The sequence below is a fragment of the Cytophaga aurantiaca DSM 3654 genome (genome assembly GCF_000379725.1).
GTDB lineage: Bacteria > Bacteroidota > Bacteroidia > Cytophagales > Cytophagaceae > Cytophaga > Cytophaga aurantiaca.
This window is the reverse complement of the sequence record NZ_KB903637.1, coordinates 1-57,251: the sequence shown is the minus strand read 5'-3', so window position 1 is coordinate 57,251 and position 57,251 is coordinate 1. Positions and strand designations below refer to the sequence as shown.

The 57,251-nt window shown below is 36.8% G+C and carries 49 protein-coding genes, 3 tRNA genes, 2 rRNA genes and 1 riboswitch; of the genes, 23 read left to right on the top strand and 31 right to left on the bottom strand.

Annotation, left to right across the window (positions count from 1 at the left end; translation table 11 throughout):
* From A3EE_RS0110250 to mutS, 4 genes are all read right to left on the bottom strand, one after another.
* A 16S ribosomal RNA gene (locus tag A3EE_RS0110250) occupies positions 1-217 on the bottom strand; the annotation flags it as partial.
* A 689-nt stretch (positions 218-906) separates the two neighbouring features.
* Positions 907-992, bottom strand: a tRNA-Leu gene (locus A3EE_RS0110245).
* Between the two features lie 53 nt (positions 993-1,045).
* Positions 1,046-1,118, bottom strand: a tRNA-Gly gene (locus A3EE_RS0110240).
* Between the two features lie 166 nt (positions 1,119-1,284).
* Positions 1,285-3,855, bottom strand: coding sequence for a DNA mismatch repair protein MutS (gene mutS, locus A3EE_RS0110235; RefSeq protein ID WP_033417831.1), 2,571 nt, complete (start codon positions 3,853-3,855; stop codon positions 1,285-1,287).
* A 274-nt stretch (positions 3,856-4,129) separates the two neighbouring features.
* On the opposite strand from mutS, the gene A3EE_RS0110225 reads away from it, so the two are divergent.
* Complete coding sequence (locus tag A3EE_RS0110225; protein WP_018343350.1) at positions 4,130-4,660, top strand: RNA methyltransferase; 531 nt, start codon at positions 4,130-4,132, stop codon at positions 4,658-4,660.
* A gap of 2 nt (positions 4,661-4,662) precedes the next feature.
* Here the strand turns inward: A3EE_RS0110225 and A3EE_RS0110220 are convergent, their stop codons facing one another.
* From A3EE_RS0110220 to A3EE_RS0110195, 6 genes are all read right to left on the bottom strand, one after another.
* Entirely contained in the window at positions 4,663-5,247 is a 585-nt protein-coding gene (locus A3EE_RS0110220) for a DUF4230 domain-containing protein (protein WP_018343349.1), read from the bottom strand.
* A gap of 137 nt (positions 5,248-5,384) precedes the next feature.
* The gene (locus A3EE_RS0110215) at positions 5,385-5,816 is read right to left on the bottom strand and encodes a tetratricopeptide repeat protein (protein ID WP_018343348.1); all 432 of its coding nucleotides are present in this window, start codon (positions 5,814-5,816) and stop codon (positions 5,385-5,387) included.
* A gap of 31 nt (positions 5,817-5,847) precedes the next feature.
* Entirely contained in the window at positions 5,848-7,536 is a 1,689-nt protein-coding gene (locus A3EE_RS0110210; protein ID WP_018343347.1) for a pseudouridine synthase, read from the bottom strand.
* Positions 7,514-8,221 (bottom strand): SMC-Scp complex subunit ScpB, encoded by a 708-nt coding sequence (scpB, locus tag A3EE_RS0110205; RefSeq protein ID WP_018343346.1) that lies wholly within the window; start codon positions 8,219-8,221, stop codon positions 7,514-7,516. Before scpB ends, A3EE_RS0110210 begins: the two co-directional genes overlap by 23 nt.
* 8 nt (positions 8,222-8,229) lie before the next feature.
* Positions 8,230-8,619: a TraR/DksA family transcriptional regulator gene (locus tag A3EE_RS0110200; protein WP_026209720.1), complete on the bottom strand. Its 390-nt coding sequence runs from the start codon at positions 8,617-8,619 to the stop codon at positions 8,230-8,232.
* Positions 8,620-9,156: 537 nt separating this feature from the next.
* Positions 9,157-11,667: a lamin tail domain-containing protein gene (locus A3EE_RS0110195; RefSeq protein WP_157446971.1), complete on the bottom strand. Its 2,511-nt coding sequence runs from the start codon at positions 11,665-11,667 to the stop codon at positions 9,157-9,159.
* Positions 11,668-11,795: 128 nt separating this feature from the next.
* Here A3EE_RS0110195 and A3EE_RS0110190 point away from each other — a divergent pair, with 128 nt between their 5' ends.
* A complete protein-coding gene (locus A3EE_RS0110190; protein ID WP_018343343.1) occupies positions 11,796-12,788 on the top strand; it encodes an aspartate-semialdehyde dehydrogenase in 993 nt (330 codons plus the stop codon).
* Positions 12,789-12,927: 139 nt separating this feature from the next.
* Positions 12,928-13,806: a YicC/YloC family endoribonuclease gene (locus tag A3EE_RS0110185; RefSeq protein ID WP_018343342.1), complete on the top strand. Its 879-nt coding sequence runs from the start codon at positions 12,928-12,930 to the stop codon at positions 13,804-13,806.
* Here A3EE_RS0110185 and A3EE_RS0110180 read toward each other — a convergent pair.
* On the bottom strand, positions 13,801-14,193 hold the full coding sequence (locus A3EE_RS0110180; protein WP_018343341.1) for a hypothetical protein: 393 nt from the start codon (positions 14,191-14,193) through the stop codon (positions 13,801-13,803). The two genes, A3EE_RS0110185 and A3EE_RS0110180, sit on opposite strands and share 6 nt — an antisense overlap.
* Before the next feature lie 369 nt (positions 14,194-14,562).
* Positions 14,563-14,672: riboswitch (SAM riboswitch) on the top strand.
* A 143-nt stretch (positions 14,673-14,815) separates the two neighbouring features.
* Here A3EE_RS0110180 and A3EE_RS0110175 point away from each other — a divergent pair.
* The 5 genes from A3EE_RS0110175 to A3EE_RS0110155 all read left to right on the top strand — a co-directional run bounded on the left by A3EE_RS0110175 (position 14,816) and on the right by A3EE_RS0110155 (position 21,382).
* On the top strand, positions 14,816-15,832 hold the full coding sequence (locus A3EE_RS0110175) for a homoserine O-acetyltransferase family protein (RefSeq protein WP_026209719.1): 1,017 nt from the start codon (positions 14,816-14,818) through the stop codon (positions 15,830-15,832).
* A 113-nt stretch (positions 15,833-15,945) separates the two neighbouring features.
* A complete protein-coding gene (locus A3EE_RS0110170) occupies positions 15,946-19,002 on the top strand; it encodes an AsmA-like C-terminal region-containing protein (protein ID WP_018343338.1) in 3,057 nt (1,018 codons plus the stop codon).
* A gap of 138 nt (positions 19,003-19,140) precedes the next feature.
* Positions 19,141-20,562, top strand: a complete 1,422-nt coding sequence (locus tag A3EE_RS0110165) for a DUF5106 domain-containing protein (RefSeq protein ID WP_018343337.1) — start codon at positions 19,141-19,143, stop codon at positions 20,560-20,562.
* A gap of 3 nt (positions 20,563-20,565) precedes the next feature.
* A complete protein-coding gene (locus tag A3EE_RS0110160; RefSeq protein ID WP_018343336.1) occupies positions 20,566-21,081 on the top strand; it encodes a DUF1802 family protein in 516 nt (171 codons plus the stop codon).
* Between the two features lie 82 nt (positions 21,082-21,163).
* The gene (locus tag A3EE_RS0110155) at positions 21,164-21,382 is read left to right on the top strand and encodes a VF530 family protein (RefSeq protein WP_018343335.1); all 219 of its coding nucleotides are present in this window, start codon (positions 21,164-21,166) and stop codon (positions 21,380-21,382) included.
* Between the two features lie 91 nt (positions 21,383-21,473).
* Here the strand turns inward: A3EE_RS0110155 and A3EE_RS0110150 are convergent, their stop codons facing one another.
* The 9 genes from A3EE_RS0110150 to A3EE_RS0110110 all read right to left on the bottom strand — a co-directional run bounded on the left by A3EE_RS0110150 (position 21,474) and on the right by A3EE_RS0110110 (position 33,558).
* Entirely contained in the window at positions 21,474-22,664 is a 1,191-nt protein-coding gene (locus A3EE_RS0110150) for a M20 metallopeptidase family protein (RefSeq protein WP_018343334.1), read from the bottom strand.
* A 1-nt stretch (position 22,665) separates the two neighbouring features.
* A complete protein-coding gene (locus A3EE_RS0110145) occupies positions 22,666-23,175 on the bottom strand; it encodes an SPOR domain-containing protein (RefSeq protein WP_018343333.1) in 510 nt (169 codons plus the stop codon).
* Positions 23,176-23,197: 22 nt separating this feature from the next.
* Positions 23,198-26,554 carry a preprotein translocase subunit SecA gene (secA, locus tag A3EE_RS0110140; protein WP_018343332.1) on the bottom strand — a complete coding sequence of 1,119 codons (3,357 nt, stop codon included), beginning with the start codon at positions 26,552-26,554 and terminating at the stop codon, positions 23,198-23,200.
* Positions 26,555-26,659: 105 nt separating this feature from the next.
* Positions 26,660-27,442, bottom strand: a complete 783-nt coding sequence (gene dapF / locus A3EE_RS0110135; protein WP_018343331.1) for a diaminopimelate epimerase — start codon at positions 27,440-27,442, stop codon at positions 26,660-26,662.
* A gap of 40 nt (positions 27,443-27,482) precedes the next feature.
* Complete coding sequence (locus A3EE_RS0110130) at positions 27,483-28,664, bottom strand: AIR synthase related protein (RefSeq protein WP_018343330.1); 1,182 nt, start codon at positions 28,662-28,664, stop codon at positions 27,483-27,485.
* A gap of 82 nt (positions 28,665-28,746) precedes the next feature.
* Positions 28,747-30,720 carry a CHU_0125 family OmpA-like outer membrane integrity protein gene (locus tag A3EE_RS0110125; protein WP_018343329.1) on the bottom strand — a complete coding sequence of 658 codons (1,974 nt, stop codon included), beginning with the start codon at positions 30,718-30,720 and terminating at the stop codon, positions 28,747-28,749.
* Positions 30,721-30,863: 143 nt separating this feature from the next.
* Positions 30,864-31,355, bottom strand: a complete 492-nt coding sequence (locus A3EE_RS0110120; protein WP_018343328.1) for a hypothetical protein — start codon at positions 31,353-31,355, stop codon at positions 30,864-30,866.
* Between the two features lie 3 nt (positions 31,356-31,358).
* Positions 31,359-32,147: a (Fe-S)-binding protein gene (locus A3EE_RS0110115; protein ID WP_018343327.1), complete on the bottom strand. Its 789-nt coding sequence runs from the start codon at positions 32,145-32,147 to the stop codon at positions 31,359-31,361.
* 88 nt (positions 32,148-32,235) lie between these two features.
* Positions 32,236-33,558 carry a 4Fe-4S dicluster domain-containing protein gene (locus A3EE_RS0110110; RefSeq protein WP_018343326.1) on the bottom strand — a complete coding sequence of 441 codons (1,323 nt, stop codon included), beginning with the start codon at positions 33,556-33,558 and terminating at the stop codon, positions 32,236-32,238.
* A 79-nt stretch (positions 33,559-33,637) separates the two neighbouring features.
* On the opposite strand from A3EE_RS0110110, the gene A3EE_RS0110105 reads away from it, so the two are divergent.
* Positions 33,638-33,710 (top strand) — tRNA-Phe (locus A3EE_RS0110105).
* Between the two features lie 62 nt (positions 33,711-33,772).
* Positions 33,773-34,525 (top strand): glycosyltransferase family 2 protein, encoded by a 753-nt coding sequence (locus A3EE_RS0110100; protein WP_018343325.1) that lies wholly within the window; start codon positions 33,773-33,775, stop codon positions 34,523-34,525.
* Between the two features lie 157 nt (positions 34,526-34,682).
* On the opposite strand, the gene rplS is transcribed toward A3EE_RS0110100, so the two are convergent.
* The 4 genes from rplS to A3EE_RS0110080 all read right to left on the bottom strand — a co-directional run bounded on the left by rplS (position 34,683) and on the right by A3EE_RS0110080 (position 36,942).
* On the bottom strand, positions 34,683-35,051 hold the full coding sequence (gene rplS / locus A3EE_RS0110095; RefSeq protein ID WP_018343324.1) for a 50S ribosomal protein L19: 369 nt from the start codon (positions 35,049-35,051) through the stop codon (positions 34,683-34,685).
* Positions 35,052-35,138: 87 nt separating this feature from the next.
* Entirely contained in the window at positions 35,139-35,846 is a 708-nt protein-coding gene (gene trmD / locus A3EE_RS0110090) for a tRNA (guanosine(37)-N1)-methyltransferase TrmD (protein ID WP_018343323.1), read from the bottom strand.
* Positions 35,836-36,390: a ribosome maturation factor RimM gene (rimM, locus tag A3EE_RS0110085; protein ID WP_018343322.1), complete on the bottom strand. Its 555-nt coding sequence runs from the start codon at positions 36,388-36,390 to the stop codon at positions 35,836-35,838. The genes trmD and rimM overlap by 11 nt, the downstream gene beginning before the upstream one ends.
* An 18-nt stretch (positions 36,391-36,408) precedes the next feature.
* Positions 36,409-36,942: a 30S ribosomal protein S16 gene (locus A3EE_RS0110080; protein WP_018343321.1), complete on the bottom strand. Its 534-nt coding sequence runs from the start codon at positions 36,940-36,942 to the stop codon at positions 36,409-36,411.
* Positions 36,943-37,157: 215 nt separating this feature from the next.
* Between A3EE_RS0110080 and rdgB the strand changes: the two genes are divergently transcribed.
* The 7 genes from rdgB to A3EE_RS0110045 all read left to right on the top strand — a co-directional run bounded on the left by rdgB (position 37,158) and on the right by A3EE_RS0110045 (position 44,165).
* Entirely contained in the window at positions 37,158-37,736 is a 579-nt protein-coding gene (gene rdgB / locus A3EE_RS0110075) for an RdgB/HAM1 family non-canonical purine NTP pyrophosphatase (protein ID WP_018343320.1), read from the top strand.
* Complete coding sequence (locus tag A3EE_RS0110070; RefSeq protein WP_018343319.1) at positions 37,733-38,344, top strand: nucleoside/nucleotide kinase family protein; 612 nt, start codon at positions 37,733-37,735, stop codon at positions 38,342-38,344. Before rdgB ends, A3EE_RS0110070 begins: the two co-directional genes overlap by 4 nt.
* A gap of 47 nt (positions 38,345-38,391) precedes the next feature.
* The gene (locus tag A3EE_RS0110065; RefSeq protein WP_018343318.1) at positions 38,392-38,748 is read left to right on the top strand and encodes a hypothetical protein; all 357 of its coding nucleotides are present in this window, start codon (positions 38,392-38,394) and stop codon (positions 38,746-38,748) included.
* Positions 38,749-38,848: 100 nt separating this feature from the next.
* Positions 38,849-41,827, top strand: a complete 2,979-nt coding sequence (gene secDF, locus A3EE_RS0110060) for a protein translocase subunit SecDF (RefSeq protein ID WP_018343317.1) — start codon at positions 38,849-38,851, stop codon at positions 41,825-41,827.
* 130 nt (positions 41,828-41,957) lie between these two features.
* On the top strand, positions 41,958-42,434 hold the full coding sequence (locus A3EE_RS0110055; RefSeq protein ID WP_026209717.1) for an RNA polymerase sigma factor: 477 nt from the start codon (positions 41,958-41,960) through the stop codon (positions 42,432-42,434).
* Positions 42,434-43,090, top strand: a complete 657-nt coding sequence (locus A3EE_RS0110050; protein WP_018343315.1) for a hypothetical protein — start codon at positions 42,434-42,436, stop codon at positions 43,088-43,090. Before A3EE_RS0110055 ends, A3EE_RS0110050 begins: the two co-directional genes overlap by 1 nt.
* The gene (locus tag A3EE_RS0110045; RefSeq protein WP_018343314.1) at positions 43,080-44,165 is read left to right on the top strand and encodes a hypothetical protein; all 1,086 of its coding nucleotides are present in this window, start codon (positions 43,080-43,082) and stop codon (positions 44,163-44,165) included. The genes A3EE_RS0110050 and A3EE_RS0110045 overlap by 11 nt, the downstream gene beginning before the upstream one ends.
* A 6-nt stretch (positions 44,166-44,171) precedes the next feature.
* On the opposite strand, the gene A3EE_RS0110040 is transcribed toward A3EE_RS0110045, so the two are convergent.
* Genes A3EE_RS0110040 through aspS form a run of 3 tightly spaced genes read right to left on the bottom strand, consistent with a single transcriptional unit; the run spans position 44,172 to position 48,570 of the window.
* Positions 44,172-46,352, bottom strand: a complete 2,181-nt coding sequence (locus A3EE_RS0110040) for a B12-binding domain-containing radical SAM protein (RefSeq protein WP_018343313.1) — start codon at positions 46,350-46,352, stop codon at positions 44,172-44,174.
* Positions 46,353-46,408: 56 nt separating this feature from the next.
* The gene (locus A3EE_RS0110035; RefSeq protein WP_018343312.1) at positions 46,409-46,798 is read right to left on the bottom strand and encodes a hypothetical protein; all 390 of its coding nucleotides are present in this window, start codon (positions 46,796-46,798) and stop codon (positions 46,409-46,411) included.
* A gap of 5 nt (positions 46,799-46,803) precedes the next feature.
* Positions 46,804-48,570, bottom strand: a complete 1,767-nt coding sequence (gene aspS / locus A3EE_RS0110030; protein ID WP_018343311.1) for an aspartate--tRNA ligase — start codon at positions 48,568-48,570, stop codon at positions 46,804-46,806.
* A gap of 260 nt (positions 48,571-48,830) precedes the next feature.
* Here aspS and A3EE_RS0110025 point away from each other — a divergent pair, with 260 nt between their 5' ends.
* The 3 genes from A3EE_RS0110025 to A3EE_RS0110015 are packed head-to-tail and all read left to right on the top strand — an operon-like array spanning position 48,831 to position 50,620.
* Positions 48,831-49,505 carry a hypothetical protein gene (locus A3EE_RS0110025; RefSeq protein ID WP_018343310.1) on the top strand — a complete coding sequence of 225 codons (675 nt, stop codon included), beginning with the start codon at positions 48,831-48,833 and terminating at the stop codon, positions 49,503-49,505.
* A gap of 5 nt (positions 49,506-49,510) precedes the next feature.
* The gene (locus A3EE_RS0110020; RefSeq protein ID WP_018343309.1) at positions 49,511-49,957 is read left to right on the top strand and encodes a nucleoside deaminase; all 447 of its coding nucleotides are present in this window, start codon (positions 49,511-49,513) and stop codon (positions 49,955-49,957) included.
* 57 nt (positions 49,958-50,014) lie between these two features.
* Entirely contained in the window at positions 50,015-50,620 is a 606-nt protein-coding gene (locus A3EE_RS0110015; RefSeq protein WP_018343308.1) for a superoxide dismutase, read from the top strand.
* A 325-nt stretch (positions 50,621-50,945) separates the two neighbouring features.
* On the opposite strand, the gene A3EE_RS0110010 is transcribed toward A3EE_RS0110015, so the two are convergent.
* Positions 50,946-51,854: a polyphosphate kinase 2 family protein gene (locus A3EE_RS0110010; protein WP_018343307.1), complete on the bottom strand. Its 909-nt coding sequence runs from the start codon at positions 51,852-51,854 to the stop codon at positions 50,946-50,948.
* A 236-nt stretch (positions 51,855-52,090) separates the two neighbouring features.
* On the opposite strand from A3EE_RS0110010, the gene A3EE_RS0110005 reads away from it, so the two are divergent.
* From A3EE_RS0110005 to A3EE_RS0109995, 3 genes are all read left to right on the top strand, one after another.
* The gene (locus tag A3EE_RS0110005; RefSeq protein ID WP_018343306.1) at positions 52,091-53,983 is read left to right on the top strand and encodes a sensor histidine kinase; all 1,893 of its coding nucleotides are present in this window, start codon (positions 52,091-52,093) and stop codon (positions 53,981-53,983) included.
* A 15-nt stretch (positions 53,984-53,998) separates the two neighbouring features.
* Entirely contained in the window at positions 53,999-54,643 is a 645-nt protein-coding gene (locus A3EE_RS0110000) for a response regulator (protein ID WP_018343305.1), read from the top strand.
* A gap of 121 nt (positions 54,644-54,764) precedes the next feature.
* Entirely contained in the window at positions 54,765-55,058 is a 294-nt protein-coding gene (locus tag A3EE_RS0109995; protein WP_018343304.1) for a hypothetical protein, read from the top strand.
* A 62-nt stretch (positions 55,059-55,120) separates the two neighbouring features.
* Here A3EE_RS0109995 and A3EE_RS0109990 read toward each other — a convergent pair whose 3' ends face one another.
* From A3EE_RS0109990 to rrf, 3 genes are all read right to left on the bottom strand, one after another.
* Positions 55,121-55,522, bottom strand: a complete 402-nt coding sequence (locus A3EE_RS0109990) for a response regulator (RefSeq protein WP_018343303.1) — start codon at positions 55,520-55,522, stop codon at positions 55,121-55,123.
* Positions 55,523-55,530: 8 nt separating this feature from the next.
* Complete coding sequence (locus A3EE_RS0109985; protein ID WP_018343302.1) at positions 55,531-56,661, bottom strand: sensor histidine kinase; 1,131 nt, start codon at positions 56,659-56,661, stop codon at positions 55,531-55,533.
* A gap of 316 nt (positions 56,662-56,977) precedes the next feature.
* Positions 56,978-57,089: ribosomal RNA gene (gene rrf, locus A3EE_RS0109980) — 5S ribosomal RNA — on the bottom strand.
* Positions 57,090-57,251 lie beyond the last annotated feature (162 nt).

Sequence of the window (57,251 nt, the reverse complement as noted above, 5' to 3'; positions counted from 1 at the left end):
CGATAAATCTTTAACGTAATTGTCATGAGACATCCACGTGTTATGGGGTATTAATCCGAGTTTCCCCGGGCTATCCCCCAGTTTAAGGTAGGTTGCATACGTGTTACGCACCCGTGCGCCGGTCGCCGGCAGTATTGCTACCCCGCTGCCCCTCGACTTGCATGTATTAGGCCTGCCGCTAGCGTTCATCCTGAGCCAGGATCAAACTCTCCATTGTAAAGTTTGTATCCTAATGCTAATCTGCCGGAAAGCAAATTAGACTTTAGTTTGTCTTTCGTATAAATACAAAAAACGATTTGTCTGTCCTAGGCTCCAATTATTATTTAATAGTCCACTATTTTATTTATCCAATACCTCAAAGAACTTTTTCTTCAGCTTNNNGCTTCCGAATTGTAATTAGTCAAACATCGCTGCNTTNCCTAACTCCTTTTTTTCAATCTCAATCAAACCTTCCGTCTGATCAACTTTTATTCCCGTTTACAATCTAACGGGCTGCAAAGGTAACTACTTTTTTATTCCAAACAACCTTTTTACAAAAATTATTTTTTATTTATTTCATTACTCAACTCGTCAATTACCTCAAAAGCTCCTTCCAAACTTATCGGGTTGCAAAGGTGATAATTTTTATCCCAGAATCCAAATATTGCTCAGAAAAAATACCTTTAAAACACGTCTTAAATCGATACAGTGATACTTTTTAGCTATTTAATAATTGATAATGTGATAAATAGAAAAATAAATATTTTTTAACATTTTTATCAAATAACTGAGGTCAACCGCTAGCAAAATATTCATCGAACTTCATATGACCTTATTTTCTAAAGAACAAGCATCTAAAATGACTTCCTTAATATTTGCTGAATGCTATAAAACAAAAAAGGCTCTCTGTAAACAGAGAGCCTTTTGTACTCAGAGTGGGACTTGAACCCACACGAACTTTAAGGTTCACAGGATTTTAAGTCCTGCGTGTCTACCGATTCCACCATCCGAGCAATCAGGTTTCAAAAAAAGAACCTCTTCAACTAAAGAGGTTCTTTATAAGAAGAGCGAAAGACGAGATTCGAACTCGCGACCCCGACCTTGGCAAGGTCGTGCTCTACCAACTGAGCTACTTTCGCGTTGTATTAATTAATTGTGGATGCAAAGGTAACACTTTGCTTTAATTATGCAATACCTGAATTCCATTTTTTTATATTATTTATCTTAAAAAGTTAAATAAAGTTCGTTTACAAGTTGTTACAATAAACTTTTAAGCAAAAGTTTTTAATGAGTTAAACCATATCTCTATTTAATCATTTGTTTTAACTCATTTAATTTTAACAGCGCTTCTACTGGAGACATTATATTAACATCTGTTTGAGTTAATATTTTCTTTATTGAATCCCATGCAGGATCTGCTGCTTCAAATAAACTCATCTGCATCGTAGATTTAGGAATCTCCTTCAGTCTGTCTTCATGATCTTCCCGTACATGCTCCTTCTCCAGATGCTTCATGATTTCATTTGCTCGCAATACCAAGCTATTTGGCATGCCCGCCATCTGAGCAACGTGAATACCAAAGCTGTGCTCACTTCCGCCAGGTTTAAGTGTTCGCATGAAAATAACTTTGTTGCCGGCTTCCTTAACGGACACATTGAAATTTTTAACACGTTTTAAATCTTCTGTTAATTGATTCAACTCATGATAATGCGTTGCAAATAATGTTTTCGGCCTGAAGTGCGGATGATTGTGCAAGTGTTCAACAATTGCCCATGCAATAGAAATACCATCATATGTGCTTGTACCACGACCAATCTCATCCATCAATACAAGACTTCTTCCGCTCAGATTATTTAAGATACTCGCCGTTTCATTCATTTCAACCATAAAGGTTGATTCCCCTTTTGAAAGGTTATCTGAAGCTCCGACTCTTGTAAATACTTTATCTACTGTCCCAATCGTTGCATTAGTCGCAGGAACAAAACTGCCTGCCTGTGCCATCAATACAATCAATGCAGTTTGCCGAAGCAATGCGGATTTACCGGCCATGTTGGGACCAGTAATGATCATCACCTGCTGATTTTCATCATCCAAATAAATATCATTCGGCACATAGCTTTCGCCTAAAGGCAATTGTTTTTCAATGACCGGATGGCGACCGGCTTTAATGTCAATCAATGCACTGTCTTCTACAACAGGCTTGCAATAATTATTAACCGTAGCTGTATGAGCAAAAGAGCAAAGGCAATCTATGTGCGCGATCACGCGTGCATTTTGCAGAATTGGGTTGATATAACTTTCTGCTTCAAGAACTAAATCCTGAAACATCTTTTGCTCGATGATATTGATTTTATCTTCAGCTCCTAAAATTTTCTCTTCGTATACTTTAAGCTCTTCTGTAATATAACGTTCTGCACCTGTAAGCGTTTGCTTACGAATCCAATCAGCAGGAACTTTGTCTTTATGAGTATTCGTTACTTCTAAATAATATCCGAACACTTTATTGTAAGAAATTTTCAATGAGCTGATTCCGGTACGTTCTACTTCTCTTTGCTGTATCTGCAACAAATAATCTTTGCCGGTATATGCTATTGCACGAAGCTCATCCAGCTCTGCATTACAGCCATCTTTGATTATTCTTCCAAGATTTGTTAAGACTGGAGCATCTTCTTTCAGCATATTCAATATCCTGCCTGCAAGATATTCGCATGGATTGATCTGTTCAGCCAATTTCAATAACACATGCTGCCCTTGCTTTTTTAATGCGTCCTGTATGGGCGTTAAACGTTCTAACGAGCGCTTTAACTGAACCATTTCACGAGGATTAACTCTTCTTGCAGCAACTTTAGAAATCAAACGTTCAAGATCTCCAATAGGTTTGAGCTCTTCATTTAATTCATTCGCAAAATCAGGATTATTTACAAGCAACTGAACGGTGTCGAGTCGTTCTTGAATCGGAGTTAATTCTTTCAACGGAAGAATTAACCATTTCTTCAGCAAGCGTGCTCCCATCGGAGTTTTCGTATGATCCAAAATTTCGATCAAAGGTACTCCTTCAATTTGTTGAGACTGAACCAGCTCAAGATTGCGAATGGTAAATCGATCGAGCCAGACGTAACGCTCTTCTTCTATTCGATTAACCCGTGTTATATGTCTGACTTCTTTGTGTTCTGTTTCATTTAGATAATGAAGAATAGCGCCTGCAGATGTTATACCTTCAGCCATTTCTTCAATACCGAAACCTTTTAATGAAGTTGTTTGAAAATGACGGGTTAGTAAATCATATGTGAAATCGTATGCAAATATCCAATCCTCAAGTGCGTACGTATTGTATCGATCGCCAAAGTATTCATTGAAGACTTCCTTTTTATTTTTACAGAACAACACTTCCGAAGGAGAAAAACTTTGAAGTAGTTTGTCGATATAGTTTTTGTCACCTTGAGCTGTTAAAAATTCACCTGTAGAAACATCAAGAAAAGAGATGCCTAATACATCCTTTTGAAAATGAACTGATGCCAGGTAATTATTCTTGCTTACATCCAGTACATGATCATTAAAAGAAACCCCGGGGGTAACCAATTCTGTAACTCCGCGCTTAACAATTCCTTTCACAGATTTCGGATCTTCCAATTGATCACATATTGCAACGCGTAAGCCTGAACGCACAAGTCTTGGCAAGTATGTATCCAATGAATGATGTGGAAAGCCCGCCAATGCAGTTTCAGAAGCAGTACCATTTCCTCTTTTCGTCAATGTTATGCCTAAAATTTTCGCTGCCTTAACAGCGTCTTCTGAAAATGTCTCATAGAAATCACCTACGCGAAACAATAACAATGCGCCAGGATATTTTCCTTTAATTGCATTATACTGCTTCATTAATGGTGTTTCAGTAAATTCTTTGGTTTTGCTCACAACAATTATTTATTATGTGAATGGAGTATTTGAAATTTGATCGGTCGAAATCGATTCAAATGTGTTTTGTGATAGAATGTTTTATTTTCAATTGCGTAGATTTGAATCTTGTTATTTCAAACTTGATCCAAGCCTTTATAATTGTTTGAATTGCCAAGGATAAATTTAAGGATTGAGCATTGGATTTGCCAATTGAGTTATTAACACAGCCCTGATTGCTGTACATTTAATATAGCCTATGAAAAAGCTTTCTATGGACGAATTAAACCGTTTGTCGGTTGATGAGTTCAAAAACATTAAAAAAACTTCGATTATAGTTGTATTGGACAATGTACGCAGTCTTCACAATGTTGGGTCTTTTTTCAGAACTGCCGATGCCTTTCAAATTGAAAAAATATATTTATGTGGTATTACCGGGACTCCTCCTAATAGAGAAATACACAAAACAGCTTTAGGCGCTACAGAATCTATTGAGTGGGAATATGCAGTATCAGCGGTAGACTTTTTACCTTCTTTAAAAAATTCTGGTTATGAAATTCTTTCTATTGAACAAACGAACAAAAGTATTGCTCTTCAAGATTTTCAATTAAACAAAGAAGGGAAATTTGTATTGATCTTTGGTAATGAAGTTTATGGCGTAAGTGAAGAAGTAATTCATATGAGTGACAATGCCATTGAAATACCTCAATTCGGCACGAAACATTCGTTCAATGTTTCTGTTACCGGTGGTATTGTGCTTTGGGAATTCTTCAGGCGAATTCACCTTTGATCTTATTTTAAAACAATTTCCTTATCCGTTATTCCAGCCAAAAACGGCTTCAAAATTATTTCGGCATTCAAACGCGTTTGTTTTTCAATACCCATCTTTTTTGCTGAATTTTGAATTTCTGCTTCTGCTAATTGATAGGCCTTATCAATTATTTTTTTATCGTCTTCAAAAAATCCTGTTTCAATATCATAGATTTTAGATGCTTGATGATCTACTTTAAAAGTGCAGATCTCTGCAGGTGGCAACGTTATGATTACTTGCTTGTCGGTGATCTGCACTGCTGTGGAATCTATTTTTCTTAGGTCAATACAACCAACTGCTTCGCCTGAAATAATCAAGATAACTTTTGAATTCTTATCATACCAAGGAGCAATCACTTTATGTTCAACAATATCTTTCATGTAAAATTTACATAGCTCCAGCTTTCCCAGCAATTCTATTTTTTCAATAATGATATTATTTGTGACTTCAATTTTATCTTCGGTATCATCAGAACTGAAAAATGAAGTATGCGTAAAATAAATATATCCAGCTAACACAGAGATCAGTGCCCAAGGAAGCAGTTTCAAAATGAATTTAATACCCATAATTTCCGACTTTATTAAATGAACAATAGAATATACACCTAATTTAAATAAGATAAAAGTTGCCCGCTAAAAAACAAAACCTGCTTGAATGAAGCAGGTTTTGGATGATATGATTTTATTAAATCTTTGCGTTTTTGTTACTCAGAAATTTCCATTTTACTTTTCAAGAACTCTAAATATTTAGGTTCTTCTTCTTCGAAAATTTCTTCTCCTTCGATCAGATATGCTTCATGAAATGCATCTTCTGCTTCCTCCATATCTCCCAATTCAAAATGGCATTGCCCAATACGTAATAACAAGTATGGATTTTCTTCGCTATCTACACACCCGATTGCATGCTCAAATTGAGCCAGGGCAAGATCATACTTTTCATCAAAGAAATGTACATCACCAATAGAAGAGATCAACCATGCAGACGGCTCGTATTCTTCAATCGGCTCAGGCAACAATGTTAGTGCCTCGTTATATTTAGCAATTGCTTCTTCGCTTTTTTCATCTTCAAAAAGCAAATCTGCTTCTTCGCATATTGCATCTATGCGATCCAAAATTACATCTGATAATTCTTTCATAATAGATATATAGCTTTATAGTTGAATTGAATTAATCTAAATATTTAATTTTATTCACTTCAGTAGCTGTTAAGTAGCGCCAAGAGCCTCGCGAAACATTCTTTTTCGTTAAACCAGCGTACATAACACGATCAAGCTTTTGAACATCATATCCAAGTGATTCAAAGATACGACGAACAATTCTGTTACGCCCTTCATGAATTTCAATGCCAATTACTTTCTTGCTTGGAGAGATGATTGCAATTTCATCTACTTTAACCGGACCATCAAATAAGTGAATTTTACCATCCGCAATTTTATCAAAATCTTCTGCAGTAAGTGGCTTGTCCAATTCAACTTCGTATATCTTTTTAACTTTGTTTGATGGGTGTGTTAATTTTTGAGCTAATTCACCATCATTCGTAAATAGTAATAATCCTGTTGTATTTCTATCCAATCTTCCAACCGGATAAATACGCTCATTCGTAGCATTTGCAACTAATTGCATTACTGTTTTACGTTCATTCTCATCATCCATAGTAGTGATGAAATCTTTCGGCTTATTCAATAATACATACGCAAATTTTTCAGGCTTCAATACTTTGTTGTTGTATTTCACCGAATCCTCTGGCTTAACTTTGTAGCCAAGTTCAGTAACAACGACTCCGTTTACTTTTATTGTACCTTCAGCAATCAATTGATCGGCTTCACGACGCGAACAAATGCCTGAATTCGCGATGTATTTATTCAATCGAATATCGTACGAATCCGGCGCGCTCACCTTAACAGTATTGGGTTTGGGTTTGCTAAGTTTGTCTAATTTGTTTTCGTAAGCTTTGCGACCCTTCTTTACCTGATCATTATCAAATTTTGGTTTCTCCTTTTTATCGCTTTCTTCATCGAAATCATCGTCATCGAAGTCATCGTTTTTAATTTCTCTTCTGCCACGAGGTTTCGCTGCTTCGTCATCTTTCTTGAAAGTTCTTTTCGGTGCAGATGATTTTTCAGAATCAAAAGATCTCCTTGCAGGACTTGCTGAAGGCTTATCAGACGAGTCGCCTCTTGTAGTTCGGGGTGAAGCTGAACGTTTGTTTGGAAACTTTGCAGCTTCGCCACGTGCACCTGTACTTCTGGAATCTGAATCTTTCTTCGCTGCGTATTTTTTAGGAACAGATGACCTTCCTTCTCCCGCTCTGCTTCTATATTCTGCAGTACCCTCGCCTCTTTTTGTATAAGAACGCTTTGCTGCACCACGCTCTTCTCTTCTAGGCTCTTCGTCAGAAGCACGAGCTCCGCGACGTATGTAAGGACTTTTAGTATCGTCTGAACGTTTATCGTATGGAATGAAATTTTCTTCCTTATCAGCTTTATCTGAAGTATAACCTTTTTTAGCAGGTTTACGACCTGAAGGCCCTCTTCCTACATCTCTTCTGGATGTTTCGAATTTTTTCGGCTTAGACTGAGTAGTTCTTTTCGAACCGTATAAATCTTTTTCTTCTTTCGGACCTCTTTTGGAATCTCCTGAATCTGCCTTACCTCTTGATGAAGAAGGTCTTTTTGAAGAAGCTTTTTTATCGAAGCCTGAACGCGAGGAGCGTCCATCTTCACTACGAGATGATGTTGATCTTGTATTGGATGATTTAGGGCCACGACCGCCTTCTGACGAATTGGATCTGCCTTTAGACGAAGCAGGCCTGCTATTAGCGGGCCTCTTGTTATTATTCGTTCTCTGTTTGCTCATTTTCTGTGCTTGTATCTTCCGGGGAATCCGGCAAATCCTCTTGAGGGGTTTCTTCTATATCCTCATCTGGAATTTCTTCTCCGCTGATTTCCGCAATTGCCTGACTGGCTAAGGCAATAAATTCCGGATCATTTACCTCTCCGATTTCGTTTACTTCTGAAGTGAAATCTTTAGGCGAAGGTAAGTCTTTTATATTGTTTATTCCGAAATATTCTAAAAACTTCTGGCTTGTGCCGTATAGAATCGGACGACCAACGCCGTCAGATTTGCCTTGAATCTCAACCAATTCTTTCTCAAGAAGCTTCTGCATTGCATAATCGCAGTTTACACCACGGATTTGCTCAATCTGCCCTTTGGTGATTGGCTGTTTATAAGCTACAATTGCCATTGTTTCCAATGCAGAAGTAGAAAGTCGTTTTTTAGACTTTTGCTTAAGAAAAATACCCAAGCTTGATTGATATGCAGGTTTGGTCATAAACTGATAACCGCCCCCTATTTGCAATATCTGAAATGGGTACATTTCATCTTCATATTTAGAAAGCAATCCATCAACTGCATTTAGGATATCATCTAACGGTATTTCTGCTTCAAACATCTCCGACATACACTGACGGATTTCATCAGGCTTAACCGGGTCTGTTGCGCAGAAAATGATGCTTTCGATATGATTTTGTAAGAAATTCATTTACATTATTATTTTCTTTGTTCTTTCGCTTCAATTGTGTGCTGCGTGTGCGGCACTAATTTTAGGCGTTCCTTAGGAATTAACTTGCCTGTAACAATACAGATTCCATATGTGCCATTTTTGATGCGGGCATGCGCATTTTCTAACTGAAGTATGAATTTTTGTTGGCGCGCAGCAAAAGAACTGAAACTTTCTTTTTCAAGAACGTCCGCTCCATCTTCAAGCATTTTTATGTTGCCGGTTGTATTGTCGGTACCTTCATCGTTTTTGCGATTTAATACATCTTTAGCAAATTGGAATTGTTTGCGCGCAAGTTCCAGTTTATCTGTAATTATAGCCTCAAACTCCTTTAATTCTTCTTTTGAATAGTGTGTACGATCATCCTTAGGTGCGTTCATTGTGCGTTGAAGATAAGCAGGCTCTTGTCTAAGTAAAGGCATGTTCTTAGGCACTTGAGGAGTCGCGTCTTTAGAGTTTTTTTCTTTGTCTTCCTTTTTCATTTCTTTCGTTTTAGAAATAGACTTTGCAACAATTTTAACGTTAGATGGGGCAGATTTGACAGGTTTTTTTGAGTCAACTTTAGTCGTTTTAGGAGAAATGATTTTCTTCTCAACTTTTTTTACTGCCGGCTTCTTGGCAACAACTTTTTTAGAAACTGTTTTCTTGGCGGCTACTTTCTTCACTGCTGCTTTTTTAACGGCTACCTTTTTAGCAACCGATTTTTTTACAACTGCTTTTTTTGCCACTTTTTTTGTTGCAACAGATTTGGCGGGTTTAACAACCTTTGCAACTTTTTTTGTAACAGACTTCTTTTTGTTCGTACTCATAATATAATGCTATTGTGATTTAATGAACGTGTTACCTAAAAACCTATACAAAAATACTATAAAAAAGGTTACATACACGCTTGGTTATCCACAAATGGCTATATATTTTCAATACTGTGAAGTACTTATGGCAATTTTTGAAACGTATACTTGCCCATTGGAAGTCCACCATTGTGCAACTGCAATATAAATTCCGGCTTCAAGCAAAGCCCCTCCCTGCTGCTGTCCATTCCATTGGATCGTATTCATATTTCCAAGCGACTGATTAACAAGAAGGTCTAGCACCTTTTCTCCTGACAATCGATAGATCCCAATAGAACCAAAACATCCTTGTGCGGCTTCGTTCAAATGCAGCATCACATAATCATTCACACCATTGAGATTTGTTGTTACGTGGCATGGATTACAATAAAATCCTTTTTGTTGAATTTTATCAGATACTTCATGCTGAGAATTAATGTATCCAGGGGTTGCGTTTACTGCTGATGTTGTCCAATTTGATACAGAAAAATATGAATCTGATGAAGATACTTTTTCTAAAGAATATCCTTCCGTATTTCTAAGCAAGGGATTGTGATACGAATCTCCGTAATAGACCTGATCTAATGTATCTGAATTTGGTGCTACCCAAGTCAATTTGCCCCCTGTATCGGGTAAGGATAAAAAATGTGTGATTTGAAATGCATTTGCACTGATTGTATTGGCATACTGCTCTTTTAAAATAGCCGTATCGGAGGTAAGTACTACAAAACCCAAGGGCTTAATTACAACGTCATCTGAAAAATACAGATGCTGTACAACACCATTACTTTCGTTATAAAAATGTGTTTGCCGGAATTGAATATATTTTGAAGTTGTATTATACAATTCAATAAAATCAACGCCTCCGGAATTTGGGTTGTATAGAATTTCATTTACAAATACTTCGTTTTTTTCAATCTGTTTTGGATAGATAATTTCTATTTCTGTATTTACATATTTCATCTGATTTCGACAGGTACGGATAGAATCTATTAACAAATTATATGCGTTTCCTTCCTCTAATACTTGTTGCAAATAAAGCGTATAAGAAGTGCCGTAACTGTATCTATTGTATACCGCATGATCAACTCCTAGCAATGCGTAGAAAGATGTGTCCCATCCAGATACTTTTGTATTCATTTTAATGCTTACTTCTCTAACAGAAAGAACTGTGGCGTTAATTGCTAATGTACTGCTTATAATTACTCCTGAAATGTATCCGGGAGAACCTCCAACATGCTCCTGAGAGAAATCGATTTCTTGAGATAACATACATTCTTCAGGATATGTTTTTCGCATTATGGAATAACCTCCATCACTCCTGAAGTCAGTTGACATCACTGATGTATTATACGAGACCAGATCAATCAACAAACTGTCGTTCGCCCAAATAAAAATAGAGTCTGCGCTATTATTCAAGCTAGGTAAAGCATTCACTTCAATACAATTTTGTCTTAAAAAATATTTACATGTATTGAGTGAACATACAATAACAACCGAATCGGAATTCAATCTATATGCAGGAAGTCTAATTTTAGACGAAGGGTCAGAAATACTTATTTTACTCAAATCTATTTGCTCGTTTGACATGTTCACAAGCTCAACCCATTCCACTTCAGGCAAGCCATATGATGGGCTTGGATCACTCATCCATTCTGAGATTCGTATCTGACCTACATAATATGTAAGTTGTTTAATTATTTCAAATGAAGTGTCCGACAAAGAATCTCCACTGCTGGAAAATATGTTGCTTATTGTTCCTCTGTATGTATCCGATAGAAGTGGCCCCTGAAAAGATATGAGTAAATAATTGCCTTCGCTGCTTAACCTGTAAGGCATATTAAAATCCTCATTAACAAATGGCTGCAAGCCTGCTGCTAGTGTTTGATTGAAATATATTTTTAGCGTTGAATCGTTTTCAAATGCATAGCTTTTTATCACAAACGGTTCGTAAATTACAATGTCATCAAAATAAATTTTATCTCTTCGTGTAGAAGAATACAAACAACGAATGCCTGAATAGTTAAATGTATTTGCTATCCAATGTTGCGCACTGGCTTCTTTCACATAATTATGTCCTGCGGTTGTGTCTGTTTTTAATTCCCACATCCCCATTGCATTTTTAGATACCTGGATACGACAAGTTACTTCGCTTCCACCAACAATACCTGTGCGACTCTCGAGCACTACTTGCTTGCTTGATCCTTGCTGATAGATCAATTCAATTTTATCCGTGCTTCCTGAAGCTCCGCCTATTTTGAGATAATAAGAAACATTACTTGCAGATGAAAAATCTGTTTCCGTTGAGAACAAATAAAATGTTGCATAATTAGTTGATGAAGCTCCAAACGCATATTTCACATAAAACTCCCAGATGCAATTCTGCGTGGTGATACTGGGCCAGAATAAAGAAGAAGAAGTTGAACCTGCAGGTGCATTTAATTGAAATTCGTTTGTGCTGGATACTTGAAAATTAGTACGGTCACCTTTCCAGGATACTGGTATTACACCATCCTCAAAATCATATATTTGAGCCAGAATTCGGCCATTACAAAACATTAAAAGTGCTGTTAATAAAAGAGTTGGTAGCTTATTCATAGAAAAATCAAAATAACATCCTGACTGGCAGGCAAAAAACATAGGTTGAATAAGTGAAATTAGGAGAAAAAAAATGGTAAATTGCGAGTCGTTTTAAAAAGTGGTATTTAATTAACTAAAGTAAACAAATGAAAGTAGCTGTAGTTGGCGCTACCGGCTTGGTAGGAACCCAAATGCTTAACGTTCTTAAAGAACGTAACTTCCCTATAACAGAGCTTATACCTGTAGCATCTGAAAAGTCAGTTGGTAAAGAAGTTGAATATAATGGGAAGAAGTTTAAAGTAGTAACTGCAGCAACTGCCATCGCTATGAAGCCTGAAATTGCTGTTTTCTCTGCAGGAGGTAGTACTTCATTAGAGCTTGCTCCATTATTTGCAGCAGCAGGAACAACTGTTATTGACAACTCTTCTGCATGGAGAATGGATCCGACTAAGAAATTAGTTGTACCGGAAGTGAATGCAAACGTATTGACAAAAGAAGATAAAATCATTGCAAACCCAAACTGTTCTACTATCCAAATGGTAGTTGTGTTGGAGCCATTGCACAAAAAATACAAAATCAAACGTGTAGTTGTTTCTACATACCAATCTGTAACAGGTACAGGTAAAAAAGCGGTTGATCAGTTGTTCGACGAACGTAAAGGTATCATGGATGGCGAAAAAGCATATCCATATCAGATTGATTTGAATTTATTGCCTCATATTGATGTGTTTCAGGAAAACGGATATACAAAAGAAGAGATGAAAATGATTTTAGAAACAAATAAAATCATGGGCGATGATTCAATTAAAGTTACAGCTACTACGGTTCGTGTACCGGTTATTGGCGGCCACTCTGAGTCTGTAAACATTGAATTTGAAAATGATTTTGATGTGAATGAAGTAAAAGAATTACTTTCAAAATCACCAGGTATCATTGTAAAAGACAACCCTTCTAAATTAGAGTATCCTACCCCAATGGATGCGCACAACAAAGATGAGGTGTTTGTTGGTCGTATCCGTAGAGATGAGTCTCAGCCAAAAACATTGAACTTATGGATCGTTGCAGATAACCTTCGTAAAGGTGCTGCTACAAATGCGGTTCAGATTGCTGAATATTTAGTTGCAAATAAATTGGTTTAATCACTATTGATTGATAGGCGCCTTGAAAAGGGCGCCTATTTTATTCATATTCTTACAACATTTTATATTCGCACAAGATATACTGCCTAGTTTCTTTTTTCATTTTCACTATATTGCGCGATAGACTTTAATAATTCTTATGATCAAATCCATGACAGGTTATGGTTCTCATACTGCAGAGAACGACAAGATTTCAGTTTCAGTAGAAATAAAATCATTGAATTCTAAATTTCTAGATTTGAATCTACGTCTTTCAAAAGAATACTCTGACCGGGAAATAGAGATTAGAAACTTATTAAACAATACTGTTGAACGTGGTAAAGTGGGATTGAATATTGATGTACAATCTAAAGGTGGTGTTAAAGCAAAAGTCTTTATCAATCGCGAACTTGTTGCATTATATTACAATGATCTAAAAGAAACTGCTCAATCCATTGGTGCATCTGATGCAGACTTATTTAAGCTTGCACTTCAAATGCCTAAGGCTATGGAATCTGAAGCTGAGAATGCCGACAATACAGAAGATTGGTTATTGATCCAGAAAGTTTTGAATGAAGCCATTGCCAAGTGTAATGAATTCAGAACAGACGAAGGCAATACGCTTGCATTGAAATTCAAAGAATATATTCAGACAATCGGAGATTGTTTGTCAAAGGTTGAAATTTTTGATCCGCAACGTATCGAAGCTATTCGTACACGTATCCGTCAGCATTTTGATGAGTATAGTAAATCAGAGCAATTAGATAACAGTCGCTTCGAACAGGAGTTGATTTTTTACATTGAAAAATTAGATATCAGCGAAGAGAAAGTAAGGCTTCGAAGTCACTTAAACTATTTCCTTGAAGCCATGGATGCTCCTGAGGCTAGCGGTAAAAAATTAGGTTTTATTGCACAAGAAATCGGTAGAGAAATAAACACCATTGGCTCAAAAGCAAATGATGCAAACATCCAGCGTTTTGTTGTTCAAATGAAAGAAGAATTGGAGAAAATAAAAGAGCAGGCCTTAAATATTTTATAAGGATTCTTCTTTATGCTTATGCTGGTGTGATTGTCCATAAATCACGCCGATAAAAATAGAAATGATGCCAACATTCGAGTGAAGAATGTTGTCTTGTTTTGTAAAATGCAATATACTTTCAGGAGGCAGATTCAGCCAGGTTGAAACCACAAAAAATATCATTACCCAACCTGACAAGATTAAATACCCTCTTACGAATAATAAATTATTGCTTAATAATACCATCAAAGCAATAATCGCATAGTTTACTCTATACAATTTGATTGCCATCCCTTCTGAAGCAAAAGGAATTTTATTGGGCATAAAATAACTTGCTATAGCAATAGAAGACATTAGAACTGCTGATAATAATAAGAACCAATAATTTGGATTTTTATATTGAATCATTAATTATTTTTATTCATAAATTGTACTAAATCAATTCGAGTTTCTGTTGCCGACTTATTCAATTTGCAATAAATGAATATTTTAGCAACTATTCAACAAATACATAGTAATAAATACCATGTTTCTTCTATAACGGGAATGTGTCTTGAAAAGTTGTTTTTATGCACATTTAACGCATTATCCGCTGGGTGCCATGCCTAAATCCAACATTTGCTGTGTAATCAAGCTATAATACTTCTATAATATACCGATTAGTAAGCCATTGCAAGAATATTTGGCTTGCGTGCATCGTTTTTTTCAAAATAAAAGTTTGTTTTTCTGATTCGCATACTTATTTTTGTCTACTCAAAATCAATTACGGGTGTAATTGATTTATAAAGAAGAGGGGAGAGAACGGGCTCTTTGAACCTCTAGCAACCTCTGGGAGAAAATCCAGAAAGGTGCTAATTCCTGACCTGAATAAACAGGGCATATAAATTAATTATTATACGATGATTAGAAGCACAACGCTTGGAGCAATCCAAGTAAATACCATTTACCGTAACTTTTTGTTGCCGTATTTCTTCCCTTTGAATTGCATTCAGATTGGGTCCATTGTTGAACGTTTAACCTTTCAACAATGATGGAATATCACATATACACACACAAGCATCCGGTTAAACTTGAGTCCGGTATTACATTGCCAGAAGTTCGTATTCAATACTCTACTTCTGGTGAACGCAACGCTGCAGATGATAATATCATTTGGGTATGCCATGCATTAACCGCCAACTCAGACGTTGAATCCTGGTGGCCAGGCCTTGTTGGAACAGATTATATCTATAATCCGGAAGAACATTTTATTATCTGTGCAAATATTTTGTCTTCGTGTTACGGCACAACCGGACCAACAGAAACAAACCCTCAAACCAATACCCCCTACTTCCTTTCCTTCCCGGTTGTTACCATTCGGGATATGGTAATGATACATGATATTTTAAGAACACATCTAGCAATCAATCATGTAAACACCTTAATCGGAGGTTCTTTAGGCGGCCAACAGGCCATGGAATGGGCGATACAGAAGCCTGATCTGTTTGCACATTTGATCCTTTTATCTACCAACGCATTTCATTCACCTTGGGGAATTGCGTTTAATGAGTCTCAGCGCATGGCCATTGATATGGATCCCACATGGAAAAATGCGTCCCTGGATGCAGGCAGAGAAGGCCTTAAAACAGCGCGTGCAATTGCTATGCTATCCTATAGAAGTTACGAAACTTATGTAGAGACACAAAGTGAAGAAGATAGTAGTAAAGTAGATGATTACCGCGCCATCACCTATCAGCATTATCAGGGCGACAAATTGGTTAAGCGTTTTAATTGTCATTCATACTGGTATTTATCCAAAGCAATGGATAGTCATCATGTAGGACGCAATAGAGGTAGTGTCGAGGCAACATTGGCAACAATTCAAGCGAAAACGATCGTTATTGGCATTTCTTCCGACATACTTTTTCCTGTATGTGAACAGGAATTTCTTGCTGCCCATATTAAAAATGCTTCTTACGTAGGTATTGACTCCCTTTATGGCCACGATGGCTTTTTAACTGAGACAGAAAAAATCGCAGAAGCTCTAAAAGATTTTTATTCCAGATAATCTTTTAAATAAAGGCTTAATTTTTAGAATAAAAAGACGATTTTTCATTAAATTTCGTTTGTGTATAACACGACCGAATTTTATTTCTTTCAACATCATCTTAATTATAGGGTATGAAAAAATTCTTAAAGATCTCTGGTATATCTATCGGAGTCTTATTGCTTGCAATGATTGTTTTGCCATTTTTATTTAAAGATAAAATCAAAGGCGTTATCGACGAGCAAATTCAGAAAAACATTAACGGAAAAGTATGGTACAATGCTGAATCATTCAGCCTATCTCTTTTCTCTCACTTCCCTAATCTTACTGTTTCGCTCGAAGACATTGGATTGATGTCAAATGTGAAAGAGTTTAAAGGCGATACACTTTTTGCTACAAAGGAATTTAGCTTGACAATTGATATTATGAGTGTCATCTCTGGTGACCAAATGAAAATCAAAGGAGTCTTTTTAGATCAGCCTAAGATTGTAACTATTTTTGATAAGAGTGGAAAGATGAGTTGGGATATTACTTATCCTGACACAACCACTGCAGCTGCCACTCCAGCAGATACATCAAGTGCATTAAACATCAGTATTGAAAAATGGGAAATTAAAGACGGTACCATTATCTATGATGATCAAACAATGCCTATGTATGCTGAATTAAAACATGTTGATCATACAGGCAGTGGAGACATCACAGCAGACATCTACGATTTAAAAACTTATACAAAGTCTACAAATGTATTGGTTGAATATGGCGGAACAACTTATTTAAGTGGCCAAACAGTTACTGCAGATGCTGCAATGAATATTGATTTAGGTAAATCCATCTATAAATTTTTAGAAAATGAATTCGCTATCAACGAGTTTAAATTAGGTTTCGACGGTGCTATAGAAATGCCTACAGATGATATCAAAATGGATATAACATACAAAGCAAAAGAAACGAATTTCAAAAATTTGCTATCTCTTGTTCCTGCTATTTACAACAAAGATTTTGAGAAAATAAAAACTGACGGTTCAATTGGCTTTGATGGTTATGTGAAAGGTGTATACAACGAAACAACCTTGCCGGGCTTTGGATTGAATATGTTTATTAAAAATGGCTTCTTCCAATATCCGGACCTTCCTGATGCTGTTAAAAATATTAACCTGGATTTAAAAGTTGATGATAAGGATGGAATCATGGATCATACAATTGTTGATCTTAAAACTTTCCACATGGAAATGGGCGCAAACCCGATTGATGCAAGGTTGTTAATGAACGGCATGAATCCGTACGATATTGACGCAAATATTCGTGCTAAAGTAAAACTGGAAGACGTCAGCAAATTCTACCCTATTGAAGGAACTACGCTTAAAGGCCTGTTCGGATTGGTTGTGAACGCAAAAGGTAAATACAGCGATAGCTTGAAATTAATGCCTATGGTTACTGCCAATATGGATTTGACGAATGGATATATTAAATCTTCAGAGTTTCCTAAGCCAATTGAAAATGTAAACGTTAAGGCTGTTGCTACAAGTGATGGCAACATGAAAACATCAACGTTCTTGCTTGATTATTTCAAATTGCTGTTAGATGGCGAGCCATTCGAAATGAAAGCATTTGTAAAAAACTTCGATGATCCGAATTACGAAGCTTCTATCAAAGGTATTATTGATCTGGCTAAAATGACAAAAATCTATCCTATTGAAGGTACTACGCTTACAGGCCGTATGAATGCAGATATGACAACAAAAGGAGTTTTATCTGAAGTACAAGCAGGGAATTATGTGAATACAAAAACAAGCGGGAGCTTAGATATTTCCGACTTAGTATATAAAAGCACTGATTTACCTCAGGGCTACACGATGAAAAAAGGATTTTTGACATTAACTCCTGAACGCTTCAATATTGCTACTATGCAGGGCTTACTTGGAAAAAGTGATTATGATATTACAGGCTATGTGTCGAATTATATGGGCTATATGTTCGGTGGAAAAGACACAACGATTCATGGAGTGATGACAATGGCTTCCAAGAAATTTGATGTGAACGAATGGATGACAGACGAACCTGCGCCAGCATCTACAGCTGCACCTGCAGAAGAAGTGCCACTGGAGATTGTTGAAGTGCCTAAAAATATTGACTTCACATTCAATGCTGATATGAACAAGGTTCTGTATAGCAATATGGATATGACGAATATGAAAGGAGCAATTATTGTTCGTGACGGTATTGTCAGAATGGACAAATTAAACTTTAATTCATTAGGAGGTTCATTCTTATTCAGCGGAAATTACAATACACAAGATATGTCTAAACCATCTTTTGGTATGGACATGGTAATGAAAGATGTTGCAGCGAAAGATGCATATAAAACATTCAACTCTGTTAAAAAGATGGCGCCGATAGCAAACTATGTTGAAGGCAATGTCAACTTAGCACTTATTATGGACGGCTTGCTAGATAATGAAATGATGCCTATATATGCAACATTAAACGGCAAGGGTTCTTTAGGTTCCAGTTCATTAAAAGTATTGAGCAATCCAGTATTGGGTTCTATTGCAAGTTTAACAAAAATGAAAAATATGGATCCTCTGGAAATCAAGGATCTTTCAATAAACTTTAAAATCGAAAATGGTTCGTTGATCGTTGCACCATTTGATATTAAAGCAGGCGACTCAAAACTTGCTATTAAAAAAGGCTTGAATAAGCTGGATGGCAGTGTTGATTACGACATGCAATTAACTACTCCTTCAGGTGCGCTTGGCAATGAAGCAAACAAAGCACTTGCCGGCTTGGTAGGAAACAGTGCAGTAACAATGCCTAAGGATATCATTATTGATTTGAATGTTAAAGGCCCTTACGATAAAACAAAAGTAAGCGTAACAAAAACAAACTTTGGTGAAGTAAGTAAGACAGCAGTAAAAGACGCTGCTATTTCTGAACTAAAAAACAGCGATCAGGCAAAACAAGCTCAGGCAGAAATTGATAAAGCAAAAGCTCAAACTGAAGCCGAGATCGAAAAGCAAAAACAGCAATTAGAGCAACAGAAAAAAGCAGCGGAGGATTCTATTAAGAGTGCTGCTGATGCTGAATTGAAAAAACAACAGAAAATTTTAGATCAAAAGAAAAAAGCAGCGGAAGATTCTGCTAAAAAAGCGGCTGCCAACGCTTTAAAAAAGGGCGTATTTGGTAAATAAAACACATTTATACAATATGCGAAAAGGCGGCCTAGCTGCCTTTTCGCATATTACACCAACCTGCAGCATCTTTTGGTATAAAAATTGAAATACCGAAATATATTTCTCAATAGTATTACCGATTTATTCACGTTTGTCATGAATTCAATTAAACTAAGCTTACTTAGCATCTTATTTATCCTAACAAGCATTAGCTATTCTAATGCTACAGGTAAGCCTTCAGGCTATGATATTAAGGTTCATATTAAAGGACTAAAACATGCTGACACGGTCTTCTTAGCTCGCTATTATGGCGATAAACGATTTTATCAGGATACAGCCATTGTTGATGCCAAAGGCGCTATTGAGTTTATTGATACTACCCATTTAAAAGAGGGTATGTATTTCTTATTAATGCCCGGACAAAAAATATTTGATTTTATTTTAAGTCCAAGTACACTTTCGTTTTCAATAAACGAAGCTGATCCTATAAAATCTGCTCAGTTCAAAAACTCTCCTGATAACACTGCATTTTATGGTTACCAAAATTTTTTCTTAACACAAAAAGAAAAAGCAGACACGTTGAATGCGCAATTAAAAACTGCAACGCCTGCTCAAAAAGCGGCGCTCACAAAACAGTTAACAGCAATCGATTCAACAATGTTGATTTATATTCAAAACTTTCTTGTTGCCAATCCTAAAAGTTTATTTACTGCGATCTTAAAAACATCAAAGGATATAGATGTACCGCCTGCTCCTAAAAGAGCCGATGGCTCAATTGATTCCAGCTGGCAATATCATTACTATAAAAAACATTATTTTGACAATGTAGATTTTACAGACGATCGTTTAATACGCACGCCCGTATTGATTACCAAGGTAGATAACTATTTTAAAACTTTAGTTGTCCCACGCCCCGATTCTCTTATTAAAGAAATTGATATGATCTTAACCAAGTCTGCGCCTGCTAAGGACCTGTATGAATACTTTGTACGTGAGTTTACATACAAGTACGAAACTTCTCAGGTGATGGGCATGGATGCCGTGTTTGTGCACCTAGGGAAAAACTATTACATGAAAAACAAATGCCCCTGGGCAACACAAGCAACCGTTGACAAAATAGCTGATCGTGTTGGGCTATTAGAGCCATTATTGCTTGGCAAAAAAGCACCAAACTTATACATGACTGATACCACAGGCACCTATCGTTATTTGCATGATGTGAAAGCTAAATACACGATACTGTTTTTCTGGGATTCTCAGTGTGGACATTGTCAGCAGGAAACGCCTAAGCTTTATGAATGGTGGTTAAAGAACCGTTCAAAAGGGATTCAGGTATACGCAGCGAACATAGAGCGTAAGGATGAAGAATGGATGAAATTCATTCGCTCGAAAAATATTCGTGAATGGTTAAATGTGCGTGATTCTAAAACGCATACAGATTTTAAAATCACCTATGATATCTATGCAACACCGGTGCTGTATGTGTTGGATGCAAATAAAATCATCATTGCGAAACGTATCGGTTATGAAAATCTGGATGATTTTTTAACGCAGTACGAAAAGAATTTAAAGAAGTAAATAATGGCTTTAGCATTTAAAGAATGGGCCTGCATTGTTGATGCGTTGGGAAAAGGAAAGCAAAGCATCATATTACGCAAAGGAGGTATACACGAAGAAGGCTCGGGCGATTTTGAATTGAAGGGAAAACAATTCATCTTATTCCCTACTCTTTTTCACCAATCGGCAGAAATGATAAAACCGGATTGGAAGCCTTATTTAAGTGATACAAAATTCCATACGACTCCTGATAAAGTTGAAATCAAATACTATGTACATGTTGCAGATGTTCAGGTTCTGACAGATTGGGAGCAGGTGAAAAAATTAAGTCCTTATCATGCCTGGCAAGAAGAGGTTATCAAAGAGCGTTTTGAACGTTGGGGCAACAGCATACATTTATTAATTGTACAAGTGTTTGAGTTTGGCGCATCTTTTAATCTTGACTTGTTACCTGAATACGGTGGTTGCAAATCTTGGCTGGAGATTGACAAGCCAGTTGAATTTATTGGCAGACCAATTGTAAATAAAAATATCATTTAATTCTTTATCTAGCTTGGGGATAATGCCACAAGTTAAATTATTGAAGGCTTTCCAGTCTAATCTTATCACTACCAATTAATCTATGACATCCGAACAAGTAAACAATCCTATGCATGGCAAAACGCTCGAAATGATTTTGAACGAGCTGGTTGATGAATATGGATGGCAAGAATTGGGAGAACGAATTACGATTAATTGCTTTAATATTAATCCCAGTATCAAATCAAGCTTATCATTTTTACGCAAGACTCCATGGGCAAGAAAGAAAGTGGAAGATTTGTATTTAGATATGATCAGTTAAAATCATATTGACATTTATACTACGATATAAATAATAAGGGCTTTGAAATAAATATTTCAAAGCCCTTATTATTTATTGTCTATTTATCAATTTACGCCTTCAACTCTTCCAACGCTAACCACGCCATCAAGCCTGTGCCAGTCTGCAATGCAGCTTCGTCAATATCAAACGTGGATGTATGCACTCCTGAAGTAATTCCTTTCGCTTCGTTACGAATACCTAAACGGTAAAAACATGCATCTATTTTTTGTGAGTAATAAGCAAAATCTTCAGCTGCCATCCACAAATCTAAATCCAATACATTCTCTTCGCCTAAAAAATCAACTGCAGCAGCACGCATGCGTTTCGCTAATGCAGGTTCATTTTTCAAAAACGGATACCCGTCTTTAATATCAACATCACAGGTAGCACCCATAGATTCTGCGATACCTGATGCCATCTTTTTAATGCGTTGCTTTGCTTCTGCTCTCCATTCTTCATTTAAGGTGCGGAACGTACCTTCGATATAAACTTCTTCGGGAATAACATTGGTTGCACCCATACCCATGATTTTGCCAAAAGACAAAACAGCGGGTATACGCGGATCGCAATTGCGGCTAATCACTTGTTGCAGGGCAACAATAATATGAGAAGCAATTAAAATCGAATCTACATTTTTATCGGGCATAGCAGCGTGGCCACCTTTGCCTTTTACTGTAATATAAATTTCATCTGCACTAGCCATGTACATGCCTTCCCTAAAGCCTACTTTGCCTGCAGGAATTAAAGCCATTACATGCTGACCAATGATATTCTGTGGAGCAGGATTTTCAAGAACCCCGGCATCGATCATTAACGATGCACCACCCGGAAACTTTTCTTCTCCCGGTTGAAAAATTAATTTAATTGTACCTTCAAACTGATCGGTAACCTGGCTCAATATTTTTGCTGTTCCTAATAAAGATGATGTATGCACATCATGCCCGCAAGCATGCATCACACCTATATTTGTAGATTTATACGGAACATCATTTTTTTCTTCGATTGGTAAGGCATCCATATCCGCACGTAATGCAATCACTTTTGAAGATGGATTCTTCCCTTCGATCAACGCAACAACTCCTGTTCCTGCAATGCTCGTTTCATGCTTCACACCAAAAGATGTAAGCAATTGTGAAACGTAAGCGCTTGTATTTGTTTCTTCAAAAGACAATTCAGGATTTGCATGAATATGTCTTCTATAACCAATAACGTCTGTAGAAATGGTTGCAGCTAATTGCTGTATGCGTTGTTTTAATTCCATTTTAACGAAGCAAATTTATTTGATCCGGAACAATCATAGCGTTGGGAAAACTTTGCTTCAAATCATTCAAAATATAATTAGCTTCTACCCGATCTATAAAATCACCGACTTTTACTCTGAAACTTGGTTGTCTAAATTGGGTATATACATTCAAATCTGAATTGTACGAATAAACCAATTGTCTGTTCTTTTGTGCCTCATCGCTGCTCGGGCCTGTATATACCAGTATACGGAAGCCTTCCATTGTTGAATATTTCTTATTGATTTCCGCTAATGAATCTATACGGGCATTCGCTTTTTTTGAAGCGTCATATTGAAACGTCTGCGGCGTTGGAGTAACAGGTGTTGTAGGCTTTCCTGTTAGTGTATCCGGATTAATATACACAGGACGAACAGCGCTTAAATCTTCATAGTAAGGCTCAGCATTGCCTTTGTGCTTTTGCGACATAGCAGCACAAGAACTAAGCATGATGATACTTAAAATAGACAACGCCTTCAGCACCTTTATCATTGGATATATTATTTATGATCTATTATTCTTCAATCAAGATACATTTGTTATTGATCAAATCGTCTTCAACAGCTTTGTATTTAACATCACGTTTTACGCTGCCGTCAACATATTGCACAGACACTTTATCGTTTCTGTTTGCTACTTTTTGAGAACGTATTGGTTCAGCTTTAGGAGCTGCGGGAGCTTCCGCTGTTTGTGCAGCAGCAGTGCCGCCACCAAAGGCCGATCCCGCTTCGTCTTTTATTTCTTTATACTTCGGCTGAGGGGCAGCTTGTTGTTTCAACTCTCTAACAGGTACATTATCTTGTTTAGGAATGTCTGCCTTAAATAGGAACGAAACGATATCTGCATTCACTGTATAAACAAACTTTTTAAACAATTCGAAACCTTCAAATTTGTAAACCAATAAAGGATCTTTTTGTTCGTATGCAGCATTCTGAACTGATTGTTTCAATTCATCCATCTCACGCAAATGGTCTTTCCAATGCATGTCAATAACTGCGAGTGTTATGTAACGCTCGATTGATTGCCCCAACGTTTGAGAATCTTTCTGTGCCAATTCTTTTAATGGCGCAATTACATTCACGCTGCGCTTTCCATCTGTAAATGGAATAACAATATTTTCAATCGATTCGCCTCGAGTTAAAAACAGCTCATTGAATGTGCCTTGTGTCTTTTCTTTTACGAACGCAATCTTTTGTTCGTAATGCTTCAACACTTCATCATACAATGCTTTCACCAATACATCTGCTGGTTGTTTTTCAAGTTGCTCTTGCGTGATATCCGGTATAACACCAAACACGGTAATAGCACGTAGTTTGAAGTTGTCATAATTTTTAGTTGGTTGTGCACTGAATACCATGTCTTCACATAAATCGAAGATCATATTCAGGATATCCAATTTCAAACGCTCACCGTACAACGCATTCTTGCGACGCTTATAGATAACTACACGCTGAGCGTTCATTACGTTATCGTACTCCAACAAACGCTTACGTTGACCAAAGTTATTTTCTTCAACTTTTTTCTGCGCACGTTCAATTGAATTAGAGATCATCGAATGCTGGATTACTTCACCTTCTTTATAACCCATACGGTCCATAAATTTTGCAATACGATCCGAACCGAATAAACGCATTAAGTTATCTTCCAAACTCACAAAGAACTGAGAAGAACCCGGATCGCCCTGACGACCTGCACGACCACGAAGCTGTCTGTCTACACGTCTTGACTCGTGGCGTTCTGTTCCAATGATTGCCAAACCACCTGACGCCTTAGATTCAGGAGTTAATTTAATATCCGTACCACGACCGGCCATGTTTGTTGCAATGGTTACTGTACCTGGCTTACCAGCTTCAGCAACAACGTCTGCTTCCTTCGCGTGTAATTTTGCGTTCAATACCTGATGCTTGATGTTACGCATCTTAAGCATTCTGCTTAATAATTCTGAAATATCTACGGATGTAGTGCCAACCAATACCGGTCTGCCTTTTTCTGTAAGCTCAACAATTTCGTCTGCAACAGCATTGTATTTTTCACGTGTTGTCTTGTAAACTTTATCTTGCTCGTCTAAACGCGCAATGGCACGGTTCGTAGGAACAACAACAACATCTAAACTGTATATCTGTTGGAATTCCGCTTCTTCTGTTTCTGCAGTACCAGTCATGCCCGAAAGCTTATGATACATTCTGAAATAGTTTTGCAGTGTAATGGTAGCGTATGTTTGCGTAGCTTCTTCAACACGAACATTTTCTTTTGCTTCAAGCGCCTGGTGCAGACCGTCTGAATAACGACGACCATCCATGATACGACCTGTCTGCTCATCAACGATTTTCACTTTGCCATCCATAATCACATAATCCGTATCTTTTTCAAATAAGGTATATGCTTTCAGCAACTGTTGTAATGTGTGGATACGCTCTTGTTTGATCGAATACTCACTAAGCAATTTTTCAGTCAGCTCCATACGTTCCTGATCCGTGATCGATTTATCTTTTTCGATCTTCGCCAATTCAGAACCAATATCAGGTAATACGAACAAACCTGGATCTTCCTGTTCGCCTGTAATAAAATCAACTCCTTTTTCAGTAAAGTCAACTTGATTGTGCTTTTCATCAATCACAAAGAACAACGGTGCATCCGCTTCCGGCATACGCTTGTTGTTTTCTGCCATGTATTCGTTTTCAGCTTTTTGCAAAATAGTTTTTACACCTGTTTCGCTCAACTGCTTGATTAATGGCTTGTAGCCCGGATATGCGCGATATGCTCTTAATAATTCTAAGCCTGCTTCTTTTTCTTTGCCGGCTGCAATGTATTTTTTTGCCTCAACTAAAAACCCGTTAATCAATTTCTTTTGTTCTTCAAGCACACGTTGAATACGTGGTTTCAATTCAGCGAACTCGTGTTGATCCCCTTTAGGTACCGGTCCTGAAATGATTAATGGCGTACGTGCATCATCGATCAATACTGAATCGACCTCATCAATCATTGCATAATGGTGTCCGCGTTGAACCAAGTCGTCCCTATCGGTAGCCATGTTATCACGTAGATAATCAAAACCGAATTCATTATTTGTACCGTAGGTAATATCAGCTGCGTATGCTTTTTTACGTGCATCCGAATTGGGTTGATATTTATCAATACAGTCAACTGAGATGCCATGGAATTCAAATAAAGGCGCCATCCATTCGCTATCACGTTTTGCTAAGTAATCATTCACCGTTACTATGTGAACACCTCTGCGCGCTAATGCATTTAGGTATGCAGGCAAAGTTGCAACAAGTGTCTTACCTTCACCTGTACCCATCTCCGAAATTTTTCCGTGATGCAATACCATACCACCAATCAATTGAACATCAAAGTGCATCATCTCCCAGGACACTTCCGTTCCTGCAGCTTGCCACTTACTGCTCCATTCTGCAGTATTTCCAATGATCTGAACATTTTTCTTATTAGCAGCAATTTCAATATCCATTGGAGTTGCTGTAACAGAAAGCTTGCCTCGCTCTTTCCATCTGCGTGCAGTCTCTTTCACTACAGCAAATGCCTTAGGTAAAACTTTTTCAAGCGTTTTTTCTAATTCTTTATTGCGATCTAATTCTAATTTATCAATCGTCTGAAAAATCACTTCTTTCTCATCAATGGCTAATTGTGGATTCTCAGCAATCTTATCGTGTTCTTCTTTTATCTGTTTATCAATGATACTTAAATCTGCGTCGATAAGATCTTTTATTTTTTGTGTCTGTCCTCTAAGTTCATCATCCGACAATGAAGACATTCTTCTGAATTCATCATTGATAATTTCTACAACAGGTTGTAATTGCTTGATATCACGACCTGATTTTGTTCCGAATAGTTTTGCTAAAATGCCTAACATGTTATTTATGAATACTTAATATTGAAATCTTTATCTAAAGCCAGTTGCAACGGTTAAAAGATGCTCCAGCGTGTTTTAAATGTACAAATTTATCCTGATTAAACGTTAAAAATTCACGTCTAATTGCCCCTCAAAAACACGTTTTGCAGGGCCAATCAAGTAGATGTCTGAATAGGTATTTTCTGCAGATTGTGTGAATGAAACCTGTAGATTTCCGCCTAATGTTTTAACAGCAACGGGGACAGAAGCTCCTAATTTTGATGCAGCAATTGCAGCCGCTGTAACACCTGTTCCGCAAGAATATGTTTCATCTTCAACGCCACGTTCGTATGTGCGTACAAACAGCGTACCGTTTTGCATTTCCATAAAGTTCACATTCGTGCCGCCTGGCTTAAATGCTTCGCTGTATCGTATTGCTTTACCTTGTTCGAATATAGGAAACTGTTCAATCTCTGAAACGCGTTGAACATAGTGCGGTGAACCTGTATTTAAAAAGAATGTTTTATCATCCAATACATTCACAGTGTTTACATCAATCATATGTAAATGCACAAGTCCGTGTTTTACCTGTGCATCATGCGCACCATCTACAGCTAAGAAGCGAGTAGTATTGCCAATGACACCTAAATCATGTGCAAACTGTACGATACATCTACCGCCATTTCCACACATGGTACTTTCGTTTCCATCTGCATTGTAATAAACCATTTCAAAATCATAGCCTTCTTTATTCTGCAATAAAATAAAGCCGTCAGCACCTACACCAAATCTTCTATGGCATATTTCTGCAACGATATCACGGCGATCTCTATCAAAGATATTTGTACGATTATCAATCAATACAAAATCATTTCCTGTTCCTTGATATTTGTAAAATGGTATATTCATTTTTATAATAAATGATTGAATGCTTTTACATTCAATCCTTTTAAACGTATGTATATTCTGTTCCCTGAGGACCAGTAATGGTAAGCCTTTTGCCAGCTACAGGAGCTTCTACTCTACCGATTATTTTTGCATCAATATTAAATTTCTTTGCAATAGCAATCATGCCTTCTGCATGTGTAGCATCTGTATAGATCTCCAGACGATGTCCCATGTTAAAGACTTTGTACATCTCTTCCCACGGCGTATTGCTTTGCGCTTGTATCAATTGGAATAAGGGCGGCACATCAAACAGATTATCCTTTATAATGTGCGTAGCTGCATCTGTAAAATGTAAGACTTTTGTTTGCCCACCACCACTGCAATGCACCACACCATCTATGCGGCCTTTGTACTGATCCAGTATTTCCTTCATCAAAGGGGCATACGTTCTGGTAGGTGATAATACCAACTTGCCTGCATCGAGAGGTAAATTCAAATACGAATCCGTTAGATTCATTTCGCCTGAATATACTAGGTCTTCGGGTACATGCGGATCAAAACTTTCCGGATACTTGGCTGCCAATACACGATTAAAAACATCGTGACGTGCAGAAGTTAATCCATTACTACCCATTCCGCCGTTATATTCAGTTTCATACGTAGCTTGTCCGTCTGAAGCAAAACCTACAATTACATTGCCAGCCTTAATATGCTCGTTAGAAATGACATCTTGTCGCTTCATTCGGCATGTAACGGTACTATCAACGATTATAGTACGTACTAGATCGCCAACATCTGCCGTTTCGCCACCTGTACTGTATATGCCTATGCCATTATCCCGTAACATTTGAAGCACTTCTTCGGTGCCATTAATGATGGCTGCAAGTACTTCGCCGGGTATCAGGTTTTTATTTCTCCCAATAGTAGACGAAAGTATGATGTTATCTACTGCTCCAACACAAATCAGATCATCAATGTTCATGATAACCGCATCCTGAGCAATTCCCTTCCAAACGGAGATATCTCCTGTTTCTTTCCAGTAGATATATGCCAGCGAAGATTTAGTACCTGCTCCATCTGCATGCATAATATTGCAGTATTCTGCATCACCGCCCAGGATATCTGGTACGATCTTGCAAAATGCTTTGGGGTAAATACCTTTGTCTATGGATTTTATGGCTTTATGTACATCTTCTTTCTGGGAAGAAACGCCACGTTGCATATATCTATCGCTGCTACTCATGAATACGTTTTATTTGAATATGTAAAAATAAAAAAGTCTCCCGATTAATCGGGAGACTTTTCAAACTATGTGTGAAAATAATTTACTGATGCTGAATCTCGACTTCGTCGCTAAAGTGATTTAAGACTTTAAATGTCGTACGACGGTTTGTCTGATGTTCTTCTTCTGTTTTAGCCGCTTTGATAGCCGGATCGTCTTCGCCATATCCTTTAGCAATGATTCTTGACTTATCAATACCGTGTGCAATGATGTAATCAACCGCAGCCTGAGCACGTTTTTGAGATAAAACTCGGTTATAGTCTGCAGAACCACGCTCATCGGTATGTGAGCCCAATTCAATATTGATTTCAGGGTTTGCATTCATCAACATAACGATTGTATCCAGTTCTTTGGCAGCGTCCGGACGGATGTTCCATTTATCGTAATCGTACAAGATATTACGAACAATAACGATACGTTCCTTTTTAACCAATAATACTTCTGCCTTTTTCTTGATTTCGTTATCACCGATTTCTAAGTTTCTCAATGGAACCGTCTTCATTGTAATCGGAGTCCACTCAGATTTAGGCATCGCAAAATACTTGTCAGAATGAGCTGCTAAGTAGTAACATGAATCCGGTTTCAATTCGAAATTGAAGTTACCTTGCTCATCCGCAACTGCGGTTTTTAATGTATCTCCTTTGCAGTTCAATAAGTAAACAAGAGCATTAGGAAGTATAGCCTTTGGATTCTTTTTAGACTTGCCAAAAGCCGTACCGTCAACAATATACTTTGCTTTTCTATCCCAGAATGTATTTTTTACTGCATAAATATCATCGTCACCTTTAGCACCGTCCGTTACGCGGTTAGACGTAAAGTATCCATTCAAACTATCTTTCCATACAAGACCAAAATCATCATAACTTGTATTGATAGGCTGACCAATATTTTTAATAGCTAATTTGCCACCTTCATTTTTTATGAAAAAGATATCCAATGAACCTAAAGAAGGGTGTCCGTCTGATGAGAAGTAAAATGTTCCGTCAGAAGCTACATTTGGATACATATCGTTTCCGCGTGTGTTAATAGGTGCTCCAACGTTTACCGGATTAGACCATTCACCGTTTGCGTCAAGCGTTGCTTTGTAAATATCAATATTTCCTAGTGCTCCGTCAGTATCTCTGTTAGAAGCAAAATATAAAGTTTTTTCATCTAATGATAGAGCAGGACATGCATTCCATGCATTTTCATCATTAATTTTAAGTGCTTCAGCTTCACCCCATGTACCGTCAGCCTCTAATACTGATTTAAACAATTGCACATCTTTAGCACCTTTCTTAGCACCTGTATTCCCTCTTGCAAAAATCATTGTTTTGCCATCTTTTGTAATAATACAAGATGCCTCATGCGCGCCATCCGTATTGATTTTGTCAGATAAAGGCTGCGCCTGTCCTGAGAACGGCTCTACATTATCAAAAATGTATTCATAGATATTTGTAAAACCTGTTCCGTTTGCACTGTGCATTTTTTCAGCATCTCTGGAAGTCGTAAAATACAATTTGTCTTTGAAGAAAAACGGTGCATATTCTGCTTCTGATGTATTCAATGCACCTACGTTATCAACTTTGTAATAGGTTTTATTTTCAACTACTGCCTGAAGCGCCGTAATGTTTTCAAGTTCTTTTTTAGCTCTGTTAATTAAATCAAAGTTTGATCCTGTTTTGATGTATTGCTTGTATTGAGCAGCGGCACCTTCATAGTTTCCAACAGATTTCAATGCATTGCCATAAAAGAAATGAGCTTCCTCATCTTTGATGCCAGCTTCAATTGCTTTTTTATAAAAAGGCTCTGCTTCCTGAATACGGTTTGAACGTCTGTAAGACTCTGCAATTTTGTAATTACTTTGTGCTGGATCGTAACCTTCGCTTAACGCTTGTTGGTAGTTTTCAATTGCATCCTGGTACTCAGCTTGTTTATACTGCTCCTCTGCTTTTGCAAAATACTTTGCACTTTTTGGGGTACATGCAGCAAAAACTGCAATGCCCAAGATAAAAATTGCCTTAATGAACCTTGTCATGAATGTTATTCTGATAAGTATGGTTTGAAATCAATTGATTTAATTAAAGCAATTTAACTTATTTTTTAAATTAAAATGCAACTTTCTAATAGAAAAATATAAATAGACCTGATTGCCTTGTACTATATTTTCTTATGGGACAATCAAACGAGCGTAAAATATCTATGTAACCAGGTTTCCTGAGCAGGTTTTAACCATTCGTTTTGATAGTTGGAAAATGAGGTAATTGTATTATCAAAAACCTGACTATCAACGTGTAATAAGCCATCCTGAATAGCAGAAGATAACTTACCGGCAGCATATGTATTGACCACGCCATTCGTCAAAACATAAACCACTAATCGGTTCATTAAATCAATATTTAATTGCGATTCAATATTTTTAATTACTTGTACAGATTTGTCAATTGAGCATCCACTTGGTGTATGATGGGTCTCATCAACACCAATCACAATAAAATGATTGTGTTTGATTTCATAAGAAGCTTTCAAGTCGGCGCCGTGAGCTTGCCATGAATCTGTAAAACGATCTAATTCTTTTGAAATAATAGCAATCTGTTCACTCGTAAAAGGTACTTGTGATGCATAAATCCAAACTTTTGAGTGGATTGATAGTTGGTCAAAGGGTACATGCATAATTTATAATCTTTGAGATTGAACAATTAATTCTGCTAGGTCATATACTTTTACGTTATGCTCCTGCTCTTTGTTTTTAACTCCATCAGATAACATGGTCATGCAAAACGGACACGCTGCTGCAATAATTTTCGCGCCTGTTTGCAATGCTTCTTCTGTGCGTTCAATATTTATATCCTTATTTCCTTTTTCCGGTTCTTTAAACATTTGCGCTCCACCGGCACCACAACACAGTCCGGTTGTTTTACAGCGTTTCATTTCAACCAAATCCGCATCTAATACTTCCAATACTTTACGTGGGGCCTCGTAGATATTATTTGCACGGCCTAAATAACATGAATCGTGATAGGTGATTTTCTTTCCTTTGAATTCACCTCCTTCAGTCATTTTTATTTTTCCTTCATCAATAAACTGCTGCAGCAATTGTGAATGGTGAATTACTTCATACTTGCCTCCCAACTCCGGATATTCATTTTTTAGGGTATTGAAGCAATGCGGACAAGCTGTAACGATCTTCTGAATACCATATCCATTCAGCACTTCAATGTTTGTCATTGCCTGCATCTGAAACATGAATTCATTTCCGGCACGCTTCGCAGGATCACCTGTGCAGGCTTCTTCTGTTCCCAATACAGCAAAATTTACATTTAGATGATTCAAGATCTTTACAAATGCTACTGTTACTGACTTCACCCGTTCATCAAACGAACCGGCGCAGCCAACCCAGAAAACGATTTCAGGACTTTTGCCTTGCGCCTTTAATTCGGCTACTGTTGGTACGTTATATTCCATATCTTTTATGCTTAATGCTTAATGCCAAAGGCTTAAAGCTTGTTGTTCCTTAGTGTTATCAGTTTATTAATTAAGAATCAAATTATTCTTAACCTTTCAATTTGTCAGCCCAGTTAAAACGGTCTGCAGGAGAGAATTTCCATGGAGCCATGTTATTTTCTATGTTCGATAACATCGAATTCCATGAAGCCGGAGCCTGAGATTCTTCCATCAATTTAAATCTTCTTAATTGTACAATAATACTTACCGGGTCAATCATGACAGGACATGCTTCAACACAGGCATTGCAGGTTGTACAGGCAAGCAGTTCTTCTTCAGAAATATAATCGCCCAATAAAGACTTCCCGTCATCATATGCATCACCGTGCTGCTTAATATTCTTTCCAACCTCTTCTAACCTGTCACGTGTGTCCATCATAATTTTACGTGGACTTAATTTTTTCCCTGTGATGTTTGCAGGGCATTGCTGCGTACATCTTCCGCACTCCGTACAACTGTATGAATCCAATAAATTTTTCCATGTCAGATCACGTACATCTTTTGCTCCAAATCTTGCCGGTGCCCCATCCGCTGCTGTTTCTTCAACAGGAAGATTTAACATCAACTTTACTTCCTTAGTAACCTCAGGCATGTTATTCAATTTGCCAGCAGGAGTCAACTTAGCATAATATGTATTGATAAATGCCATGAAAATGTGTAAATGCTTGGAGTTGTAGAATACATAATTTGCGAAGAACATTACTCCAATAATATGGAACCACCAACACGCACGTTCAGCAAATATTAAAAAGCTTTCTGAATATGAACTGTAGAATCCCTTAAGTGCAGAGCTTATATAAAAAGGACCTGTAGCTGTATAATGTCCGCTTCCCATGTCCTGCAATACTTGATCCATTGCATTCATTTTTAAGAAAGCTATCATTAATAAGATCTCCATTCCCAGTATAAGATTGGCATCCAATGATGGCCATTTTGCCATTTCAACGCCTGAGAAACGTTTTACATGAACGATATTTCTTCTGATTAAAAAAACTACACAGGCAATGATTACTGTTAATGCCAGAAACTCGAATACATTTATAACAACTGGATATAGGCTTCCCAAATAAGGTGCAAAAAGCCTGTGTGTGCCTAAAATTCCATCAAGAGCAATTTCAATCATTTCAACATTTACAATCAAGAATCCAGCATATACAAAGAAGTGTAAAATCGCCGGTAATGGCTTTTTGAACATTTTTTTCTGTCCAAGTGCCATTAATAACATTTTTTTTATGCGGGCAATTTTGTTGTCGCTACGATCTTCGTCTCGTCCCAGTAAAATATTCTTACGGATTCTACTGATACTCAAATATATTCCTGCGCCTGCAATAGAAAGCAAGATTATAAAAACGATTTGTGCTAGTACGTGCATAATTTATATTGAATTAATACTGAATCTTATTTGCAAATAAACGAATTTTTTAACTACATTTGCACTCCTAATAATCGGAGGTGATGTAGCTCAGTCGGTAGAGCAAAGGACTGAAAATCCTTGTGTCGGTGGTTCGATCCCACTCATCACCACTCGAGTAAAGCCTTCGGTAACAACCGAAGGCTTTTTTATTTGAACTAATTGTACTTGTGCCATGATCGATAATAAAAAGATTATTGTTGTGATGCCTGCATATAATGCGGCAAAAACTGTAGAGCAAACATTTAAAGAAATCCCATTCAACATTGTTGATGAAGTTATCCTTGTTGATGACCACTCAAAAGATGAAACGTTTGAAGTGGCTAAAAAGTTAGGGATTCATACAGTAATTCGTCACGATATTAATAAAGGTTACGGCGGCAACCAGAAAACATGTTACGATGCTGCATTAAAAAATGGTGCTGATATTGTAGTTATGCTTCATCCCGACTATCAGTACACTCCCTTGTTATTAGAAGCAATGATCTATCCTATTGCGCGTGGATTGTTCCCGGTAATGCTTGGTTCCAGAATACTAGGAAAAGGTGCACTCCGCGGAGGTATGCCAATGTACAAATATATTTCTAACCGTTTTCTGACATTTTTCCAGAATGTAATGATGGGCCAGAAACTGGCTGAATACCATACAGGCTATAGAGCATTTAGCAAAGAAATATTGGAGCGTTTGCCTTTGCACAAAAATTCTGACGATTTTGTGTTTGATAATGAAATGTTAGGTCAGATTGCATATGCAGGCTATGAAATGGGCGAGGTTACCTGTCCTACGAAGTATTTTGATGATGCCAGCAGCATTAACTTCAAACGCAGCGTACAATATGGCTTAGGCGTGCTAAGAGTATCTTTAAGTTTCCGCTTACAGCGCTGGGGCATTGCAAAATTTGAGATCTTTGAAGGAATAAAAAAATAGAATACCCAGTATATTATTAGAAAATCCCTGGCTATAAATTTAGTCGGGGATTTTTATTTTATATTCATTCTGTAGAATTTAAATTTTATCGTATAATAAAAAAGTCCCCCGATAGCTATCGGGGGACTTTTTTATTATACGATTTGTTAAAGCTGAATTATTTAGCGTCAACTGGTTTTTTCTTTTCTTTGATACGAGCATTTTTACCCGTTTTATCACGTAGGTAGAACAAACGAGCTCTACGAACAGCACCTGCACGCAACACTTCGATTTTATCGATAAATGGAGACATTGTAGGGAAAATACGCTCAACTGCAATACCTGCAGAAATTTTACGTACTGTGAAAGATGCTCCGTTTCCAGAATTTCTTTTCTGAATTACAAGACCCTGATATTGCTGAATACGCTCTTTAGCACCTTCTTTAATTTTCACGTGAACATTTACTGTATCACCTGCTTTGAAATCAGGAAGTGCTTTTTGTACAGCTAGGTAATCCTGTTCAACTATTTTAAGTAAATTACTCATATATGTAAGTAGTTAATATCTTTTCCAATAACGGGACTGCAAAGTTAAGAATTAAAATCAATTTATCTGCATCCAATGCGAATAAATTTATTGAGTATCCAAACCCGAGTCTTTTGTAAATTTTTCGTAAAGGTCTGGTCTTCTTTTCTTTGTTCTTTCCAAAGCATTCTCAAACCGCCATTTTTCTATTTCTTTTTCATTGCCCGAAAGCAAAATATCCGGAACTTTCATGCCATTATACTCTGCAGGGCGGGTATAAACTGCTGGCGCAAGCAAACTGTCCTGAAAAGAATCTGTTAAAGCAGATGTTTCGTCGGACAAAACTCCTGGAATTAAACGGATCAAAGCATCTGAAACCACTGCTGCCGCAAGTTCGCCTCCGGAAAGTACATAATCGCCGATACTTATTTCATGCGTAATAAACGCCTCGCGAGCCCGCTCATCCACCCCTTTGTAATGACCACAAAGAATGATGATGTTTTTAAATAATGAAAATCGGTTTGCCGTTTGCTGATTAAACGTACTGCCATCCGGACTCATGTATATTACAGCGTCGTAGGTGCGTTCCGCTTTCAATGCAGAAATACATCTGTCAATCGGTTCGATCATCAATACCATTCCTGCGCTTCCGCCATACGAATAATCATCAACCTGCTTATGCTTGAAGAGTGTGTAATCTCTTATATCATGAACCACAACTTCTGCAATGCCTTTCTCCTGCGCTCTTTTCAAAATTGAATGCGCAAAAAAACTCTCCAGTAATTTAGGTAAGCATGTTATAATATCAATCCTCATCCGACTCTGAAACGTCTTCGTTCAAATATATTTCAATCAAGCCATCGGGCAACGTCGTCAATACCTGCTTGGTCTTTACATCCACCGAATGAACAATTTCTTCAGTAACCGGAATAAGTATTTCGGCATCTTTATAATCCATCATCAACAAGTCCTGACCTGTTTTCTGAAAGAAATTTGAGATAACTCCAAGCTTGCCTTGTATGGAATCTATTACATCAAAGCCCATAAGTGCCTGATATGAAACACGACTTTCATCGGCTTCGGCCATTTGCGAAATGGGTATGTAAATATCTGCTCCAACAAGGGGCTTAGCCTGTTCAACGGTTGTTATATCTTCAAAAGAAAGTATACAACGTTTCTGTGTGGCAAAATTGAAAGATGTTAAAAAAAAAGGAATCTGCTTTTGTTTTATTTCAACAAAAACAGATTCCAATGTTTCGTAATCGGTAAGATCGTCAGAGAATACCTGAACAAGAACCTCCCCTTTTACACCATGAGCCTTGATAATATTACCCCAAAGGATGTTATTCTCTGAACTCATAGTTTAAAATTATTTTAATTACTCTGCTGCTGTTTCTTCAGCTGCTGCATCACCTGCTTCAGCAACGTCTGCTGCTGCTACCGGATTAGATGCTACAATTTTCTTAGCGCGAACTTGTTCAGCTTTTGCTTCTTTTACTTTAACTTCAGCTGCTAAACGAGCTTTTTTATCTGCATCTTTTTTACCAGATAATGCACTTGCTGCTTTAGTTTTATCTGCATCTTTTTGGTTTACCCAAGCTGCAAATTTTTGATCTGCTGCTTCTTGAGTGATAGCACCTTTGTTAACACCTATCTGTAAGTGTTTTTTCAACATAACACCACGCTCAGAAATGATTGTGCGCGCTGTATCTGTTGGTAAAGCACCTTTCATTACCCAGTCAAATGCTAATTCATCATTTAATACCACAGTAGCAGGATTGGTATTAGGGTTGTAAGTACCCAACTTCTGGATGAATTTACCATCACGTGGAGATTTTGAATCTGACACCACGATGTCATAAAGAGCTAATTTTTTTCTACCTCTTTTGCTTAAACGAATTCTAACTGCCATAGAACATTTTATGTTTTGTTGTGAAACAAGTCGATGGAACACGTCCATCTGATTTTAACGAACCACAAACTTACGGATTTAATCCACAATTGCAAAGTCTTTACTCAACTATAAAATCTGGAGGACTGCGGAATTCCTTGTTTGACATGATTATGTCTTATTTTTTGGGAATTGGAAGTAGGAATGCTGAATTTAGGGTTCTAATTCATTATACTATGATTTCAATCTGCTTTGCAACCAATAATAAGAACAAACTGGAAGAAGTTCGTTCCAAAATCGGTAACCAGTTCACCATTTTGTCTTTAGAAGATATTGGTTGTCTTGAAGAACTTCCTGAAACACAACCTACTATTGAAGGAAATTCAGAACAAAAAGCTCAATATGTTGCACAAAAATACAAGGTAAATTGTTTTGCAGACGACACTGGTTTGCTTGTAGATGCACTACAAGGTGCGCCAGGAGTGTATTCTGCGAGATACGCCGGCCCAAATTGTTTGCCTGAAGACAATATGATAAAGCTTTTAGACGAATTAAAGGGTATTAAAAATCGTAACGCACACTTCAAAACCTGTATAACACTTGTTTTGGATGGCACACAAATTCAATTTGAAGGGTCTGTTTCGGGTAGTATTCTGGAAGAAAAGCATGGAGAAAAAGGTTTTGGTTACGATCCGATCTTTCAACCAGACAGCTACACAATTTCTTTTGCGGAAATGAGTATGGCAGAGAAAAACATCATAAGTCACAGAGCCCTTGCAGTATCTAAGCTAGCAGCACATCTTCAATCTCTATGAAACCACCTTTAGTCATAGGTATTTGCGGAGGAAGTGCTTCCGGAAAAACGTTTTTGAAAGACTTACTGATTAAAAATAGTCCGGCAGGCAAAGTATGTGCATTTACCCTTGACAGCTATTATCTGCCCAGAGACTGGCAAAAAAAGGACTCGAATGGGTATTTGAATTTTGACCTGCCTGAAGCATTCAATACTCAAAAAATGCTTTACGATTTTATTGATCTAACTTCGGGTTTCTCTATTGAACAACCTATATATAAATATAATGTTTCTCCGCCTTCCCTTGAATTTAACATTATAGAGCCTGCACCAGTGATCATTGCAGAGGGCATCTTCCTCTTTTACCACAAGGAAATGCTTGAACGGCTAAATACAAAGGTTTTATTAGATGTCCCTTTTGAAATAAAACGCCAACGCAGGATCGAACGCGATATTAGAGAGCGGGGTTATGAGCTGCCTGAAATTATTTATCGTTTTGATAATCATGCACAAGACTCATATAACACCTATGTTTTGCCATTTAAACACCATGCTGATTACCTTATTGAGTCTCAAGAGGACTTCGACGCTATTTACTCCTTATTGTTAAATCAAATACTTGCTTACTGAAAAATTTGCGTTCTGCATTGATTTATTTAGCTTTGCACCCTATAGAAATGAAAAAATCGGTTTTGACATATAGATACCTTCTTCTTTTCGCATTGATTTTTACAATGCTTGGAGCAGTATGCTATTCGCCAATATTAAAAGCGGATTCTAAATCTATTGCAAAAAGCGAAACTAAAAAATCAGAAAAGGGGCATTCGTCTCAACATGTTCTGACAATCGATCACCATGTTTTTAGTTCATTATCTTTTTCATTCGATTCAGACAATGCGCTATTTTCAGATCTGTTTGAATATCTTCAATTTGGCTTACCATTCGAAGTATCGCATTCTATTGTATCCGCTAGTTTTCAAAATTCCTATTTAGCCAATATTTTTCCGTTTGCAATTTCCGCGCAAGCACCGTAATCAAACCTCTTTAGTACATTTTATGTATTTTATCAGAAGCGTTTTTGACGTTTCTACACAAACCTGTTTACCCTATACAAATCTATATTTATAACTAACAATGAGAAATAAGAATTTAATTATTGTACTCACCGCAATTGTAACTGCGCTGAGTTTCTTTTTCATCTCTTTCACCTTTGTTGCCAGAGGTCTTGAAGATGATGCTGTTGAATATGCAACTATTCCAGGCAGCGGTAAAGTAGACCTTGCACGCAAACAAGCATTCATTGACTCCATCTACAATGAGCCTGTATATAATTTCCTTGGAGCTGAATTTACTTACAAGCAAGTAAAAGAATTGGAAATGGCTTTAGGCCTGGATTTACAAGGTGGTATGCACGTTGTAGTTGAAGTTTCTCCTGTAGAAATTTTACATGCAATGGCTGGTTCAAATGCATCTGATGCAAACTTTAAGCAAGCAATTGCAAACGCAAAAATAAAGCAACGCAATAGCCAAAATACATTTCAAAAGTCATTCTTCGAAGAGTACCGTGCATTGGCTGGTAAAGACAATTTGAGCAAAATTTTTGCAAACGCGAATAACAAAGGAAAAATTGATATCCGTTCAACGGATTCTGATGTTGAAAAAGTAATCAACGAAGAAATTGATTTGTCTGTAGAGCGTTCATTCAACATCCTTCGTAATCGTATTGATAAGTTCGGTGCTATTCAGCCAAACATTCAACGTGTAAGAGGTACTGGTCGTATTTTAGTTGAATTGCCAGGTGTAGAAAACACCCAACGTGTACGTAACTTATTACAAGGTACTGCGAAGCTCGAATTCATGGAAGTGTACCAAACGTATGAAGTAATTGAAAAAACAAATCGTATCAACGAATATCTTGTAAGTGTTGATGAAGAGAATAAATCAAAGTTAAGTTTAACTCCTGATTCTGCCGCTACTGCTGCTGCTGCATCTTCTAACTCTTCTCTTCTTGTTGATAACGGAGATACTTCTGCAGTTGCTAAGACGGATTCAGCGGCTGCTCCTGCTCAAGATACAAGCAAAGTTTCTGCGTTCTATCGTTTAGCGAAAGGAAGCTTCTATTATGAAACAAAAGATACTGCTACTATCAATAAAATTTTAGCTCTTGACCGTGTTAAACAAATCATTGGTTCTGATTTACGTTTTGTTTGGGAAAGAAAAGCAAGAGCATTAGATAACGGAGGCGCTATCATTGAATTGGTTCCATTGAAAATTGGTCGTGATGGCAAGCCAGCTTTAACAGGTGATGTTATTACAAACGTTGGTTATGGCGTATCTCCTGGTGGCAAAGGATATGAAGTATCTATGCAAATGAGCACATCAGGCGCAAGAGAATGGAGAAAAATTACAAAGGCTGCTTCTCAGGAACAAAATAAGAGAAGAATTGCAATCGTATTGGATAACGCAGTTTACTCTGCTCCTCAAGTAAACGATGAAATTCCAAACGGAAGTTCTTCAATCACGGGTAACTTTACATTAGAAGAATCGAAAGATTTAGCGAACATATTAAAAGCAGGTAAATTGCCAGCTCCGGTTCGCATTGTTGAAGAAGTTGTAGTAGGTCCTACACTTGGACAAGAAGCAATCATGGACGGTTTGGTATCTATGTTTGCAGGTATAATCATTGTTGTGTTGGTATTGATCATGTATTACAATAAAGGTGGTCTGGTTGCTGATATTGCGTTATTGTTCAACATTGTTTTCACTCTTGGTATTCTTGCTTCGTTCAACTCAGTACTTACATTACCTGGTATTGCTGGTATCGTGTTAACAATTGGTATGTCTGTCGATGCGAACATCCTTATTATGGAGCGTATCAAAGAAGAGCTTGCAAACGGAAAATCTTTATTGACAGCGATTGAGTTGGGTTACGACAAAGCATTCAGCTCTATCTTTGACTCAAACATTACTACAATCTTAACAGCAGTTATTTTATTCCTGTTAGGTGAAGGACCTGTAAAAGGTTTCGCAATGACATTGTTCTGGGGTGTACTTTGTTCATTCTTTACTGCTGTATACATCACAAAAGTAATTTTGTTGTGGATGGCAAGAAACAAGAAAGACGATGCTATTTCTTTTGACACATTCCTATCTAAGAAAGCATTCAAAAATCTGAGCTTTAACTTTATCGGCAAACGTAAAATTGCATATTTCTTTTCATCTGCAATTTTAGTTATTGGTCTTGTACTTACAATTATGCAAGGTGGTCTTAACTTAGGTGTAGACTTTAAAGGAGGTCGTTCTTACATTGTTGAATTTAAAAATCCGGTTGTCGCTTCAGACATCAGATCAAGTCTGACTGAAGATTTTAAAGGTAACGGTTCAGAAGTGAAAACATATGGCTCTGCAACAAAAGTAAAAATCACAACAAGTTATTTAGTAGACGATGAAACTGCAGCAGCAGACTCACTTGTAGCAACAGCTTTAGAAAAAGGTTTGACTACGTATGCTAAAGACAACACGTTCGAAGTACTAAGCTCTTCTAAAGTAGGTGCGACTGTTGCGGATGATATTAAGAATGCTTCATGGAAAGCTATGTTGGCTTCTCTTGTAGGTATTTTCTTATACATCTTCTTACGATTCAAGAAATGGCAATTGTCATTAGGTGGTGTTATCGCCTTGTTCCACGATACGCTTATGGTTCTTGCGATCTTCGCAATCTTGCGTGTATTCAATATAGATTTCGAAATAGATCAGGTAATTATTGCCGCACTCTTAACAATCGTTGGTTTCTCTATCAATGATACCGTTGTAATCTTTGACCGTGTTCGTGAATTTGACAATCATTCAAATAAAGTGGACATGGCAACGATGTTGAACGAAGCGATCAACAGTACTTTAAGCCGTACAATTATGACAACTGTAATTGTATTGATCTCTGTATTGATTTTATTCATCTTCGGTGGTGAGACATTAAGAGGCTTCTCGTTCTCATTATTGATCGGGGTAGTATTCGGTTCTTACTCAACAATCTTTATTGCGGTACCGATGTTGTTAGATTTGAGATCTAAAGCTGAAAAAGAAGCAGACGATAAATTGTTAGCAGGAAAATAAGTTTAGCTATTATAAAATAAGAAAGCCTCTCTATTGAAAAATGGAGAGGCTTTCTTATTTTATTTACATAATTTATTTTTCATCTGTAACTTTTCGAAAAGTGGCTACGTCTCACGTAAAATTCCAGTAATTGAAAGAAAGGGAGTTTAACATACTTGTCAAGCAAACCTCACAACGTGTGCATCGGTTTGTATTTAAGAACTTAAAAAACGACGCTGATACAAAAGACGTGGTACAGGAAACGTATGTCAAATTATGGACGAAAGCAGATACGATTGATCCGGATAAGATTGTGGCATGGCTATATACTACTGCTTATCGAACGATGATTGATTTTATCAGAAAGAAAAAACCACAGTTTGATATTACAGAAGATTTTATTGAAACAAGCGTAACTAATAGTCCGGATACAACAGATATGATTCATTTATATCTGGATGAATTGTCGCCTGTGTTTAAGTCTGTAATCTTGTTACGAGATATAGAAGGATATAATTACGAAGAGATCGGATCGATATTGAGCTTATCTGAAAGTCAGGTTAAGGTATACTTATTCCGAGCACGACAAAAATTAAAAACGATCATTGAGAAAAACGAAATTCTATAATGAACATAACTACAGAAAATATTGATGAGTGGTGTTTCAGATATCTTGAAAAAGATCTCAATGATGAAGAACGCGTGTTCTTTGAAAAAGAATTGAAAAACAATTCTTCTCTTGCCAAACAATTTTCGTTTTGGAAAAAAACGATTATTAAACCCGAAGCATTAACAAAACTGGATTCTTCTGTTACGAAGGATTTGTTCAGATATAGAAATCAATTCTCATTTATTTTGATTGAATTTGTTTTAACAACCTCGCTTGCTCTTTGTCTTTTATACAATACACCTATAGAAGTTCAGCATATAGAAAATGCACCTCCTTCTACTACTGTTTCCTCACCTTCTGTCAAAAGCAATAAAGACTCAGCATTCATTGATGGTATTAAATTCTACAAGCCTGCACATATAAATCTTTTATTGGATCAACAACACGATTCTGTTATTGTCTTGCAAAATGATGAAATAAAAAATATTGCGCCCGATACTGCTTTGTCAAACACAAACCCAATACTATCTATCCCTGAAGAACAAAATCAAAAAGATACTATACAAATCACCTCAGACACAACTGTATCTCAGAAAAAATCGACTCAAAAGAAAACTCCGGCAAAACATAAGTACAGAGGCTCACGCTTAATTCCAATTAACAATGACTTGTAAATTTTTATCACTCCTGTTTTTATGTGGCGCTTGCGTTTCTGCTTTCGGTCAGGAATTGCAATCGCCGCAAATCAATCAAAACGCAATCTTTGTTAATCCAGGATTGGCTGGATCTAAAGGGCAAACGCGAATATGTACAGCACTTTCTACCTTCAGATCTCAACACGAAAATCAAAGTTATGTGAGCAGTAATGGATATACTGGCAATACCGTTTATAATCGAAATTTTTATAATGGCCTTGTTAGTATTGATGGCTTGGTCATGAAAAATAGATTAGGGATTGCGGGGTATATCAAAAATGAATCTTTCCAACGAATCAATACTTATAATTACTACCAAAGCAATATCCTTACAAATACAAGTGACATCAAATATAGCTATACAAATTTCAATGCGGGTTTTATGATGGCTCCAAAATTTCATTTAACTGCACAAAAATTAAACAAACAAGATCATGTATTGTCTCCAGCCTTAGCTGTAGGGTTTAAAGAGACTAAATTCAATTATTCCGGACCTGGCTATTACAACTACAATACTCATGATAGCATAAGAAATGGTGAAGCTCAAAACACCTTTGGCCTTGACTATGTATCTTTGAGTTTATTATATAGCTCCTTAAAAAGTTATTCAGGTATTAAATTGAATTTTGAAGCATTTAGAAACACACTTATTATGTATAGTGTCAGCTTTGTCTATGCCAAAACCTATTCAAACAAAAGTGTCACAAACCCAAAATTTTCTTTTACTCCTCAATTTAATTTAGTAATTCCCACCTTTGAATTCTTTAAAATAACATCGCGTGGATGGAATTACAATAATTATCCCAAACACAATATGGATCATTATTTGAATGCAAATTTAGATTTCAGGTATGGAAAGCTTGTTTTTGGAACATTTGTTGGCCTAGTTGATTATTATGCATTCTATGCCGGCATGACTGGTGGTATTCAATTAAAAAATACAAAAATTATTATTAACTATTCCCCCAGACTTTCTTCTAAGATGCATGGCAACAGTGGTCTTTTCATTTCAGCCAACTTCTTGCTTCAACCTAAAAGTAAATCATACAGGTAATTTTTTCTAAAACCTAATCAACAACAACCCTGCGTCCCTTATTGCACTCCACGTTTCTGAATGCAACAAGTTTTCTTTAGGTAAAGCAGTTTCAGAAGTATATTCATTTAAAAAATCTGAAAGCACTGGCAGTGATTTATGAGATGTAGTTAATTGTTTCAGTTGACGCTCCATAAATTCAGCAGACTTCACATCAAGCTTTGTAATAATTATTCCGTGCGGCGTTTCAATACCAACCTTTACATTTTTTCCTTGTTGTGTAAATGTTGGCAGATTTCCTGTCCAGCATATTTTATACTGAAGTTTTTCTTCGTCATCGCTGAAGCCTTCATTAATATAGGATTGTATAAGCTTTGGCGATAACGTTGTTTTTGGTGTTTTAAAATCAAACCAATCTTGCACCGGCCAGTCTAAACAATTTTCCATCATAAAATTGTATAAGGATTTTCTTAACCCTTCTGAAAACAGATCGTGATCGCAGCCTTTCGGATCTTCGTGAATCAAATCATTATTCGCAAAATTTCCATCTTCCGGTCCGATTTTTACAACCTGATACTTTTCCGGATTCAAACCAACCGGACTGTGTGCTGTCATAGAGAAACGATGCCAGAAACCCGATTGTAAAACCTTTGCTTCAAACAACTGGCGTACTACTTCTAACGAATCGATTGTTTCTTGTGCTGTTTGCGTGGGAAAGCCATACATCAGATAGGCGTGTACCATAATACCTGCCTGCGTGAAGTTCGATGCTACCTGAGACACCTGCGCTACACTCACGCCTTTCTCCATCATCTGCAGCAAACGATCCGATGCCACCTCTAAACCACCTGTAACTGCAATGCAACCCGATGCAGCCAACAGCTTACACAAATCATCTGAAAATGTTTTTTCAAAACGAATGTTTGCCCACCAGGAAATATCCATCTTACGATCTAAAATTTCTAATGCAAGATCACGCATCACCAGAGGTGGCGCAGCTTCGTCTACAAAGTGAAATCCCGTTGTGCCGGTTTGTGCGATAATAGTTTCAATCTTATCAGCCAATACACTTGCTGCAGCAGGCTCATAGCGACCAATGTAGTCCAATGAAATATCACAGAACGAACATCTCTTCCAATAACAACCATGTGCGACTGTTAATTTATTCCAGCGTCCATCACTCCACAAGCGATGCATCGGATTCGCCATCTCTAACATAGAAATGTAGTCGTCCAATAACAAACCTGTGTAATCTGGTGTACCTGTTTTACTGTGCGCAATGTCCGGCATCTTGCAGCCATTGACATATACTACTTCATTTTCTTCGCGAACGAATGTGCGTTTCAATAAATTTTTTTCTCTCTTACCTTCTAAATATTCCAATATGTTGAGAATAGGTCTTTCACCATCGTCCAACGAAATGAAATCTGTAAAATCAAATACACGCGCGTCTGATAGACTTCGCAATTCCGTATTCGGAAAACCTCCGCCCATCGCAATTTTTATATGCGGATAATTATTTTTTATATACTGTCCAGCTTTAAATGCCCCGTAAACATTGCCGGGAAAAGGTATTGTGAAAATTACAATATCCGGTTGTTCTACAGCAACGTGTTTATCTATAATGGATATTAAGATATTATCTATGCTGCTGTTTTTCGCCTGCAATAATTTTAGCAATGGATCAAAAGATGTTGCAGAACGTGCAATATCTTCCGCATAACGGCTGAATCCAAAGTAAGGTGAGATACATTCAATGATTAAATCTCCGATGTCTTCAATGAATAAGGTGCAAAGCATTTTAGCTTTGTCGTGTATACCCATACTGCCGAAGAGCCATTCAACTTCTTCATTCAAGGCTTCGAAACGTGAGGCCTGCGGAAGATAATCTCCTGCACAGATCTTATGTGCAAGCGTAATGTTTTTATTTTGCAGAAAACGGATAACTGCGTCGACACAAAATTCATATCGATGACGCTGACTCAAAATATGCTGTACATTTGGCGACAGATCTTGTTGCAAAGATGCTTCGTCAAACAATTCACCAATTGTTTTCTTATTGAAAATTCCCAGAATCAACTCCAAGCCTAAATCAGCCTGTGAACAGTTATTATATACCGTCTCATTCAGAAACCCTTTAAGGTAGGCTGTTGCAGGATATGGTGTATTTATCTGAGTTAAGGGTGGTATGAATAAGGATATTTTCAATTCGTTTATTTTTAAATTAAAATAAGAAGTCCCGCTTATAAACGGGACTTCTTATTTTATTCAATGTTATTTTTGTGTTCTTTGTTTTTTAATCTCCAATCTTTAAAGCCTACAACCAAGGCATAACCCGTGGCGGCGATTCCTGCAAACAAATATCTACCCATTAAATTGAATGTGGATTTGTCTGCTTTTTGGTATAACATTGTGACTAAACCTATCAGAATAATTAACCCTAATAAAACAGGGTAAAAAGGATGATAGAATGTCCATATCATTATACCGATCAAAACAAATCCTGTGATTAATAATGGAACCCCTAATGTGGTATCTTCATTTTCAAAACAACCTACGGCCCATATTATTGCAACAGCAGCAGCAAATAAAAAGATCGTTGAAGCAAATCGAAATGCTTTCTCTTTATCTTTTTTATGATTTGCTTTTCCCATACTGTTTATGCCTTTACAGCAACTTTAACATCAATGCTTAATTCTTTCAATTGCTTGTCATCTATCACTGATGGCGAATCAATCATCACATCTCTTCCTGAATTGTTTTTAGGGAAGGCGATGAAATCACGTATAGAATCTACACCACCGAAGATCGAACATAACCTGTCAAAGCCAAATGCAAGACCAGCGTGCGGAGGAGCACCATATTCAAATGCTTCAAGTAAGAAGCCGAATTGTGCTTTTGCTTCTTCTTCCGTAAAGCCTAATACTTCAAACATTTTATTCTGAACGGTTCTGTCATGTATACGAATAGAACCACCGCCAACTTCAACACCGTTGATAACCAAATCGTATGCATTTGCATTCACGCTACCCAATTGATCAAACGGAAGTTTCATGAATGCATCAATGTCTTTCGGAGATGTGAACGGATGGTGCATTGCAAACCAACGCTGTTCTTCTTCGCCAAACTCTAACAATGGGAAATCAATTACCCACAGTGCTGCGAACTTGTCTTTCGGACGTAAACCTAGGCGGCTTCCCATTTCCAGACGCAAGTCGTTTAATTGTCCGCGAACTTTGTTTCCATTTCCTGAAAGGATCAACATTAAATCGCCTGGTTTCGCATTGAAACGTTCAGCGATTTTTTTCAAATCTTCTGGAGAATAAAACTTATCTACGGAAGATTTCAATGTGCCATCGGCAGCATAACGCACCCACACCATTCCTTTAGCTCCAACCTGTGGACGCTTTACGAAATCTGTCAAGGCATCAATTTCTTTACGTGTATATTCTGCACAACCTTCCGCGTTGATACCTACCACAAGATTTGCTTCATCGAAAACCTGAAAACCTTGTGATTGTACAACATCTGTAAGTTCAACAAACTTCATTCCGAAACGGATATCCGGCTTATCACTACCATAATATTTCATCGCATCTGCAAACAGCATACGAGGCACTTCCGGCAGGTCGAATTCTTTTACTGTTTTAAACAAGTGACGCACCAAGCCTTCAAACATATTCAAAATATCTTCCTGTTCAACGAAAGACATTTCACAATCTATCTGTGTAAATTCCGGTTGACGATCTGCACGCAAATCTTCATCACGGAAGCATTTTACAATTTGAAAGTATCTGTCGAAGCCAGCTACCATCAACAATTGTTTAAACGTTTGTGGCGACTGCGGCAATGCGTAAAATTGTCCAGGGTTCATTCTTGAAGGAACCACAAAGTCTCTTGCCCCTTCCGGTGTAGACTTGATCAATACAGGCGTTTCAACTTCAAGGAAATTATTCGCATCTAGATACGTCCTTGTTTCTCTTGAAACTTTGTGACGCAACTCTAAATTTTTACGTACCGCATCTCTTCTTAGATCAAGATAACGATACTTCATACGAGTTTCATCACCGCCATCTGTTTCATCTTCAATTAAGAACGGTGGTGTTTTTGATTCGTTTAATATTGTAAGTGCTGAAATTTTTACTTCAACATCTCCAGTAGGCATTTTTGGATTTTTTGCCACACGCTCAATAACAATACCTGTAGCTTTGATCACAAACTCACGTCCAAGTTTGCGAGACGTTTCTAATACTTCTGCAGATGATTTTCCTTCTTCCAGGATCAACTGTGTCATACCATAACGGTCGCGCAAATCAACCCATATCATGCCGCCTTTATCACGTACACGTGCAACCCATCCGCACAGAGTTACTTCTTTATTTACATCCGATATTCTTAATTCACCACACGTCTGAGAACGTAACATAGCTTCTCTAAATTTAGTATTTTAAACAGACCTACAATTTAGGCGTTTTTTATAAAATTTCACTGATATTTTTAATTTAAACACATCGTCTCCTGATTCATGTATTATGCGGATTGTAGTACTAAAATATCTATTTTTCAATACGTTATCTTTCTTACTGTTTAATTAAACGTTTTTTACTCAATTGGGTGATATTTAATAAGCCATAGACTACTTTCGAAAAGCCTATTTTTGTACCTTGTCCGACTAATTCAGGTTTTATGAAAAATATCGCATTCATTGCATTCGCTTTTCTACTTTTATCTGCAGGCGAACCCAAATTGAAAACGCAACAAATGGTTGAGGGCATTACTGTTGGTATGCCTAAAGATTATACGCAAATGTCGGATGACGATATTGCAAATAAATACCCTTCTACAAAAAAACCAGTATCGATGTTTACCAATTTAGACCGCACAGTTGATTTTGGTTTAAACATCAGCAAGTCGCGCTGGGGCGGTTTGGATCTGGCAATTCTAAAAGATATTTTTCATTCAACAATCGTTGAATCATATGATACTGTTATGTTCATTCAGGAAGACATCATTTCTATCAATGGCAGGCCATACGTGCGATACGAGTACAATTCACTGTTTGATAATACACAAGGATATCATTACTTATTGATTTCGATTTTAGCTAAAACTGTTGGTGAGGCGGAAACTAATACAGAAAAATTAGCGCCCGATAATGCAAACCATTTATTGATATTTAACTTCTATTGTGCTAAAGCTTTTCAGGCAGCCAATCAGCCAATTGCACGTGCTATGATGCAAACCATTCACGTAAATACCAATCAGGCATGCAAATCCATTCCTGTAGCTGAAAAGCCTACAGCGAAAGGCTTAGTGAGCCCGCAACAAATTTTGGAAGAACAAAAAAAGCACAAAAAATAAACGCTATGCTTTCGATACACAGCGAAGAGCATTTTATGCGTGAAGCCTTAAAAGAAGCTCAAAAAGCATTTGATAAGGGAGAGATTCCTGTAGGTGCAGTTGTTGTAAGTAATAATCAGATTATTTCCCGTGCATACAATCAGACCGAATTACTTTCTGATGTTACGGCACATGCCGAAATGCTTGCCATTACGGCTGCTTCAAATTTCCTGGGTGGAAAATATTTAGTAGACTGTACGTTATATGTTACGCTGGAACCCTGTGTAATGTGCGCGGGAGCATTGACCTGGTCGCAGATCAGTAATGTTGTCTATGCTGCAAAGGATGTAAAGCGGGGTTACAGTGTTATCCCTGATTTGAAAATGCATCCTAAAACGATTGTTAAACAGGGGCCTTTTGCCGAAGAAAGTGAAAAGCTATTGCTTGATTTCTTTCGTAAACTCAGAAATTAATTCTAACTTATGTATTATTCAAAAATTAATTAATCAATTTTAAACACATATACTATTATGGCATTTGAACTACCGGCATTACCGTATGCTACTAACGCTTTAGAACCGAACATTGATCAGGCGACTATGGAAATTCACCATGGTAAGCACCACAATGCTTATGTAACAAACTTAAACAACGCAATAAAAGGTACAGATGCAGAATCTTTATCTATTGAAGAAATTTGCAAAAATATCAGTAAATATACTCCGGCTATCCGCAACAATGGTGGCGGTCACTATAACCACTCTTTATTCTGGACAATCTTAGGTCCTAATGATGGCGGCGCTCCAACTGGTGATCTAGCTGCTGCAATCGACAAGGCTTTCGGTTCGTTTGATGCTTTTAAAGAACAATTTGCTGCTGCAGGTGTTACTCGCTTCGGTTCAGGTTGGGCTTGGCTACTTGTTGCAAACGGAGAACTAAAAATTTCTTCTACTCCAAACCAAGATAATCCTTTAATGGATGTAGCTGAAGTAAAAGGTACTCCAATCTTAGGTTTGGATGTTTGGGAGCATGCATACTATTTAAAGTATCAAAACAGAAGACCGGATTATATCGCGGCATTCTGGAATGTAGTTAACTGGTCAAAAGTTGCTTCTTTATACAGCGCAGCTAAATAATTTCTAGCTACTTGCTTACGTAAAAAGCTACATGTCATACATGTAGCTTTTTTTATTATTTTCAACAAGTAAATTAATCGCTTAAGTGACAAAAACAATGTTCAAACAATCAAATTAGCCTTTTTAAGCTTTATTAACTTTTGTTAATTAAGGTTTTTTTTATCTGTAATAGATGTAATATAATTTTAAAAATAGAATTATTTACCGTATACTTGTATACTTATTCGTCGGGGATTTTTTTTCGAGTAAGATTTTTAGATAGAGTCTTTCAAACAGCAAAAATGACGGAGGGGGTAGTTACCCTCCGTTCATTTGCTTAATCAAATCACTTTTCAGCATTTAATTGCACTTTAGCTTTTGCCAAATCTGCTTTTTGTTCTGTTGTTATTACCGGATATTTCAAATTCAACTTTTCAAATTCTTTATATATAATTGCCGCTATACACAATCTCATAAACCATTTATCATCGGCAGGCACTACGAACCAAGGCGCGTGTTTGGTAGAAGTATTCGATAACATATCTCCATATGCCAGTTGATAATCTTTCCAACGGGCTCGCTCTCCAATATCTCCTATAGAAAATTTCCAATTTTTAGATGGATTGTCAATTCGCTCCATAAAACGTTTCTTCTGCTCTTTTTTTGAAACGTGAAGGAAAAATTTCAAAACGAGGGTTCCGTTGTCAGATAAGTGTTCTTCAAAATTGTTTATCTGATTGAACCGTTTATCCCAGAACTTTTGATTGATGTCTTTTAAGCTTGATACACCCGGAATGGTTTCATTTAAAATAAATTCAGGATGCACACGGGTCACCAATACATTTTCATAATGAGAGCGATTAAATATGCCTATTTGACCCGCCGCTGGAAGCTCTATATAATGCCTCCATAAATAGTCGTGTGCCAATTCGGTTTTAGTTGGCGTCTTAAAGCTTACAACCTTTACTCCCTGCGGATTTAAACCGGTCATGATGTGTTTGATTGTACTGTCCTTGCCCGCTGCATCCATGGCCTGAAAAATGATCAATACACTATGATGCCCGCTTGCATAAAGCTTGTCCTGCATTTCAGATAATTTCACAATACCGAGCTGCAACAGCTCTTCCCCTTCTTCCTGAGAAAGCATTTTATGATCATAATCTGTATGAAAATGCTTTTTTAAATCAACCTGCTGTTTCGGTTTTACTTTAAGCGTTTCTGCATACTTTAAAAGTTTTGAAAAATCTTTTGCCATAGGAATTTATCTTATTGAATGCGTTGTGAATGTATATTTATAAGAGTCTTTACTAAATCTACAAAAATAATTCAACTAACAATTCCTTGCGTGCCCAACAATCTGATTTAGTGCAATTTTATCTATTAAAACATCCTTTTACTGAATGTATTTTTTATCTTTAATCGTATAATAAAATGCAATTTGCCACATTCTTCAACTGCGTTTGGGTTACATTCAACTAAACATTAAAAAAATTGCCTAAAGAATCAAGATTTAGCTTTGTTGAGCGCTTAACGATTTCTACGAAACTTGCCATTTCGTATTTATTGATTGGGATTGTTACGCTCTTAACTGTTTCTATAATTCTGTATTTGATTTTCAAAAAAACAATTATTGAAAAAACATCAAATCAATTAGTTGCTGTTAATGTAATTAAAAAGAAATCGATAGAAGATTTTTTATCCGGTATTGTTAGAGAAATTAGAGATGATGAATTTCAATTGAATGCGCTTAATAGTATTAATAATTTACACATCTTAGATAAAAATTATAAAATCAACAGCAATGATTCGTTGTTTAATCCATCTATGCTGCCTACCTATAAAGACATTGTCTTTATGGATTCCCTCGGGCATGTTATACAACACACATCACGGCTCAATTATCTGAGTGATTCTACATTATCTTATTTACACCATCAATTCAAGCATACACATGCTTCTTTGCAAAATGAAATTTTCTTTGTTGATATAACAAATTTATTTAATGAAGCACATGCTCAATTGTTGTGCGTATTTAAATTGCGAAACGCTTCTATCTGGGGAGTGTATTTTATTAACCATTCATATCTGGAAGATATCCTGGAGATTCGTTCAGGTATGGGCCAAACAGGTGAATCGTATCTGGTCGGTACAGATTTTTACATGAGAAGCAAATCGCGTTTCTTGCAAAGTACGCTACCTCATACTATTTTAGTTAAAACGGCAGCTACCTTAAATCCATACAGCCCGGACAATTCGAAGCATAGTGCTGTTATTAAAGATTACCGGGGAATAGAAGTAATCAGCGTTCAAAGTAAAATTAATATTTCAGGTGTTGATTGGTTATTGATTTCAGAAATTGATTTGAATGAAGCAATGGCTCCTGTAGTAAGTATTCGCAATTACATGTTAGCAATTGCAGTATTTATTTCGTTTGCATTAATGATCGTTACACTTGTTCTTGTTAAACGTATTGTAAATCCGATTGAAAATTTAACGCGCTTAATTGATAATATTTCTCTGGGTAAATTCAATCAACCATTTCGAAAACAAAATTTCTCAAAAGATGAGATCGGAAAAATTGAAGATGCGATCATTAATTTACAAGAGCGTATATCAGCTACCGCAACATTTGCCGAAGCTATAGGGCAAGGTGATTTTTCTTCGGAATATAATGCATTAAGTAATGAAGATACCCTGGGCAGTGCATTGTTAAAAATGCGTGATGATATTGTTGACGGAAAAGAGAAAGAGAAAGTGTTGACGAAGCAAAAGACAAGTGCGCTGATTGAAGGTCAGGAAAAGGAACGGGAAAGACTTGCCCGTGAACTCCATGATGGCTTAGGACAGATGCTTACAGCCATTAGATTACGCATTGGTTTGTTGAAGGAAGAAAATCAAAGTAAAAAAGATATTCAGCAAATTATAGATGACACCATTAAAGAACTGCGACGCATTTCAAACAATGTAATGCCGGCTGTTTTGATTGATTTTGGATTAGAGGCAGGTCTAAAATCACTTGTTGATTATTCAAGCAAATTATATCATTTGCCTATCGAACTTAATTACGAGAAGTTTAGCTACAGTCAGCCACCTAAGAATAATTTTGACATCACGATAAGTTTGTACAGAATAGTTCAGGAGGCGATTAACAACGCTGTGAAATATTCAAATACGACGCTAATTACGGTAGAAGTTCTTGAATCTGAAGAACAGATTGATATGCTTATAAAGGATAATGGCGTAGGTTTTGACGTAAATAAAAAGAGTGAAGGGAAAGGTTTGGGAAATATGAACGAAAGAGCGAAATTGATAGATGGTAAATTCCATATTGAATCGAGTAGTCGTGGTACGAGTATTTCTATTTGCGTACCTTTGTTCTTCTAATGAAATGGTGCTTTTATGAAAAAGATTAACATAGTTATTGCCGACGATCACGTTCTCATCAGAGATGGAATAAAAGCGTTGCTTCAATCTATAGATGAATTTGACGTAATCGGAGAAGCTGCGGATGGAGAAGAACTTGTTCAGTTAATCGACTCATTAAATCCTGAAATTGTTTTGCTTGACATTACGATGCCTAAGAAGACAGGTATAGAAGTAATTACAGAAGTGAAACAATACAATCATTCCGTGAAATTTATTATGCTTTCCATGCATGATAATCCGGAATACGTACTGAAGAGCGTGCAGGCAGGAGCTTTGTCATATCTTCTGAAGAATACGGATCATGAAGAAATTATTAAAGCAGTTAAAGCGGTAAGCTCAGGGCAAAAATATTTTTCTCCTGATATTTACTCAATTATTTTGAATGGTTTAGCCAATCCTGACTTAATAAAGGGAAATCAATTGAATGAAGTTCTTACAAAACGTGAAAAAGAGATCTTAAAAGAAGTCTCTATGGGCCTTAGTACAAAACTCATTGCAGACAAATTATGCATAAGTGTTCGTACGGTAGAGACACATAGGATAAACCTTATGAAAAAAATGGAAGTGCATAATTCTGCAGAATTGATTAAAAAAGCAATGGAATTAAACCTGATCTAAGGGTTTTAACGGATGCGTCACTAGTAAAATACCGTGAAATAAATACAGCTTTTATGGTACTTACACGCCTGAATTATAGGCGTATAATTGTATAGTAATTCAACACAAAAACTGTACAATTATGAAAACGATATTCGCACTAATTACATTTGTAGCATTAAGTTTAGGTACTTCTTTTGCGCAAAATTCAAATAACGATCCTCAGATGTCTGTTAATAATTATAAGCACTCAAATAAGGCTAAAAAGGCGACTGACAAAAGAGCAAACATGACTGGTGAAGAAGTAGCACTTAGAAGCCAAAGAACAAATAAAGCTGTTAAAAGAAATTATGTTTTAGCTCCTGCTAATGCAAATGCAGCAACGAATGTTCAAGGGCAAAAATCTAAAGCTAACTATAAAAATCAATTCAATTAAAACAAGAGGGTGTTTTAATTTGTTTCTGAGGCTTTGCTTATCCGGCAAAGCCTCTTTTTACTTTAGCCTATTAATGATTTAATTTTATTTACATCTAACGGCTTGTTTATATAGCCCGCAATCGTGTATTGTTTGGCTTTAGCAATGTCTGCAGGATTACTTGACGAGGTAAGTATATATATTTTAATTCGCTTTGTATAGTCTGGCATCTTCGCAGTTAATTGTGCCAGAAAATCAAATCCATCCATGACAGGCATATGCAAATCTAAGAATATAATTTGATCGTATTCTCCTTCAGTAATATCTGCATTAGTTGGTTGGTAATTAATAATGAATTGCAACGCCTCGTTACCATTTTTTACACACGTTATTGAATCCGTTATGCTGGATTTTTTTATTACTAACTGGCTAATGAAGTTGCTATCTTCATCGTCATCTACTAATAATACTGATTGGTACATCATTTTCTTTTTTAAAAAATTACTTTGAACGTTGAGCCTGCGTTAACTGTGCTTTCAATTTCTATCTTGCCGCCTTTACCTTCAACAATCTTGTTAATAATATATAATCCTATACCTGAGCCTTCAATATGATCATGGAATCTTTTGAATAAATTAAATATTTTATCTCTATGCAAATTGAGATCAATGCCCAATCCATTATCCTTTACGCTTATTTCATTTCGTTTTGTATATGGATTGTAATTAGAGCACACTTCGATCATCGGGATTCTGTCAGGAGATCTGTATTTAATCGCATTATTAATTAAATTGTAAAGTATGCTTTTAAAAGCTTGCTTGCTATATTCTATTGCCTCAATATTTAACGAAAAGGTTATGATTGCTTTGCTTTCATGAACAAGCATTTCATTTTCAAGAAGTATCTCTTTTATTGTTTCCCGTATGTCAACCATCTCAATGTCTTGATACGGGTTGGATTGTATTTTAACAATGTCAGTAAGATTTAATACAGTATTTTTTACTTTATGTGTGGATGATTCAATCCTTTCGATTAGATCAGCTACTGTTTTGTTATTCGTTGAGTCTAATTCAGCCTTAAGTAATTGAATCAATCCTTCAATATTGTTTACAGGAGATTTGAGGTCATGCGATGCGGAATAGATGAAATTGTCCATGTCCTTATTTAGACGTATTAAATTATCATTTGATGTCTCTAATTGCTGAGTTCTTTCAATTACAATTTGCTCTAGTTGCTGCGGAGATTTTAATGTTAATGCATCCGGAACAACTTTAAAAATTCCGATAACCGTAATCCACGATACTATAGCTGTGAACGCTAGTACAAGAGCGCTAAGTCTGTATACCGGATACCAAAAAATCACTGCGTCAACAAGGTGTGTTAAACCACAACTCAATATAAAAATAATGAACAGCCAGAATATTCTTTGAAAAGGTAGTGTGTCCTTTTTCTTACTAATCAGATAAATCATGCTAAATGGAATAGCGAAATAGGCAGCCCAAATTGTTAAGCTTGATACTATGTATAACCATCCGTGAAAATCGCTCCATGTACCGCAAAACCACCTTGCAGGCCAGGACTCCGTTCCCAATATATGTGTTACAAAATCTGCAATTTGATCCATAGGTCAGAAATGTTATTTTAAAAATATAAATAAATCCGCTTGCTATAAATAAAGCACACTATCTGTATTATTTGAATACATCAAGATCATTCCATAACTGAAGATTTAAAATAAGCTAGTTGAAATATCTCCAATTATATTATACTTAAAAATACACTAAAATGTTTCTAGTATAAGATTCCTTTGTGAAATAAATATATAATTATAAGCTGTACATTAAGCTGTAATAGCTTTTGTTCGAGGATTGTATGTTATGGTGGCAGTAGTATAAAATGAAAAAACCCCATCACTGTAGAGTGAAGGGGTTTTAATAATAAGTTGGCGGCGACCTACTCTCCCACATTTGACTGCAGTACCATTGGCGCTGTTGGGCTTAACTTCTCTGTTCGAAATGGGAAGAGGTGAACACCAACGCTATAACCACCATTAAGGATGTTGTCTGTAACTGTCAAGTTCCGTTGGAACTCCGCTGCAAACGATAATAGTTTGACCTAATGATTAGTGGTATATCAAAGTACTCTTGCAAAGAAAATTATCGGGTTATTAGTACTGCTCAGCTATGCCATTTCTGACTTTACACTTGCAGCCTA

Coding starts and splice junctions, on each gene's coding strand:
- A3EE_RS0109995 (WP_018343304.1), top strand. CDS start 54,765: ATGAAAACGATATTCGCACTAATTACATTTGTAGCATTAAGTTTAGGT.
- A3EE_RS0110110 (WP_018343326.1), bottom strand. CDS start 33,558: ATGCACGTACTAGCACAAATCGTTTTTATAATCTTGCTTTCTATTGCA.
- A3EE_RS0110130 (WP_018343330.1), bottom strand. CDS start 28,664: ATGAGTAGCAGCGATAGATATATGCAACGTGGCGTTTCTTCCCAGAAA.
- A3EE_RS0110080 (WP_018343321.1), bottom strand. CDS start 36,942: ATGGCAGTTAGAATTCGTTTAAGCAAAAGAGGTAGAAAAAAATTAGCT.
- A3EE_RS0110145 (WP_018343333.1), bottom strand. CDS start 23,175: ATGATAAAGGTGCTGAAGGCGTTGTCTATTTTAAGTATCATCATGCTT.
- A3EE_RS0110190 (WP_018343343.1), top strand. CDS start 11,796: ATGAAAGTAGCTGTAGTTGGCGCTACCGGCTTGGTAGGAACCCAAATG.
- A3EE_RS0110150 (WP_018343334.1), bottom strand. CDS start 22,664: ATGGAATTAAAACAACGCATACAGCAATTAGCTGCAACCATTTCTACA.
- A3EE_RS0110165 (WP_018343337.1), top strand. CDS start 19,141: ATGAATTCAATTAAACTAAGCTTACTTAGCATCTTATTTATCCTAACA.
- A3EE_RS0110185 (WP_018343342.1), top strand. CDS start 12,928: ATGATCAAATCCATGACAGGTTATGGTTCTCATACTGCAGAGAACGAC.
- A3EE_RS0110215 (WP_018343348.1), bottom strand. CDS start 5,816: ATGAAAGAATTATCAGATGTAATTTTGGATCGCATAGATGCAATATGC.
- A3EE_RS0110070 (WP_018343319.1), top strand. CDS start 37,733: ATGAAACCACCTTTAGTCATAGGTATTTGCGGAGGAAGTGCTTCCGGA.
- A3EE_RS0110220 (WP_018343349.1), bottom strand. CDS start 5,247: ATGGGTATTAAATTCATTTTGAAACTGCTTCCTTGGGCACTGATCTCT.
- A3EE_RS0110225 (WP_018343350.1), top strand. CDS start 4,130: ATGAAAAAGCTTTCTATGGACGAATTAAACCGTTTGTCGGTTGATGAG.
- A3EE_RS0110175 (WP_026209719.1), top strand. CDS start 14,816: ATGGAATATCACATATACACACACAAGCATCCGGTTAAACTTGAGTCC.
- A3EE_RS0110170 (WP_018343338.1), top strand. CDS start 15,946: ATGAAAAAATTCTTAAAGATCTCTGGTATATCTATCGGAGTCTTATTG.
- A3EE_RS0110065 (WP_018343318.1), top strand. CDS start 38,392: ATGAAAAAATCGGTTTTGACATATAGATACCTTCTTCTTTTCGCATTG.
- trmD (WP_018343323.1), bottom strand. CDS start 35,846: ATGAGGATTGATATTATAACATGCTTACCTAAATTACTGGAGAGTTTT.
- A3EE_RS0110195 (WP_157446971.1), bottom strand. CDS start 11,667: ATGAATAAGCTACCAACTCTTTTATTAACAGCACTTTTAATGTTTTGT.
- aspS (WP_018343311.1), bottom strand. CDS start 48,570: ATGTTACGTTCTCAGACGTGTGGTGAATTAAGAATATCGGATGTAAAT.
- mutS (WP_033417831.1), bottom strand. CDS start 3,855: ATGAAGCAGTATAATGCAATTAAAGGAAAATATCCTGGCGCATTGTTA.
- A3EE_RS0110050 (WP_018343315.1), top strand. CDS start 42,434: ATGAACATAACTACAGAAAATATTGATGAGTGGTGTTTCAGATATCTT.
- A3EE_RS0109990 (WP_018343303.1), bottom strand. CDS start 55,522: ATGATGTACCAATCAGTATTATTAGTAGATGACGATGAAGATAGCAAC.
- A3EE_RS0109985 (WP_018343302.1), bottom strand. CDS start 56,661: ATGGATCAAATTGCAGATTTTGTAACACATATATTGGGAACGGAGTCC.
- A3EE_RS0110015 (WP_018343308.1), top strand. CDS start 50,015: ATGGCATTTGAACTACCGGCATTACCGTATGCTACTAACGCTTTAGAA.
- A3EE_RS0110200 (WP_026209720.1), bottom strand. CDS start 8,619: ATGAACGCACCTAAGGATGATCGTACACACTATTCAAAAGAAGAATTA.
- rdgB (WP_018343320.1), top strand. CDS start 37,158: ATGATTTCAATCTGCTTTGCAACCAATAATAAGAACAAACTGGAAGAA.
- A3EE_RS0110160 (WP_018343336.1), top strand. CDS start 20,566: ATGGCTTTAGCATTTAAAGAATGGGCCTGCATTGTTGATGCGTTGGGA.
- rimM (WP_018343322.1), bottom strand. CDS start 36,390: ATGAGTTCAGAGAATAACATCCTTTGGGGTAATATTATCAAGGCTCAT.
- A3EE_RS0110000 (WP_018343305.1), top strand. CDS start 53,999: ATGAAAAAGATTAACATAGTTATTGCCGACGATCACGTTCTCATCAGA.
- A3EE_RS0110010 (WP_018343307.1), bottom strand. CDS start 51,854: ATGGCAAAAGATTTTTCAAAACTTTTAAAGTATGCAGAAACGCTTAAA.
- A3EE_RS0110180 (WP_018343341.1), bottom strand. CDS start 14,193: ATGATTCAATATAAAAATCCAAATTATTGGTTCTTATTATTATCAGCA.
- A3EE_RS0110210 (WP_018343347.1), bottom strand. CDS start 7,536: ATGAGCAAACAGAGAACGAATAATAACAAGAGGCCCGCTAATAGCAGG.
- A3EE_RS0110035 (WP_018343312.1), bottom strand. CDS start 46,798: ATGGGAAAAGCAAATCATAAAAAAGATAAAGAGAAAGCATTTCGATTT.
- A3EE_RS0110045 (WP_018343314.1), top strand. CDS start 43,080: ATGACTTGTAAATTTTTATCACTCCTGTTTTTATGTGGCGCTTGCGTT.
- secA (WP_018343332.1), bottom strand. CDS start 26,554: ATGTTAGGCATTTTAGCAAAACTATTCGGAACAAAATCAGGTCGTGAT.
- A3EE_RS0110020 (WP_018343309.1), top strand. CDS start 49,511: ATGCTTTCGATACACAGCGAAGAGCATTTTATGCGTGAAGCCTTAAAA.
- secDF (WP_018343317.1), top strand. CDS start 38,849: ATGAGAAATAAGAATTTAATTATTGTACTCACCGCAATTGTAACTGCG.
- scpB (WP_018343346.1), bottom strand. CDS start 8,221: ATGAATTTCTTACAAAATCATATCGAAAGCATCATTTTCTGCGCAACA.
- rplS (WP_018343324.1), bottom strand. CDS start 35,051: ATGAGTAATTTACTTAAAATAGTTGAACAGGATTACCTAGCTGTACAA.
- A3EE_RS0110125 (WP_018343329.1), bottom strand. CDS start 30,720: ATGACAAGGTTCATTAAGGCAATTTTTATCTTGGGCATTGCAGTTTTT.
- A3EE_RS0110025 (WP_018343310.1), top strand. CDS start 48,831: ATGAAAAATATCGCATTCATTGCATTCGCTTTTCTACTTTTATCTGCA.
- A3EE_RS0110115 (WP_018343327.1), bottom strand. CDS start 32,147: ATGGAATATAACGTACCAACAGTAGCCGAATTAAAGGCGCAAGGCAAA.
- A3EE_RS0110100 (WP_018343325.1), top strand. CDS start 33,773: ATGATCGATAATAAAAAGATTATTGTTGTGATGCCTGCATATAATGCG.
- A3EE_RS0110120 (WP_018343328.1), bottom strand. CDS start 31,355: ATGCATGTACCCTTTGACCAACTATCAATCCACTCAAAAGTTTGGATT.
- A3EE_RS0110155 (WP_018343335.1), top strand. CDS start 21,164: ATGACATCCGAACAAGTAAACAATCCTATGCATGGCAAAACGCTCGAA.
- dapF (WP_018343331.1), bottom strand. CDS start 27,442: ATGAATATACCATTTTACAAATATCAAGGAACAGGAAATGATTTTGTA.